The following is a 44,478-nucleotide window of genomic DNA, read 5'->3' on the forward strand; positions in this document are numbered from 1 at the left end:
TCCGGGAGATTCATTGAAGATATCCCAATACTTGGACGGTATATTGAAAGCATCAGCCTGACCATCGGCGGGTTGCCGTGCCATAACCTCGAATCCCTCCTGCTAGCGTCTTAAGCGTCGGTTCGCGAGTTCCTGGAGCGAATGCGAGCATGATTAGTCATTTCCATGTTTCCCGCGCTTACACCTTCATGCCGCCCGTAAAATCCTAAAAAAATGGAATCCTAGGCGATGATGTCACCATCCGGCGACCACTTCCGGCATTCGGCCCGTCCCCGGCAAGGCGATTGGCTCGCTTCTGCGCGCATGCGGGCTTTCACGCTCATGCGTTCAACGCAAAAAAGCCGCCATGCGGCGGCTTGTCTGAACGGCTTCGATTGTCTTGTTTGCGTATCTTACAGCCAGCGCTTTAGCCTAAGTAGACGCCGATCGCGACATCGGCGCCGAAGCCGAGCGACCGGTACACGCCTTCCCCCATCCTGCTCGATTGCAGCACGGCAAGCCGCGCGCCGGCGGCTTGTCCTTCGCGCAGGGCATGCGCCGTCAGCGCGGTTCCGAGGCCTCTGCGCCGATAGCCGTCCAACGTGGCTACGTTGTAGATGCCGATCGTCTCCCCGTCCCGGAACGCGGTCGCCGCCGCGGCGGGCCGGCCGTCCGCGAAGCCGACGTAATGCCGGAACGCGGGATGCCGGCCCATGGCGGCCGCTTCGTTGATCCGTACGAGCACGTCCGCGGCTTCACCATGGAATCCGAACCTATCCGGCACGATTTCCCGGAACCACGCCATCTCCGCACGCGTGCGGATCGGCCGGACCGTAAAGCCGGGAATCGCCGGGCCTTCGTACGTCCAGCCGGCCAAGGACAGCGACATGCCGGATACCTCGTCGACCTTGTCCAGTCCATGGGCCGCCAAGGCCTCCGCCAAGCTCGCGGCGCCCGGTTCGTGCGGCCAGGTCAGCCATGTGAACGGAACCTTGCGCGCCCGATAACGCTTCGCGAAGCGTCCGACATCGTCCAGAACGTCTTCGGGCGAGGTCCCTGAATAAGCAAGGACGCGGTTGTATACGGGATGCGGCAGATCGGATTCGTGGCGGATCGCCCTTGGCGTTCGCTCGAAAACGATCCGCGGACAGACGCCGCTCATGCGTTCCCGCATGGCGACCATGTTTTGCTTGATGCGTTCTTGGATGCTCGTCATGCTTAACCTCGCTTTTATGGGATCGCGTCCGCCTCCTTCCCCGGATGTGCCGGCGGCGACGCGCGCAGTCTACGTCAGTCCTCGTTCCGTTCGCGAATGTGCTTGATGAACGCGTTAATGTCGAGGACGTGCTTATGCTTGGATTTGAAGCCGATCAGCAGCTCGTTGCGGACGAGCATATGCTCGAACAACGTCCGCCACCTCCGCTCCGCCGCGCCGGGCTGCTTGAGCAGATAGGTCGGAAGCAGGCTCACCCCAGCGCCTTCCGCGACCGCCCGCAAGATCAAATGCAGGCTCGGAATGACGTGCACCGGGTTAATGACCGGCCCCGTATTGAAGAACTCCTTCCAATACCTGCGGATGATCGGCAGCTCGAGGCCGTAGCTGATCCATCGCTGCTCCGTCAGCCACCGTTCCATCTCTTCCGTCCGCGCGAATTCCGGTACCGCCGTGTCCGGCGGCGCCACGAGCACGAAGCGTTCTTCCATCAGCCGCACGTATTCGATGCCGGGGGTCGCAAGCTTCTTGTCCGTAATGACGATATCCACGCGGTCTTCTTTGAGGAGCTCCAGCAAGTGATCGGCATCCCCGAAGTACGTGACGGTATTCCATTCCATCCCCGACAAATGCGCCATCACGCTCTCGGTAAACAGCTCGTGCGTCGTTCCGATTTTGATCGTCTTCATGGCCGGGGACAAATGCGATTTCAATTCCATCGTCTTCTCTTCCAAGGACTCGATATGAGGCGCGAGATGCGCGTACAGCTGCTTGCCCCGTTCGGTCGGAACCAGCTTGCGCGTCGTTCGCGCGAACAGCCGTTCGCCGACCTCGGCTTCCAGGGACGCGAGGTGCTGGCTCAGCGCCGGCTGCGTCATGATCCGGGTCTTCGCGGCTTCCGACACCGAATTGTGCTTATAAATGGCGATGAAGCTTCGGTACCATTCGAAATCGACCATAGCGGCTCCTTCCTTCTTGGATCGCAGACCCACTCTCCTGATTGTAAAGTTTGCTCACATCGACAACAAATTACGAAATAAAGGACCGCCTATAAATTCATTTATCAAAACGCGGCAAGCCTTCTCGATGCACCTTACCGTACCATCGCGAAGCGGCGGATTGTACTACCGTTCTGTTGGGTGGGCCATAACCCGCCGTTATGGGGAGCGGCCGCCTGAAGAGGCGCGAACGCAAAACGGGCAAAAGAAAAACCTTGAAGGACGATCCTTCAAGGTTCGGTGTCTGCCGCCGTTCAAGCCTGCGGAAGCACATAATTCGGGCGCACGTACAGTCGCGTAAATCCCGCCCGGTGGTAGTTGCCGTACGACTTGTTCTTGCGTTCTTCGCCTTCGGACGGTTGTCCGGTCTCGGCGGTGAAGCCGGACACGCCGGCCGCGATGCCGTCCGCGATCCGCCGCTCGATCAGCGCGTTCTGCGCCCCGCGGCCGCGGTACTCGGCCAACGTCGCATCGACGCCGAGCCACGCCCAGCCGCCGTCGATGAACATCGCTCCGCATGCGACGGGCACGCCGCCGTCGTACGCCGCGTAGACGTTCCATTTCGGTCGTCCGACCAAGGCGGACTGCCAGTCGGCGACCGCCGCGGGCAGCCCGAATCCGGCTTGCACGACTTGGCCGAAGTGTGCGGCGTCCTCCGGACGAACGAGCTTCACCTCAAGCGCCGTCGGAATCGGATGGCCCTCCGCGGGACTCGCGTCCCGGTAATATTTCGCCCAGCCGTTGCCGGTACGCCTATAACCGCGGGCTTCCAACGACTGCGGCAGCCCTTCCGGGCGCGCGGTCGGCGCGAGCTGCAGGGCATGAGACGGAACGGCGTGCTCCTTCATCCAGGCGATGGCCCGCTCCAGCTCGTCTTCGCTTGCGGGCTCGTCGATGCCTAAGCCGAGCACCCGATTGAACTCCGCGATCGGCGTCCCGCGGTCCGCGAGGCCGATGGCCGTTCCCAATCGCCGGAAAGCGATATTCGTGCGTTGGACGATCGCGGCGGGAGCGGCGGCGTACATGTCGAACCACGCCTCGCGTTCGACTTGTTCGATCGCAAGATGGACATCCCGGACAAAGCCGGTATTCTTCATGGGTATCTCTCCTTTTGCGTCTATGGACTGGCCTGCTGCGGATGCCGGATCCGCACGTTGCTTAGTGTAAGGGTCCGTCGCCTCGACAACAAATCACAAAATAACGGAGCGGCTATAAATTAATTTATGCGTGTCCCGCAAGCGGCCCGGCCCTTCGGGTCGGTCTACTGCCCCTCGGGCGCGAGCGTCCGGCCCCTGGCCATGCTGACGAGCAATAAGAGCAGCGGAAGCGCGACGATGAAGATCGGGAAAATATACGGGATCCACACGAAGGTCGCATAATCCAAGATGCCGATGACATTCGCGGGAACCAGGGAAATCGCGAAGATCGCGGCCGCCACGAATCCGATCATGATCCGCCAGTTCTTCACGCCGAACAACTGCGCGGTTCCGTAGCTGTTGATGAACAAGTAGATGGCCAGCTTCACGAATACGCTGAAAATCCAGATGAACATGATCCATACGTCCATATTTTGAATGAATTCCAGATAATTGATAAAGCGAACCATGCTGAAATACGGAAAGACCAGGGTGGATCCGATGTTCGTTCCGAAGGTCATGATCACCATGACGGACGTGACGACGGCGATCAGCGACGGCACGCAGATCGCGAGCAGCGTCGGCTTCAGCATCTTCTTGGAATTGGCGATGAAGGGCGTCAGCATCATGATCATCATGGATTCCCCGAGGAACGACGCGTTCACCAGCGAGCCTTTCAGAATGGACAGCGCCCCGGAGTCCGCATAGACGGGCAGCAGCAGATCGACGTGCAAATTGGTGACGTTCAAGCTAAACGTCACCAGGATGCCCGCCAGGAGCAGCGGACCGGCCATCTCGCTGAAACGGGCGATCGCTTCGACGCTGCCGGCGTAATTGATGTACGTCATGGCGGCGACCATGAGAAACGCGATGAGCCAAATCGGCGTGTCGTGAAAGAGATACTGCTTAATGAACAAGGAGAAGATCCGCAGGATATCCGCGGAGACCGAAAACCAGACCGCGATGTACAGCGCGCCGATCAGCCAGCCGATCCACTTCCCGACGAGCTTCTGCGCGAACTCCACCAGCGTCAGCGAATCATGCCGCTGACTGACCAGGATCAGGACCAGCGTCACGAACAGTCCGATGACGCCGGCCACCGCCAGCGAAATCCAGGCGTCCTGCCTGGCCGTCTCGATCGTCGGCGCCACGGTCAGCCAGATGCTCATCGAAATTTCCAGGGTCGTAAACATCCAAAACAACTGCCAAGGCGAAATCTTCATGCGCGGTCTCCTATTCCCGGGATGCGCTTGCCGATCCCGCCCGTGTTCTGGATTTTCAGTTTGACCGTGACCGACACCTCGACGGTCGGAAACAATTGGTCCCACTTGCCCCGGAGCTTCTTCCACTCGTACGGATGCTCGCGGTGAAGTTCTTCGCCGATGCCGAACACGTCCTGCCCGTACTGGAGCTGCACCTTCTTGATCGTGGCTTCGACCTGCTTGGCTTTGATGGCGTTCAGCTTGCGTTCCAGCGGAATCCGCTCGGAGGAAGCGGAGATGTCGATATTCGTGTTGTTTTCGAGCACCCTTCCGGTCCCCTCCAGCTTCACGAAGGCTTTCAGCCGGTTGCCGTCGATTCGGGTGCGGATGGTTTTTTTCAAGTTGGATTCGTACAGCGAGACGGTGCCTCCCCCCGTTTCCTCCGTCAGAAATTGATTTTTGAGCACCCCCTTGACCCAAAACAATTCCAGGGATTCGCGGCCGCTCACTTCGCCGACCATCTGCAGCTGCCGGTTGAAGATCGCGACGGACTTCACTTCGATGATTTCGTTCTTCTCTTGCCCGTTCTTCGGCGAGATCTCCACCATCGGCATGGAGGGCCGGACGCCGTCCCGCCCGACGTCCAGCAGCACGTCTCTCAAGGCGGTATCGCCCAGACGGCAAAACCGGTCTTGATCGACGGCCACGATCGCCGAGAACTGATTGAACGGACTGTTGATCTCGAGCACGTCCCGTCCCTCGCCGTTGTTCACGACGAAGATATCCGTCCGCATCCGCGTATCGGTATTGCGCGTGAATTGATCCATCACGTCGATGATGCCCTTGCGCGCGAGCCGCTCGCCGATGAAGATGGACCGGCGATGGCCGAGGAAAATTCTCCGGGGCAGCTTGTCCTGCACCTGCTGCTCCAAGTCGACGATCGAGGAACCGGACGCCGAGATGACGATGTTGGCCCGCTGTCCGCTGCCCGCGCCTTCGGTCGTGCTCTTGAACCCGGCCGGCACGGCGATCTGCGCGCTTTTCTTCAGTTTCCCGTCCTCCGACAAGTCCAGCCCCGTGCCGATCCAGAACGCGTAATCGTTGATTTCGTTCCGGTCCCAGCAGCCGGAGAGACAGAGCATGACCAACAAGCAGCCTGCCGCGCGTAGACATTTCATGGCTTTTTGGGCGCCGGCACGAAGCGTTTGTTCATGCGCACCAGCGAGTCCTTCCATAGGTTTTTCCCGATCGGCGCGACGGGCTTTAAGTACGGCATGCCGAACGACTTGAGCGTGACCAGATGAATCATGATGAACATGATGCCGATCGCCACGCCGTACAGACCCAGGAAGCCGCCCGCGACCAGCAGCGGAAACCGCAGGATGCGAAACGGCAGCGCCAGGCTGTAGCTGGGGAACGCGAACGACGCGATGCCCGTGCCGGCCACGATCATGACGATCGGGGCGGAGATGAAGCCCGCTTGAACGGCCGCCTCCCCGATCACCAGCGCGCCGACGATGCTCACGGCCGAACCGATCGCCTTGGGCAGGCGAAGTCCCGCTTCCCGCAGCCCCTCGAACATCAGCTCCATGAGCAGCGTTTCGATGACGGTCGGGAACGGAATCCCTTCCCGGGAGGCCGAGATGCTCAGCATCAACGCCAGCGGGATCATCTGCGGATGGAACGTCGTCAGCGCGACGTAGATGGAAGGCAGCAAACAGGACAGTATGGCGAGCAGCAGCCGCAGCATCCGGACGGCCGAGACGTAGATGAAGCGCTCGTAATGGTCTTCCGCCGCTTGAAGGCCCGCCCAGAAGGTCATGGGCAGCAGCAGCGCATTGGGGGAGCCGTCGACGATGATGGCGATCCGGCCCGCCAGCAAGCTCGCGGAGACGGTGTCCGGGCGTTCCGTGTTCTGGATCTGAGGGAACAGGGACAGCCTGCGGTCTTCGATGTATTCTTCGATATATCCGGAATCCAGCAGCTGATTCGTATGTATCGTCTGAAGCCTGCGCCTTACCTCCTGAAGCAGCCCGGGCTTGACCACGTCTTCGATATAGGCGACGACGAACTCCGTATTGGTCAGTTCGCCCGCTTGATGCCGCTCGAACTTCAAGCTCGGGTGGCTGATTTTGCGCCGAATCAGGCTGAGGTTCGTCTTGAGGTCCTCGGTAAAACCTTCGCGCGGCCCGCGAATGGCGGCTTCATTGGAAGGTTCGGCGATGGCGCGCTGCTTGAACGCGGTCAGCTCCGCCAGATAGGCCACCGGCCGGCCGTCCAAAAAAATGGCGGTGCAGCCTTTCAACACTTTGGCGACGACCTCCGACAAGCGCGTGACGCTCTCGTACTGCGTCATCCGATCGAAATCGCGGCTAAGCATGCAGGTCGATATGATCTGCTCCAATTTAGTCGAATCCGTCAGCTCGTCGATATAGACGAGCAGCAGCTCGGCGCGATCCGGGAGCTTCAGCGGCCTGAACACGATGTCCGCGCAATGCTGAAAAACGCGCCGCAGCGCATCGTGATTGATCCCGACGCGCTCGTCCACATTCAAAGGAAGGCTCGATTCCATGCTGTTTACCACCTTATGCCAACATCTCTGTCCTTAACTTGTTCGGATTGCCCCCCCTTTATACCCTTTCGCCGCGCCGCCGGGCGCGACGTCCGGCGCGCCCGCGACGGGCGGCCGCCCCACCCTGTCAAGCCCGGTTGGCCTGCCCCGCGAATGCAAACAAAAAGACAGCTCCGTCCACGATGACGGCTGCTGCCTGAGAGGCGATTCATGAATTTACGCGCGGACGGGGCATGGGAATCACGGGTTGAACATAAAGCTCAGCAGCCGCTTGCTTACGGCTTCGTCGCGCGTGATGACCGAGATTTGGCGGTACGATTCGAAATCCTGAATGGGGATCGCTTTTATCGTCGGCTTCATCTGGCTGATGAAGATGGCGGGCAGAATGGAGATGCCCAGATTGGCATGGATGAAGCCAAGGATGCTTTGGCCCAGCTCGATTTCGAGCGCGACGTTCAGCTGCTCGCCTCTTGCGGCGAACGCCTCGTCGACCAGCATTCGCACGTCGCAGCCGTCCGGCAGCATGACGAAGGTTTCCTGCTTGATCTCGTCGAACGATACTTCGTCTCTGCTCCCGTACAAGGGATGATGGTTGTTCACGAACAGATAGAACGGCTCCGTAAACGCGGGGGTCGAATGATACGCGTGCTTCACGCCCCGGTCGTCGAAAAAAGCGGCGTCGAGAATGCCGTTATCCAGATGCGTCAGAAAATCATGAAAGCAATAAAAAACGCGGATTTTGATCTCCAGCTTCGTGGTCGCCTGCCGGTTGCCGGCAATGCGGGCGGGCAGAAATATCGTGGCGACGCTCGGCCAGGAACCGATCGTGAGGTCGACCTTGCCCTCGTCCTGCATGAGCGCGATCTCCCGCTTCATCGCGTTCACTTCGTTCGCGATGACCTTGCTTCGTTCAAGCAGAATCCGGCCGGCGGGCGTCAGCGCCACGCCCACGGACGAACGCGTCAACAGCTGCGCCCCGAGCTCCGTCTCCAAGTTGCGGATTTGCTTGCTCAGCGCAGGCTGGCTGATATGCAGGGATTCGCTGGCTTTCGTCAAGCTCTTCGTCTCCGCCGTTTGCCGAAAAGCCTCCAGCCATTCCATCCTCATGTGCATTCCTCCTAACTTTGCGTTATTCCCCACCAAACAGAGCGGTAGTACAATCCGCGGATTCGGAGTGTTACAGTATGGCTGCGGCAGGACGCGCTGCTTGACGCCGCGCGCCGAAAACTTATTTTCGAGGAGGCGCATAACGGTGACAACGCAGCCGAGGAAGATATTCGCCGGTCCGGGTATCGCGCATGAATATTAGGCTTCCCCGCGAAGGTCCGCCTATGCGTTCGAGCCCGTATCCGCGGCCGTCTCCATGGAAATGAAAGAGGAGAGCTTCATGGAAACCATTACGATCGTCGCCCTGCTGAAGGGTCGGGAAGGATATGCGGCACAGCTTCGGGAGGTCTTGCTCAAGCTCGCGGCAAGCTCGCGCTCCGAAGAAGGCTGCTTGACGTATGTGCTGCACGAAAGCCGGTCCTGTCCGGAACAGTTCGTGTTATATGAGGTATGGAAGAACGAAGCGGCGCTTGCCGGGCATCTCGACGCTTCGCATTATCGGGCCTACCGCCGGGCCGCGAAGACATTCATCGATCGCCGGGACGTGTACCGTTTAAATACGCTATCCAACTAACCATCCAGGAGGACACCGCCATGACAACGATGACCGCGACAACGATAACCCCGACCGAACTCACGCCCGTCCAACAAATCATGAAACGCTGGAAAATGAACCGCAACGCCCTGCTCGAGCTCGTCGCGCTGCTGCCGGAATCGGGCGGGGGCTGGCGCCCATGGGAGGGAGGCATGACGACCATCGAGCTGGTCCACCATCTCGCCGCGACGCCGGACTTCTTCTTCTCCGCCATCGAAGAACGCGAGATGCTCGTCCCGCCCGTGCCGCCGACGCTGGCCGAAACGCGCGAGCTGCTGCTGCGGCTGACGGCCGAACACGAACAAAAGCTTGCCTCTTACGCGGAATCCGAGCTGCGGGAGCCGGCGACGATCGCACTGTTGAACGTCACCGAGCCGATCGCGGAAATTCTCCACCGCCTGATCGGCCACGAGGCCCATCATAAAGGCCAGCTCTTCGTCTATGCCCGCATGCTCGGCGTAACGCCGCCGTTTTACGTGGACGTCACGGTATAACCGTCCATCGCGATCGAACAACCCATTGAATCCGACGACAAAAAGACCGGCGCAGACCGGTCTTTTTGCCGTTTTCTCGTTTTTCCCTCCGGCGCGCGTCCCGATGCTATCGGCCTATTTAATAGAAGACACGCGCATTACTTCCGTTGCTATAATCATGTTTTGTTTAGGATAAATGGCTTATTTCCTCTACTATCCTCCTTTAATTGGATAAAAGTATTCTAAAATTTTCGAGATTCATAAAATTATTGATGAAATGGCTTGTATTTCATGATTTGTATGAAATGAATTCTGCACCTACAATTCATTCGAAGGCCGCAACTCTTTCATTCTACGCGATTTGGAGGTTATCACATGCTCGCCGGAATTAAATCCGCATTCAACAATAACTATGTCTCGGCCGAAGATCAGGGCGCTCGTCCGCTCATTGCCAATCGAACGGCGGCGAAGGGCTGGGAAACCTTCGATGTCGTGACCAACGCCGACGGTACGATCTCCTTCCTCTCCGCCGCCAATCGCAAATACGTGACCGCCGATTTGAATGATCATACGAAGCTGATCGCGAGAGCCGCCACGATTCAAGCGTGGGAGAAATTCAGACGCATCGACCGCGGCAACGGCAAGTTCGCGCTGCAAGCCGTGGCCAACGATCTATTCGTATGCGCCGATATGAATCTGGGCGGCGTTCTGTACGCGAATCGGCCCGCGGCGTCGGGCTGGGAAGAATTCACGATTACCGCGCTATCGAGTCCGAATCCGGGCACGCCCGACTCGCAGCCTTCAACCGGATTCGTCGTAACCGAGCAGCAGTTCAACCAAATCTTCCCGTCCCGGAACCGTTTCTACACCTACGCCGGCCTGGTTGCCGCCACGGCCGCCTACCCCGCCTTCGCCAAAACGGGCGGCCATGCGGTCGAACGTCAGGAAGCCGCGGCGTTCCTGGCCAATATCCATCATGAAACGGGCGGCCTGTATCACATCGTCGAGGCGAACAAAGCCAACTATAACCACTATTTCGACTATAACAGCAAATACAAGGTCGTTCCCGGCAAGCAATATTACGGTCGCGGGCCGCTGCAGATCAGCTGGAACTACAATTACGGCGCCGCCGGCGAAGCGCTCGGTCTTCCCCTGCTTTCCAATCCGGACCTCGTCGCGCAGGACCCTGCCGTTGCGATGAAAACCGCGCTGTGGTTCTGGAACACGCAGACGGGCGCCGGCACGATGACCTGCCATCAGGCCATGGTTCAATCGAAAGGCTTCGGCGAAACCATCCGGACCATTAACGGCGCATTGGAGTGCAACCGCGGCGGCGGCGGCGCGGTGCCGAACCGCGTGGAGCAATACAAGAAGATTTGCGCCATGCTCGGCGTCGATCCTGGCGGTCATCTATCCTGCTGACGCGCGGCCGGCACGAGGCATAACGCACACGAATACGTCTTGCCCAAACGGCAAGAGAAAGAGGTTCTACAATGGCGCAATCATGGCGCAGCTCCTTATATCCCGAGCATTGGACGCCGGGGTATAAAGACGCCCAGGGAAGCTTTCTTCACGATTTTTCGTACGCGGGCTATTGGCGGGGCGAAAAGGAAATTCCGTCCACGCCGCCCGGCTCCGTCTATAACGTCGTGACCCAATACGGAGCGGACGCCGGCGGCAACGCGGATTCGACGGCGGCCATCCAGAACGCGATCAACGCGGCCGGCGCCGCGGGAGGCGGCGTCGTCTACTTGCCAGCGGGCACGTACCGCGTTCGTCCGCAAGGAACGAGCTCCAGCGCGCTGTGGATCAAGACGAACAACGTCGTGCTGCGGGGAGCCGGCAAAACCGCCACGTTCCTTTACAACGACGCGCCGAACATGCGCGAAAAATCGGTCATTCGCGTAGCGCCGGACCGTTCCGCCGACTGGCTGACGCCGGTAAGCGCGCCGACGCCGATCCGAGGCGACGTCAACCCTTTGGCGACCGTGATTCCGGTCGGCAGCGTCAGCGGTTACGCCGCGAATGATTTTATCGTCCTGCATGCCGACGCGACGGATGGGTTTATCGCCGAACACGGGATGTCGGGCAAGTGGAACGCCGCCACCGTCAAAGGACCGGCGTTTTGCCGGAAAATCACGGCCATCGACGCGGCGGCCAACACGCTGACGGTCGATATTCCGATCCGCTATCCGCTGAAGACGAGAGACAAGGCGCGGATCTACAAAACGGGAGAGATGCTGTCGGAAGTCGGGATCGAGCAATTGTCCATCGGCATGAAGCAGCATCCGGGTTCAAGCTGGGGGGATCTGGATTACAAGAAGCCCGGAACCGCGGCCTATGACGTGCACGCTTCGAAAGCGATCGGTTTCTCGAACGTCAAGAACGGCTGGATCGATCGGGTGGACAGCTTCAAGCCTTCGTCCAACGCGAGCGACGTGCATCTGCTCTCTCATGGGATCGTTTTGTACCAGTCCCGCACGGTAACGGTCCAGAACACGCATATGCAGAAGCCGCAGTATAGAGGAGAAGGCGGCAACGGCTACCTCTACTTGATGCAGGGCGAAGATAATTTGGTGCGGCATGCCGCGGCTACGCTGGGAAGACATAGCTTTACGTTCCAATACATGTGGACCAGCGGCAATGTCATTTACGACAGCACGTCGAATAAACCGCGTCTGGCTACCGACTTCCATATGTATTTGAGCATGGCGAACCTGCTCGACAATATGACCATGAACGGCGATTTTATCGAAGCGGTCTACCGGCCTTACGGAACCGTGGAGCATGGTTGGACCACCTCGCAGTCGGTCGTCTGGAATACGAACGGCGTCGCGTATGCTCCCGGGCAGTCGGCGATCGTGAAATCCAGACAATTCGGCCGCGGCTACGTAATCGGCACGCGCGGCGCGGCAGGCAAGGTCGAGTACGAGGTGCCGTCCGCGGACCGTTCGGCGCCGCAGGACGTCGTCGAGGGCGTCGGTATGGGAGCCGATCTGACTCCGCAGTCGCTGTACATGGACCAGAAGCGGATAAGAAACGGCGGCGCGACCGTCGTGACCTATGCGCCGATTCCCGGCAGAGTCGAAGCCGAACAATACAGCGCCATGAGCGGCATTCAGACCGAGAACGCGAAGGATGCCGGCGGCGGATTGAACGTCGGCTGGATCGAAGCGGGCGATTGGATGGACTACGCCGTGAATGTCGCCGCCGCGGGGACGTATAAGGTCGAGCTGCGGGTAGCGAGTCAAGCCGATACCGGATCTCTGCAGTTGAGGATTGGCGATACCGCGGTGAGCACGATTGCCGTGCCGAATACCGGAGGCTGGCAGGAATGGCAGACGGTGAGCGGCGAAGCGACTCTCGGCGCGGGCCGGAATACGCTGCGCGTCTATGCTGCCGGGGCGGGCTTCAACTTGAATTGGCTGCAATTCACGGAACAACAGCCCGCCAACGAGCAGCCTCCCGCGCAACAACCTCCCGCCCAACAGCCTGTTACGCAGCAGCCTCCGGCGAATCTGTTAAAGAACCCCGGATTCGAAACGGGGAATCTGGAGGGTTGGACGGAGTGGCATGGCGCCTCCGGCTTGGCGTGCAAAGCGGATGCCGACAAACCGCGCACGGGCGGCTATAAACTGACGCATTGGCTGGCCGGAGCGTATCAGCAGCTGACGTCCCAGTCGCTGGCCGTGCCGAACGGCGTCTATACCGTCAGCGTCTGGGCCAGATCGGGCGGCGGACAGAAGGCGCTTCATCTCTATGCGAAGAATTACGGAGCAGCGGAAGTTCAGGCGGTGATCGGAAGCCAGCCCGTCGCCGATTACGCGAAATACGCGATCGATAACGTCCGCGTTACGAACGGCCGCATCGAGATCGGCGTCTGGAGCGACGCGAACGCGGGCAATTGGGCGGCGTTCGACGACTTTGAGCTGATCCGATACTAAATCGCCTTACTCGAACTCGCGGAGCACCCCCTCCCCTCCCTCACCGGAACGCAAAAAGAGCCACCCGCGCAATGCTCGCGGATGGCTCTTTTCTTCATCTTCGTATGAAGCAGCAGCAGCCAGGGACGAAAAACACCTGTGCTCCGTGCGCGAATAAGTCCATCGCGCGCTCTCTCTTAGCCACCGTCAAGAAGTTGGAGATTGATGCCGGGTGTATGTTGAATGAAACTACCCGCTAGGCGTTCAGTCTTCGAAATAGTGACCCTGCTCAAGGTCCGAGATAAGCGAAGCGTGCTCGGGCAGCCAACCGAAGCGTTCCTGCGTCAGCGCGCTTGAAGTCGGATTGTCGACGGAGGCGGCGAAGGAAAGCCAGCCGAAGTGATCGGCTGCTTCTTCCTGCGAAATACCGGCCACCGGCAGGTTCAGGCGTCGACCGATGATGGCGGCGATCTCGCGGAGCGGCACACCCTCGTCGCCGACCGCGTGCAGCCGTGCGCCGGCCGCTGCGCCTTCTACCGCCATACGGAAGAGGCGCGCCGCATCGAGGCGATGCACGGCCGGCCACCGGTTGGATCCGTCGCCGATGTAGGCGGAGACGCCTTTGGCGCGGGCGATCTCGATCAGGGTCGGGATGAAGCCATAGTCGCCCGGACCGTGCACGGATGGCGAGAGACGGACGATGGACGACCGCACCCCGCGCTTAACCAATGCCATTGCCGCCTCTTCGGAGCGCCGGTGCGCGGTCGGCATCGCCGCGTCCTCTTCCGTACCAAGGCGTCCCGGTGCGAGCATGAGCGTCCCGGAGGTGACCACGAACGGTTTGCCGGAACCCTCAAGCGCTTCTCCGATCGCTTCGATCGCCAGCCTGTCGGTCTCGGCGGCGGCCGCAAAGTTCGAGAAGTCGTGAATGAAGGCCAGGTGAATGACGCCGTCCGCAGCAGCGGCGCCGCCGCGCAGACTGTCGAGATCGTCGAGGGCGCCGCGATGCACGTCCGCTCCCGCCGCCGTCAAGGCTGCGGCAGACTTGTCCGAACGGGCAAGACCTGCAACCCGATGCCCTGCATCGATAAGTTCGCGGACGACCGCCGAACCGATGAATCCCGTAGCTCCCGTAACAAAAATTCGCATGATGAAGTCCTCCTCAAAATGAATAAGATTGCTTACAAACGTAAGGATAACGTATCGAGTGCACTCGATAGCAACAGCGTTCGAATCGATGGTATACTAAAAATTATGGAAACCAATTTCTCAAGCAAACAGGTGTCTGAACAGACGGGACTCAGCATCCATACCTTGCGATACTACGAGCAAATCGGATTAATCGACGGCATAGCACGGGACGAAAATGGATATCGTAACTATTCGCAATCCGATATCGTATGGTTCCAGGTGTTAAGTTACTTTCGGGCGATGGGGATGCCCATTCGGGAGATGCTGGAGTTTTTCGCCTTGAACGATAATCAAGTCTCCCCGATAACGGCTCGGCGAGAATTCATGGAAACGTATCGCATGAAGGTGATCGATCAAATGAAGGAACTTGAACAGACGCTGGAGAAAGTCGATGATAAAATCCTATTTTTCAAAAATCTAGAGGAATCCGATAAGCTGCAAAAGAACCCGGTGAAGGACGTCTGAGCAAACCGGCACGTTTGGGGGAGCAAGTCCGAACTGACAAAGGAGCTGCCGCGGCAGCTCCTTTGTCATGCGTTTTACCATTTTATCTTGCGGCTCAAGGTGCCCCGTTGATCATGCACGCGCTTGACCTGAACCTGACGCGATCCGTACGAATCAAGTTCATAAGTCGCTTCCATTATTGATTCCGCTAACAGCCTTTCTTTTCCGACGCCGCCTCCTTCTTGGTAAGGGAAAATAAAGTTCTTTATCCGTGGTCCAGTAAAACCAGGGTTTTTTAGAGGATCAATATCGTATTCAGATAAAATAATTGTTGTTTAATTGTACGACTTTGAGTTGTCCCGCGGCTGAAATCACAAAAATAAAGTTGTTTAATCAGCATTATACAAAATGTCTGGAATAAAAATAAAGTTCTAAAATGAAAATCTAAAAGTTTGGCCCCAAACTCCCTAGATAGCACAAAAACGGCAGCCGATCCAGCTGCCGTCAAAAAATTGAATATCGTCTAATGCGCTGTTAGCGTGACCCTTAATGTTCTTCAAAGGGACCACTATCCATTGTTTGTGTTAGTCATTTGTTTTGACTTTCAAGAATTTCCGATCAGTTCTTTATTTAAACAAAAAATTTCATATAAGATAACAAAAGTCTCCTACACCGCTTAATTTAATTTTATTAATTAAAATGCTGTTTCAGTATTTTTTGAGGTCTTACTTTCCACAAGATAATGAACGAAACACAGACAACAAATAGACTAACCCAATAAACATCACGTATACCGACGAACTGAGCGATCATCCCTCCACCTAAATTTCCTACCAGCCTTCCGATAATGGTGCCATTGTAATAAATCGCAGAGGACCTTCCAGGTGAGTTTGGCAGCAGCTCAGTAAAATAGCTTAACCCATTGCCCATAACAATCGCCACAAACACCGCCTGTAGAAGCTGTGCGCCGATAAGCTGCCAGGAATGTGTAGAAACACTTAAGATGACGTTATAAATTATCGCGATAAAACAGGCACTGATCATTAATGAATGGTTTGATAACTTTCTGCCCACAGCACCTAGTGCAAACATAATCGGAATCTCTAATCCAGCACAGATGCTAACGACCAATCCGACATCTGTATGTGTACCATGAAGCTCTTTAACGATAAGCAAAGGTGTAATAATCCCGTTTACGGCATTTACTGCAAATAATAAGACGAAAGCAAGTAATGGATACAAAATACGCCTACGATTAAGTGAATTTGTATCAGCATTAGCCGAGTTTGTCTGGGGGAAAATTCCAGTCTCAATCCTAAATAGGGCTCAGCAGGAGTAGCTTCAGTAACTTGCGTACTGACTGGTAATTGTACGGAGGAAACAAGGTAATCAGCGAGACTATATCTGAAGCGATCCTTTCCAAGCCAGACTTCCTTTGCACCTTGCATAATCATGCAAAATGAGGGCTTGTATACCCCGTGGGTCGGCTCACTCGTATTAGAACGGCGCAGAAAGTAAAGATTTGGGATAGCCGTTATATGAGCACCATCTCCCGCTGAGTAACGTTCAATGAGACTAATGAGCTCCTGATTCTTTGTTGTGATCTTTTCTGTCATATGCTTCTCCTCTTTCCGGCATCCTTCGCAGCTCAATTATAGGCCATAATCATTTGATTTTTAAGCTGAAGCGAGAGGATTAGGCAATGATTCGAGACGATTGGGATAACGAGCATTACGACTTTTGGTACATACTGATGAATATACGGGCATTGAAAATTGATTGATTTTCCAATCCACTTTAATTACGGAGGTCTGATTTAACATGCAAACAGTAACGTTGAACAATGGTATTGAGATGCCAATAATCGGACTTGGCGTTTTTCAAATTCGAGATGAAAATGAATGTGAACAAAGCGTTTATGACGCTATTATGGCGGGCTATCGGCTGATTGATACCGCTGCCTCTTATCTAAACGAGGAGGCCGTCGGCAGAGCGATTAAACGCAGTGGCGTGGCGAGAGAGGATCTGTTTATCACTACAAAACTTTGGGTTCAGGATACCGGTTATGAACGTACGAAGAAAGCCTTCGAAAATTCATTGAATCGCTTGCAGCTCGATTATTTGGATTTGTATTTAATTCATCAGCCTTACGGCGATGTCTACGGCTCTTGGCGCGCAATGGAGGAATTGTATCGTGAGGGCAAGATTAGGGCTATTGGTGTCAGTAACTTTCATGAAGATCGCCTAATCGATCTCATTCTTCATAATGAATTTGCTCCTGCTGTAAATCAAGTCGAAACACATCCCTTCAACCAGCAAATTGAGAATGCTAAATTTATGAAAGAGCATTCCGTTCAAATCGAATCTTGGGCACCTTTTGCTGAAGGTAAAAATAATCTGTTTCAGAATGCGGTATTCGTAGGCATAGCCGAAAAATATAACAAGTCAGTTGCACAAGTAGTGTTGCGTTGGTTAACACAAAGAGAAGTCGTCGTGATTCCAAAATCCGTTCGTAAAGACCGTATTATTGAGAATTTAAATATCTTTGACTTTGAACTTAATGAAGCAGATATGGAGTCGATTGCTTCATTGGATACAAAACAGAGTCTGTTCTTCTCCCATCGAGATCCGGAAATGGTTAAATGGATTGGTACGCGTAAACTGGATATCTAATTAATACTGATTTCCGACAGTTCTTCACAAAGAGCATTGACTTAGTCAGTGCTCTTTTGTGCGCTAATTAACGTTTTCAAAAAACTCACCTTTCAGCTAAATAAAAGGTTCAATGTCCCAGTCAACCTCTCCGCTACAGTAATAGCAAACAATCAAGGAACTTTATTTTCATCGGAACTATTTCCGACCAGAGTGAGTAAAGAACTTTATTTTACGTTAAAGAACTTTATTTTCAATTAAAGACCTTTATTTTTCCTCACTACTTCTTCTTGTCGATATTGTGAAAGAAATCACAACATTCAAATCCCCGTCACAAATATTGTGAAATAAATCACAACAGTCGTTTATAATAGCCGTATACAGGTTAACGTTACCAGTACCCACCAATTCCGAACAGAGGGAAGGGATGCCGCATGGCCCGAGAACCGCGTTCCGGGAACGAACGCAACCGCATCGCCAAACAAGAAAAACGACTGATCGTGCTCTGTCTCTTCGTCTCTGCCGTCATGCTGCTGTCCCTGTCCCGTTATCTGTTCGAATGACGAGCATGGTTCGGCAAAACGTTCGTTATCATACCAAGCTTTGGGAGGGATCATGATGCTGCTCAGCGGTTACGATCCGGTCATGTACAGCCGGATGCTCACGGGTCTTACGCTTGCGTTTCATATTATCTTCGCGACGATCGGCGTCGGCGTGCCCCTGATGATCGCGCTCGCCGAGTGGATCGGCATTAAGCGGAACGACGATCATTACCTGCTCCTCGCCCGCCGATGGGCGCGCGGCTTCGTCATTACGGTCGCCGTCGGCGTCGTGACCGGCACCGCCATCGGCCTGCAGCTCAGCCTGCTCTGGCCGACCTTCATGCGGGTCGCGGGACAATCGATCGCGCTGCCGCTGTTCATGGAGACGTTCGCCTTCTTCTTCGAGGCGATCTTCCTCGGCATTTATTTATACACGTGGGAACGGTTCAAGAAAAAAACGACGCATCTGCTGCTCCTCATCCCGGTCGTTCTCGGCTCGTCCGCGTCGGCCTGCTTCATTACCATCGTCAACGCGTTCATGAACGCGCCGGCGGGCGTCAAGGTGGAAGGCGGCAAGATCGTCGACATCTCCCCGTTCGGCGCCATGCTGAGCCCGGCCATGCCGACGAAGGTGTCGCACGTGCTCGTCACCGCCTACGTGACCTGCGCCTTCGTGCTGGCCGCCATCGCCGCATGGTCGCTCCTGAAGGGGCGCAATCACGTCTATTATAAGAAGGCGCTCAAGCTGACCATGACGTCCGCCTTCGTCTTCATCCTCGCCAGCGCGGTCATCGGCGACCTGTCGGGCAAGTACTTGGCCAAGTACCAGCCGGAAAAGCTCGCGGCGATGGAATGGCACTTCGATACGACGAAGCAGGCGCCGCTCGTGCTCGGCGGCATTCTGACGGACGACAACGAGATCAAATACGGCCTCAAAATTCCGTTCGCGCTTAGCATTCTCGCCCATGGGCTGCCCAATGCGGAAGTGACCGGCCTGAACGACATTCCGGAAGACGAGCATCCGCCGCTCTACATCCATTACCTGTTCGATCTCAAGATGGCGTTCGTGGCCGTCATGGTCGTCATCTCCGGCGCCTTCATGCTGCTGCTCTACCGCAAGCGGGACGCGGTCTTCCGGAACAAGTGGCTGCTCCGCGGCATCATTCTCGCGGCGCCGCTCGCGATGGCCACGATCGAGCACGGCTGGATCTTCTCCGAGATCGGCCGCCAGCCGTGGCTGCTCCGCGGCATCATGCGCACGTCGGAAGGCGCGACGGCCTCGGAGCACGTCGACACGATGCTCGTCGTGTTTGCCCTGCTGTACGTCGTGCTCGGCGTCTCCGCGGTCACGGTGCTCATCCGCATGTTCCGCAGCAACCGGGCGGAAGACGAAATCGCCGCGAAAGGCTTTAAAGGAGGCGACGGGCTATGAGCTACGAGCTGCTCGGCATTACCGTCCTTTGGACGTTCCTGTTCGGTTATCTGATCGTCGCCTCCATCGACTTCGGTGCCGGCTTCTTCAACTACTACAGCGCCGTTACCGGCAAGCAGCATCTGATCAACGGCATCATCCAGCGGTACCTCTCGCCGGTGTGGGAAGTCACGAACGTGTTCCTGGTCTTCTTCTTCGTCGGCATCGTCGGCTTCTTCCCGGACACGGCGTATTACTACGGCACCGCCCTGCTCGTGCCGGGCAGCGTCGCGATTATTCTGCTCGCGATCCGCGGTTCCTATTACGCGTTCAACACGTACGGCACGAACAATAACAATCGCTTCTATATGCTCCTCTACGGCGCGAGCGGCCTGCTCATTCCCGCTTCGCTGTCGACGGTCATGACGATCTCGGAAGGCGGCTACATTGCGGAGAACGCCTCCGGCAAGCTCACCTTCCTGTACGGCAAACTGTTCTCGTCGACGTATTCGTGGACGGTCGTGCTGCTCGCGCTCGTCAGCGTGCTGTACATCTCGGCGATGTTCCTGAGTTACTACGCCGACCGGGCGAACGACCGCGGCGCGTTCGAGGTCGTCCGCAAGTACGCGCTCGCCTGGAGCGGCCCGACCATTCTGTGCAGTCTGCTCGTCTTCTTCGCGATCCGCCGCCACAATCCCGTCCACTTCGAGCAAATGGAGCATTTCGCCTGGATGTTCGTCCTGTCGTTCGCCTGCTTCCTCGTCGCCGTGTACCAGGTCTGGACGCGCAAGCGGCTCGGCCTCGCGTTCGTCTTCGTCATGCTGCAGTTCGGCTTCGCCTTCTACGGCTACGGCGCCGGCCACATGCCGTACGTGCTGTACCCGTACTTAACGATCCACGATAACTTCACGAGCGAGCCGATGGCGATCGCGCTCATCGCGGTGTTCCTTCTCGGCCTGCTGCTGCTCGTGCCGTCGCTGTACCTGCTCATGCGCCTGTTCTTGTTCGACACGAAGTACGTGCAGGGCAAGCGAGCCAAATAACCGATAACCGATTCGGAGGAGACCGCCATGATCGAAAAGTTTCTCATCTTCGTCGCCCCGTTCCTTGTCCTCTTGCTGTCCGTCGGCTTCCTGTTCTGGTGGGGCGCGCGCAAGCCGAAGAGAGACCGCGCGTGATGAACCGGCGCGCTTCCGCGCACACTAAGGCATGCCGCCGCCGACGCAGCCAGCAAGTAAACAAGAGGCTGCGGACCGCGCGGACAACCCAGCATGCAAAGGAGCGCGCGCTATGACGTCACCCAAGAACCGCCGCGAGAACGCGTGGAAGAGCCGCAAGCAGAACCAGAAGCCGCACGGCGAGGTCAAGTCGCTCGCCGAGCTGTCGGACGAAGCGTCCTCCGGCGTCGCCGGCTACGTGAACGCCCGCACGGACGGCGACTGACCGACTGACGCACAAAAAAAGCCCAAGGCGCAATCGCCTTGGGCTTCTTATTTCGGCAGGGCCGATACTATTCGAAGTAAACCGCTTTGCCCGTTGCGGACGACTCGTAGATGGCTTCCAGAATTTCGGAAACGACGAGCGCTTGCTCCGGTTTAACGAACGTTTCTTTGTCGTTCAGCACGGCATCGATCCACCAAGCCGCTTCCAGCACTTCGGCCGTTTCGCTCGCGCCTTCGTAGAAAGCAACGCCGCCGCTGTTCAGCTCGATGTTCTTGACGTACAGACGGCTGTTCTCTTCGCCGTTGATGCGAAGGCCGTTCTTCATGTCGGCGCCGGCTTTCGTGCCGCTCAGGGACACTTTTGCTTCGTCGACTTCCAGGGAGTTCAGCGCCCAGCTGGATTCGAGGATAACGGTCGCGCCGTTCTTCATCGTGATCATCGCGAACGCGGAATCTTCGACCGTGAATTTCGCCGGATCCCAAGGACCCCAAGCGTTAGCGGCATTCTCGGTTTGGGACAGCTTGTGGTACGCGCGGCCGAGAACGACCTGCGGCTCGTAGTTGTCCATCATCCAGAGAACGAGGTCAAGCGCGTGCGTGCCGATATCGATCAGCGGGCCGCCGCCTTGTTTTTCTTCGTCCAGGAATACGCCCCACGTCGGAACGGCGCGGCGACGGATCGCGTGCGCTTTCGCGAAGTAGATTTCGCCCAGCTCGCCTGCGTCGACCGCTTGCTTCAGGTAGCGGCTGTCGGCACGGTAACGGTTGTTGTAGCCGATGCTGAGTTTTTTGCCGGTGCGCTTAGCGGCTTCCAGCATTTTGCGGGCGTCGGCTGCCGTTTTGGCCATCGGCTTCTCGCACAGCACGTGCTTGCCGGCTTCCAGCGCGTCGATGGAGATGGCGGCGTGGGAATCGTTCGGCGTGCAGACGTGGATGACGTCGATGGACGCGTCTTTCAGCATTTCTTTGTAGTCACTATATACTTTGGATTCTTCATTGCCGTATTTTTCTTTCGCTTGCTCGGCTTTCTCGACGATGATATCGCAGAAAGCCACGATTTCGGCTTCTTTCACTTGCGCCAAGCTTGGAAGATGTTTGCCGTTGGCGATACCGCCGCAGCCGATAATACCTACGCGAGCCTTTGCCATTAAATTTCTACCTCCATAAGTCGGGAAATGATATACTTTGTAGTATGCGCGTTGACGTACCGTCCTGCACCCGAAGCTCCGGCTGCCGCGTTCCGCTTGCCGGCTTCCGAGCCGGGACGCATGCTAGAACTAGTATAGTGCAAGACTTGTCCAAAAATATAGGCGCTTTAATGGCCTGGTTTTATGTGATTTTGCTGTCGAAGGGATGGTACCGTGGAATTCTACAATGAGAAGGTCGTTTATGAAAACCCTCTATTGTCGATAAAAGTGTTTCAAGCCCAACGGAATAGCGATTTGTTCATCAATTGGCATTACCACCGGGAAATCGAACTGCTGCTCGTCCTCGGCGGCGAGCTCGACCTCAATATCGAAGAAGAAGCCGTCCGCCTCGGCAGCGGCGACATCGCGCTCATCGGCTCCAGGCAGCTCCACCGCGACCGCAGCGTGAGCAATCCCGTCGACTACATCGTGCTGCAGTTCGATCTGGAGCAGTTCATCGACCAGAGCTCCATGCCGTACATGCGGTTCTTCTCGGAAACGAAAAACCCGCTCAGCCGCGCGAATTACATCTTCCGCGACAACGAAGCCGCCCGCGCCGAAGCCTCCGCCTGCATTACCGAGATTCACCGGGAGGTCACCTCCAAGCAAAACGGCTACGAGCTCGCCGTCAGCATGCTGATCAAGAAGATGCTGCTGCTGCTCATCCGCAACGACGCGAAGCGCGTGCTGGCGGATCACGACGATTTCGACCGCGCGCGCCTGCGGAGCGTCATCGACTACGTGGAGGAGCACTTGACCGACCGCATTCAGGTCGAGGAAGTGTCCAAGCTGGCGAATATGAGCTATTACTATTTCGTCAAATTTTTCAAGAAGGCGATCGGCCTGTCCTTCACCGAATACGTCAATTACCGCAAGATCAAATGGGCGGAACGGATCCTGCTCACGAAGGATCTCAGCATCTCCGAGGTCGGGGACCGCATCGGCATGCCGAACATGGCGCATTTTTATAAAATGTTCAAGAAATACAACGACTGCTCGCCGAAGCAGTTCCAGAAAAAAATGCTCGAATGGAATCGCATCTAACTCGAATCTATCCGCTTCCTGCCGGAGAACGTTCCGCCGCGGCCCGCCTTCAGCCGAACATGCGCTTCATGAACGCCAAGCCCGCTTCCAGCTCCCGCTCCGGCTCCCGCACCGTGCACTCCGCCGAGATCGTCCCGCCGTAGCCGGCCGCCTTCAGCCGCGCGGCGAACGCCTCGTAAGGGTACGTCCCCGTGCCGGGCGACAACCGGCCCGTGTCCGCCAGATGGACGTGCGCCAGCCAATCGCGGTTCCGCTCCAGCGTCTCCAGTGCCTCGCCTTCCTCGTCCATATGGTAGAAATCGGCCAGCACCCGCACCGGGCCGCGGTTGATTTGCTTCGCCAGGGCGACCGCCTCGTCCACGCTGTTCACGATATTGCTTTCCTTCCGGTTCAACGGCTCGACCGCGAGCGTCAAGCCCGCGCCTTGGAATTCGTCCGCGATCGCGTCCAGCGTCAACAGCAGCTGCTCCTCGCCTCGCGCGCGGTCCCAGCCTTCCGGCAGGCTGCGCGACCTTCCGCTGCCCAGCACGACCGTGCGGGCGCCGATCCGGTGCAGCGCCTCGGCCGTCCCATGCACGTACCGCCTCACCCGCTCCGCGTCGCGCTCCGGCCCGACGAGCTTCAAGTCCCCGGGGAAAAAAATGCTGAACACGCTTACGGGAAGCGGACTTTCCAGGTACGCGGGCAGTGCCCGGCGGCATGCCGCAGGATCCTCCACGTTCAGCGACACCACCGTGCATTCGATGAAATCAAAGCCCAGCAGCCGCATCCGTTCCGCGTCCTCGATGCCTCTGCACCATCCATAGGAAATCATGTCCCGACACCTCCTAGAGTATGTACACCGCCCATCGTACCATTAATTGGCACCCTGCAGTAGGCATGAACGGAACGCGCTTCTATAAAATCGTGACAATTACGCATAAAAACCCGAATCATCAATTCGATGATCCGAGTTTCTTGGGCATGACGAGCTTATAGCCGACGCCGCGGATGGATTCGATCTCGACCGACTGCTGGCCGAGCTCCAGCTTCTTGCGCAAGGAGCTGACGTGCACGTCGACCGTCCGCTGGCCGCCGATGTAATCGAACCCCCAGACGACGTTCATGAGATCGTCGCGGGTAATGACCATCCCCGGACGCTGGACGAGGTACAGCAGCACCTCGAATTCCTTCGGCCGGAGCGGCACCGTCTCGCCGTTCAGGATGACTTCGTAGCGTTCCGGATAAATCGACAGATCGCCGGCCGTAATGACCTTGTCCGTCGATTCCGTCACCTTGCTCTCGTCGTGTCCCGTCCGGCGCAGCACCGCGGATACGCGGGCCAGCAGCTCCGCGACGCCGAACGGCTTCGTCATGTAATCGTCCGCGCCGCGCTTCAGCCCCTGCACGACTTCCTCTTCCGCGTTGCGCGCGGTTAGCACGATGACGGGCGTTTTGTTGCCGTTCTGGCGCAGGCGGGACAAAATCTCAAACCCGTTCATGCCGGGCAGCATGATATCTAAAATAATTAAATCGAACGAACGCTGCAGCGCCACCTGCAAGCCTTCCGCTCCATGGTCGATCACGGTCGTATCGTAGCCTTCTTGCGACAGGTTGTACGAAAGCAGTCTTGCCAATGTCGGCTCGTCCTCGATGACCAACACTTTTTGTGTCATGTTGACCCCCCGGCTGCCACGCTGATTCCAATCAACATGGATTTTCACGTTCTTTTACACTATCATAGCATTGTTTCCGCCGCAGGGTAAACCCCTGTCCGGCCGAGCCGCCCGCTACTGGAGCACGGGAAGCTCGATGGTGAAGGTCGACCCGATGCCGACCCGGCTCTCGACGGTGATCGTGCCTTTGTGCAATTCCACCAAATGCTTGACGATGGAAAGCCCGAGGCCCGTGCCGCCGGAGCTCCGCGACCTGGCTTTGTCGACGCGGTAGAACCGCTCGAAGATGCGCGGCAGGTCCTTCTTCGGAATTCCCATGCCCGTGTCGGAGATATGGATGCGGATATGCTCGTAATTTTCTTGGCCTTCGTCGTCGAACGACAGGTTCGGGTCGTGAACGGGCTCCACCGTGATAGACACGCTGCCGCCTTCCGACGTGTACGCGATGCCGTTGGCCAGCAGGTTCATGACGATCTGCCGCAGCCGGTCCTCGTCCGCCTCCACGTACAGCCCCGGTTCGACCCTGGCCGTGACGCGAATCTGCTTGCGCACCGCCTCGGCGCTCATGAGCTCGATGGTCTTGTACACGAACGGGGACAGCTCGATCGGCGAGAACTGCAGCGGCACGCGTCGGGATTCGATCTTGGATAGCTCCAGGATGTCCCCGATCAGCCGGTTGAGCCGGTCGCTCTCGTCGTAGATGATCTGCAGGAACGACCGCGCCAGCTCGGGATCGTCGACCGCCCCGCCGAGGAGCGTCTCGGCGAAGCCCTTGACCGCCGTGACCGGCGTCTTCAGCTCGTGCGAGACGTTCGCCACGAATTCGCTGCGCATCCGCTCGAGCCTGCGGATCGCCGTCACGTCCTGCAGGACGAGCAGCACGCCGCCAAACTCCCCGTTATGCTCGTTATCCTCGAAGATCGGCACCAGGTTGAGATCCAGCAGCCGCTCCTCCGGAAAATAAAACGTCACCTCGTCGCGCAAATGCTCCCGGCGCTCGAGCGCCTCCTGAATGATCTGCGACAGCTCGTACTGCTGCTTCGCCGAGGCGTAGTGCTGGCCGACCAGCTCGCGCGCGGAGAAGCCGAGCACTTCCTCCGCCATCCGGTTCAGCAGCACGATCTTGCCGCCGGCATCGATCATGACGACGCCGTTGATCATGTTGTCGAGCACGCTCGCGAGCTGCTGCTCGTTCTGGTGAATCCGCGTCATCTGCACCTGCAGCCCTTCGGCCATCGCGTTGATTGCCTGGCCGAGCTCGCCGATTTCGTCGTTGCTCTTGACGGCGACCCGGGCGCGGTAATCCAGGTTCTTGATCCGCTTCGACACCTTCGTGATCTGCTCGAGCGGACGGGTCAGGCCGCGCGCCACGCGGTAGCTGATCAGCGCCGCGAGGGCGAAGAGCACGACCAGCCCGAGCAGCAGCGCCACCCAGATGCGCTTGACGCTCTCGTCCGCCTTCTCCAGGCTGAGCGCCAGCCGGATGATATCCGAATTCGGATCGTCCGGCTTCACTTTCATCGCGACGTACAGCAGGTTCTGCTTGATCGTGTCGCTGTAGCGGGTCGTCCGGCCGATGCCGTCCTGCTTCGCCTCCAGCACTTCCTTGCGCGTCGAATGGTTGTCCATCGTGCGCGGATCGTGATCGGAATCGCCCAGCACGACGCCGTCGCTGCGGATGAACGTGATCCGGGTATCCGTAATGTCCTTCAAATGCTTCGCTTCATTCGTGTAATAATCGTACAGCTCGTCCGGGCTGCCCTGCTTCCAATCCATTTCGTCCAGGATGATCCTCATTTCCCGGACCATGTTGTCCTGCAGCGCCTCCAAGTGGTTGTCCCGGTAAGTCTTGCCCATGAATAGTCCTGCGGCCAACACCGCGAGTCCGATCATCGCGATCAGAATCAGGGTCAGCCGCGTGCGAAAGCTGCTCATTGCTCTGTCTCAACTCCCAAGGCTGTTTCCTTCATCCCCAATCGTACTTCCACTTAGCCTTCGACGCCAGCCGTTGTTTTATGAAGCTTTTGTAAAACGTAATGGTGCACGGTGGCCAGCGGCTGCTGGATCAAAATCGACAGCACGACCGGGACGGCCGTCAGCGGGCTGAAGTAGCCCATCGCGAGCACGATCCCGAGAGAGATGTTGCGCATGCCCGTCGCGTACGAGACGGTGATCTGCAGTTCCCGGTCCCGGTACGGCATCGTGCCGAAATAACCGATCGCGTAGCAGATGCCCACCATCGCGAGCGACAGCGGCACGAGCCGCAGCAGGTCGCCGCCGAGCTGCTCCGCGTACGGCGCGATGGCCGCCGCGTTCAGCAGCACGACGGCGACGAAGCAGAGCTTCGAGATCGGCGCCGCAAACGGCTTGACCGCGTTCTGGATCCGGCCCTTGCTCAGTTCGTACAAGGTTACGCCGATGATCGTCGGCACGACGATGATGAGCAGCAGATCGCGGATCATGTCGCCGGTGTCGGTCTTCACCGCCTGATGGAAGAGCAGCCGGATGCCGCCGGGCACGACGATCGGGCTGAGCGCCGAGTCGATGACGACCATCGCCAGCATGAGCGGGATGCTGCCGCCGGACAGCCCGACCCAAAGCACGGTCGACACGCCGAGCGGAATGATTGTGAACAGCACCATTCCCACGACGTACGGCGACTCCGGGCCGAAGAACAGCGCGCCGACGCCGTACGCGACGAGCGGCGACAGCACGTGCGCAATGAGGAACGTGAGCACGAGTACGCCCGGCCGGCGGACGACCGTCCGCAGCTGCCCGAGGCCGCAGCCGATCGCCATCGTCAGCGTGACGTACGCGAACAGATACGGCACGGCTGGCACGAAGCGCTGCAGCGGCCCGGAAAAAAAGAACCCCAGGACAAGGGATCCCGGGATAATGAGGAACATCCATTGTTCAAACCTAGCGTTAAAGGCGAGTCCGAAGCTGCGCATTGGAGCTAGACATCCCTTTCTTCTCCGGCCGCGCGCGGCGGGGGCGGGACGGTCGTCCCGTCCGCCCGCCGCGCGTCCGTCGTCGGCGGTTTATTTGAATACCGGTTCCTTGAATTGCTGCAGCTTCTCGAAGGAATCCTTGTCGACGTCGGCGTGCAGGCTGTTGCCGTGGGCGTCCATCGTGACGACGGCCGCGAAGCCTTCCGTCTGCAGATGCCACATCGCCTCCGGGATGCCGAATTCCATGAAGTCGACGCCGTTGACGTTCTTGAAGCATTCCGCGTAATACTGCGCCGCGCCGCCGATGGCATTGAGGTACACCGCGCCGTGCTCCTGCAGCGCCGCCAGCGTCTTCGGCCCCATGCCGCCCTTGCCGATCACGGCGCGGATGCCGAACTTCTTGATGATGTCGCCTTGGTACGGCTCCTCGCGGATGCTCGTCGTCGGGCCCGCCGCCTTGACCTGCCAGCCCTGCTCGTCCTTCAGCATGACCGGGCCGCAGTGGTAAATGACGGAACCGTTCAGATCGACGGGCGCGTCGTGGTCCATGAGATGGTGATGGATCGCGTCGCGGCCCGTGTGCATCTCGCCGTTGATGATGACGATGTCGCCGACCTTCAGCGCGCGCATCTGTTCCTCCGTCAACGGCGTGTTCAGGACGACCTCGCGGCGCTCGGAGCGGTCGGTGACCGCTTCTGCGGCTTCGTCGGCCGCGCCGTTCTTCATCGGCGTATCGGAGCCGTTCGGGTAGATCCACGAACGGATCCCGCCGGTTTCCGCGTTCAGCAGCACGCCTTGGCGGCGGTATGCCCAGCAGTTATACGCGACGGAGACGAAGAAGCTCGCCGGCAGCCGGTTCATGACGCCGATCTTGCAGCCAAGCAGCGTGACTTGGCCGCCGAAGCCCATCGTGCCGATCCCGAGCTTGTTGGCGTTCTCGAGCACGTATTCTTCGAGCCGGGCCAGCTCCGGAATTTCGTTCGCGTCGTCCGTATGGCGGAACAGCTGCTGCTTCGCCAGCTCGTAGCCCGTCGTCCGGTCGCCGCCGATGCCGACGCCGATGAAGCCCGCGCTGCAGCCCTGTCCTTGCGCCTGGTACACGGCGTGCATGATGCATTTGCGGATGCCGTCCAGGTCGCGGCCGGCTTTGCCGAGGCCAGGGATTTCCATCGGCAGGCTGTATTGAATGTTCTTGTTCTCGCAGCCGCCGCCCTTCAAAATGAGACGGACGTCGATGTCGTCCTTCTCCCATTGCTCGAAGTGGATGACCGGCGTGCCCGGGCCGAGGTTGTCGCCCGTATTGCCGCCCGTCAGCGAATCGACGGAGTTCGTGCGCAGCTTGCCGTCCTTGGTCGCGCGCGCGATGGCGCTGCGGATCTGCCGCTTCATGACGATCTGATTCGCGCCGACCGGCGTATGCACGACGAACGTCGGCATGCCCGTGTCCTGGCAGATCGGAGATACGTTGCACTCGGCCATCTCGATATTGGTCGCGATCGTCGAGAGCGACAGGCCGGCGCGCGTCGCGCGGTCCTCCGCCTCCTGCGCCGCTTGGATCACCTTCCGCACGTCGCCCGGAAGGTTGGTCGACGTTTCGACGATCAGGTCGTATACGCTTTGTTCAAAATGCTGCATGAGTCCGATATGGCTCCTCTCTCTGGTCGGTCATCGACTTTCCTACTATAATCTATATTAAAATCACTCTAATCTATCATACCACAAACGGAACGGGGCGGGCACGGGCCTTTTGGGGCGCCGGCCGCCGCCGGATCCGGACGGGAAAGGAAGATGCCGCCATGACGGACAGCCATTTTACGGCGTATATGTACCGGCTGCGCTACATCGAGCGCTGGAGCCTGATGCGCAACACGACCCGCGAAACCGTCGCGGAGCATTCTTACCATGTCGCGCTGCTCGCCCATCTGCTCTGCGAGATCGGCAACGCCGTGTTCGGCAAGTCGCTCCGCGCCGACCGGGCGGCCGCGATGGCGCTGTTCCACGACGCGACGGAGGTGTTCACCGGCGACATTCCGACGCCGGTCAAGCACCACAATCCGAAGATGCTCGCGAACTTCCGCGAGATCGAGGCGATGGCCGCCGAACGGCTGCTCGGCATGGTGCCGGAGCCGCTGAGGGACGTGTACGGGCCGCTCGTGCTCGGCGCGCCGGCGGACGCCGAAGAGGCCGAGCTCCTCCGAATGGTGAAGGCGGCCGACCTGCTTGACGCGTATATGAAATGCTTGTCCGAGCTCTCCTCCGGCAACCGCGAATTCGCCGTGGCGAAAGGGCAGACGGAGCGCAAGCTCGCCGCCCTCGGCATGCCGGAGGTCGATTGGTTCCTCGCCGAGATGGCGCCGAGCTTCAGCAAGACGCTCGACGAGCTGTCGGAATAAGCCGCTTACCAGCCCATCCGCTTCGCGAGCTCCGTCACGTGCGCGAGATGATGCTTGCCGTGCCAGGCATAGGCGCCAAGGTTGTAGTCCAGCCGGATTTCCTTGCCCGTCTCCGGATGGACGAAGCTCCGCGCGTAATCGGCGTCGCTCAGGCCGGCCAACAGCCCGACCCACCGTTCGTGCAGGGCGTCGAGCAGCGCCAGCGACGCGTCGACCGGCGCGAACGCGTCCGGCAGCTCCGCCCACCGGTCCTCGTAATACGGCCGGATCGTCGGTTTCTCCTCCGTCAGCGCCAGCTTGAAGCGGATATAGCTGTTCATGTGGCTGTCCGGCACATGGTGGACCACTTGGCGGACCGTCCATCCGCCGTCCCGGTACGGCGTGTTCAACTGTCCGTCGGACAGTCCCGCGACGGCCCCCCGCAGCCGGCCGGGCAGCTCCGCGATATCCGCGATCCACGCGTCGCGCCGCGCCTTCGGGATGTCCCCGCTCCATTCGAAATGGCCGATCGGGTATTTCAGCCGCTCTTCGTTTTGTTCCGGTCGGTTCCCCTGGGTTATCTCCATCATCCGTTTCCTCCTTATAATGAGCGAAAATTCAGCGGACGGCCTCCGCGCGCTCGCTTGCCTGCCCCTGCTCCGCCGTCCCTCCGCCGTACCGGACCCAGACGTCCTTGAAGTCGATCCAGCCGAGCGGCGACAGCGCGATTCCTTTCAGCTCCGGCTTGTACGTCGTGTTGCTCCGCTTATGCAGCAGGAACGTCACCTGCGTCTCCTCGCGGAGCCGGTCCTCCATCTCCTCGAGCAGGAACCGCCGCTGCTCCGGCGTCTCCGAGGCCACGGCCAGATCGATGCGGCCCTTCGCCCACGCCAGCAGCGCTGGGTCCATGTGCGCGTTCAGGAAGCTGCCCGTCTGCTCGTAGGTCTCGATCTCGCACACTTCGTCCTCCGCGAACACGAGGCTGTACAGGATGGCGTCGGCCTCTCCCAGCACGTTCAAATCGCGGCACTCGTCCCCTTCCATCAGCCGGATGTCCATGCGCACGCCGAACGCCGCGCACCGCGCCTGGATCCACTTGGCGTCGCGCTCGTGCCACCTGCGCGTATAGAGCGTGAACGGGGTCCCGTCGTAGCCCGCTTCCCGCAGCAGCGTCTCCGCCTGCCCGGCGTCGCTCCGGACGTGCCGCAGCGCGCTGTGCGCGTCGGGCCGGAAGCTGCGCGCCGCGTACATCCGGTTCTCGCCGAGCTCCCGCAGCATGAGGGAGCGGTCGAGCAATAGATCGACCGCCCGGCGAAACGACTGGGACTGCTGCGGCCCCGGCTTGTTCCGGTTCCACGTCATGAGCGAGCAGCCCTGCAGCAGCGACTCCAGCTTCGCCCAGCTCTGATCGCGCTGCTGGTCCCGGGCGTCATGCGCGAGCACCAGCTGCTCCCAGCAATGCTCCGAATCGATGCCTTCGCCGGACGGCACGATGGCGATCACGACCCCGTCCAGGTGCGCGCGGCCGTTGAAGTAGCCCGGATGCGCGTCCAGCACGAGCCGCTCCTCGTCCCAAGCTTGGATCATGAACGGCCCGGTTCCGGACGGGCGGCGCCAATACGCCTCCTCGTCGCGCTGCAGCGGTTCGCGCGGCAGGATGGACGCGGCCGTCGAGCACATGAACCGGTGAAAGATCCGGTTCGGCTTCGCCAGCGTCACCTTGACCGTGCGCGGTCCCGCGGCCTCGACGGCGGCGACGCCGCGCAGCAGCCAGCTGTTGGATCTGCCCTTCCGCAGCCGCTCGAGCGTGTAGACGACGTCGTCCGCCATCAGCTCATGCCCGGTGTGGAAGATGACGCCGCGGCGCAGATGGAACTGCCACGCCGTCGCGTCGGCCGAACACTCCCACGCATGCGCCAGCGAAGGCACGACCTGCCCCGCCTTCGCGTCGTACGCGACCAGCCGGTCGAACAGCTGGCGGATGATGTGCGCATCGAACGCGAAGTACACCTCGGCCGGGTCCATCGTGACGAGCGGAACGTGGATGGGCAGCCGCAGCATGTCCACCCGGCGCGCATCCTCTCCCGTTTCCGACCGGTACCCGAAGTGGAGCGTCAGCCATTCGTTGAATCGCTCCTTGACCGGCGTGCCGCCGCCGAACCGGTGAAGCAGCGCGAACGCCTGCTTGTAGCTGCCCTGTCCGGCAAGCGCCTTGGCGATGTCGAGCGCGAGGGCTTCCCGTTCCATCCGGAATTCGATGCGCGACCGGTTGCCGCGCCCCCGTCCCGGCTGCCAGACGATCCAGCCGTCCTCCTCCATCCGCCGCAGCACGAGCTTCGCGTTCCTGGCCGTGCAATAGAGCGCCTGCGCGAGCTCGTCCAGCGTCACCTCGACCGGCGTGCCGGCGCCCGCTTCCTCCGCGAAGCGCTGCATCAAGGTCAAATACCGTTCCGCCTGTACCGCCTGCATCCCCGTCGCCTCCCGCGTCTCCCGTAAAAGGGGAAGTCTTTTGCGTCAATTCTACTCTTTTTATCCTCTTTTGGCGATTGCATAATGAAACCAAGACATCGCGAGGAGGAATCGAGCATGCACGGATATCCGGTGACGTACACGGAAGAGAAGCTGCGGCAGTACCGGGAAGACGAAGGGGAGCTTCGCAGGCTCTGGATCGGCGGACGAAAGGAAAGCGCCTCGTCGCGGGCGCTCGGGTTCGCGGCGTCCGGCTGGTGGACGCGGCTGATGCGCAAGCGGCCGAACGGCAGAAGACGGCTCGACACTTCGACGAAGTGACGGCCGTCTTTTTTCGTGCAGCGGTTCGCGCGCCAAGTCCGCCATTGCGCCCCGCGTCTAGGCGTTCCGGCTTTGAGGCGTTCCGCCGAGCCGCCTCGTTCACGGCCGCTGCAGCTCTTCTTCGGCCATCAGGTTCGCGGCCAGCCACGTCGGCACGCCCTCCTGCCGGGCATAGCGGTACACCTTCTGCAGCAGCCCGTAGATCCGCTCCACGCTCCGCTTCATGTCCGGTACGGACACGCCCTGCAGCTCGCAGGCGGTAATGATGATGCCGCCCGCGTTCAGCACGTAGTCCGGCGCGTACAGGATTCCCCGCTGCTCCAGGTCCTCGCCGTGGCGGATCTCCTCCTGCAGCTGATTGTTCGCGGCTCCCGCGACGATCGCGCACCGCAGCTTCGGGATCGTGTCGTCGTTCAGGACGCCGCCGAGCGCGCACGGGGCGAAGATGTCGCAGTTCTCGCCGTAGATCGCGTCCGGGGCGACGACGCGCGCATGGTACGCTTTGACCGCCTTCTCCGCCCTTGCGTCGTCGATGTCCGCGACGACGAGCTGGGCGCCCGCGTCGCGCAGCATGCCGCACAGCAGATAGCCGACTTTCCCCAGCCCCTGCACCGCCACCGTCCGGCCGGCCAAGTCCCCGCTGCCGAGCAAGTAGTCCGCCGACGCCTTCATGCCGAGGAACACGCCGTACGCCGTCATTTCCGCCGTAAAATCGCCCGTCGCCATGATCGTGCCGGTCGTGTCCGTCACATAGGCCGTCTCCTGGCGGATCCAATCCATGTCCCGGACGGTCGTCCCCAGGTCGACGCCGGTTATATAGCGCCCTTGCAGCCGTTCGATGAACCGCCCCAGGGCGCGGAACTTGTCTTCGCTTTTGTCCGCCGCCGGGTTGCCGACGATGACCGCCTTGCCGCCGCCGTACGGCAGGCCGAAGAAGGCCGACTTGTACGTCATGCCGCGCGCCAGCCGGACCGCGTCCGCGACGGCGTCGTTTTCCGAGGCGTACGTCCACATCCGGCAGCCGCCGAGCGCGGGCCCGAGCTTCGTGCTGTGAATCGCGATGACCGCCTGCAGCCCGGCGGCTTCCTCCTGGCAGAAGACGACCTGCTCCACCCGCAGACGTTTCATTTCCTTCCAGACGTCCATCACGAGCCCTCCTTTATCGCCGAGAGTAATGCGTATGCGGAGGACAACCGAAATATGTACGCTTGGCAGAAGCGGCGGAAGCCGCGTTACTCCCGGATGAGCCAGAACAGCGCGAACTGGCAGACGGCCATGACCGCGAGGACGATCGGCAGCCAGATCGACGTCAAGTCGCCGGCGAAGCACAGCAGCAGAACGATGGAGACGACCCGGCCCGTGTTCAGGAACGTTTCGCGCATGACGACGGATTCGACCCGCAGCTGGCCCTTCAGCGGCAGCTTCCCGATCAGGCCGTAATAATAGGAAGTGAGCGTGTTCACCGCGAGCGGATTGCAGATCGAGAAGGCGATCATGAACACGATCACCGTCCATACGCGGACGTCGTAGAGCAGGAACGCGGCGCCGAGCACGATGCCGGCCGACGAATACAGCACGAATTTGCGTACCGGCTCCTTGCCGACCCGCCGGGAGATGACGTACCCCGTCCCGACCGTCAGCGCCGAGAAGAAAACGCCCAGGTAACCGACGAGATCTTCCCGGCCGACGGTCTGGAAGAGCAGGATATTGGGCAGGAACAGCATGATGCCCTGGAACAACCCGAGGACCAGAAACGCCGCGAGCCCCTTGACCCACAGCCCGTTGCGGCGCATGACGAGCCCGACCAGCCGCAGGTAATACGCTTTATGATGCGAGACGATCATCGGAATGCGGAAGCTGATCACCGATGCCGCGACGAACATGAGGAAGGCGAGCAGGAATACGAAAATGTAGCCCTGCAGGCCGCCGCTGAGGTGAATAATGAAGCCCGCCAGCGCCGGTCCGATCAACCCGGCCGAATTGAACACGACCATGTTGACCGCGAGAAACCGGACGCGGTTCTGCTCCGTCGACACGTCGTACATGAGCACCAGATAGCCGGTCCAGTAAAAGCCCCCGGCGATGCCGTTGAAGATCGCGAACGGCACGTACCACGCCGCGACATGCTCCCGCGCGAGGACGACGAGCAGATAGAAGACGGCGATCATGACGATGCCGAGCCGGTACGTGACCATCCGGTCCTTCAGCTTCGTGATTTTGCCCCCGACCGCGAAGGCCAGGGGCGTGAACAGGAACACGATGATATTGTAGATCCCGTTGACGTAGAGATCCTGCGTGAGCCGCCATAGATAGAGATTGAGAAACAACCCCGACATGGAAGCGCCGAACTGGAAGCAGCCATGAATGAGCAGCGCGGTCACCGCGTCCTTCCCCAATCGCCTCTCCGGCGCGATCGGTCCCGGTCCCGTTCTTCTCGTTTTCCCATGCAGTCCGATTTCCGCTTTCATGCGATTCGTGTCCTCCCCGGCGCGACGGCTGGCCTTATGCGGCTTTCCGCCATTGTAATGCATGCCCGGCCGGACTGGAAAGCGCTTCATGGGAGAGTGGCGGGCGGAATTCCCCGTTCTGCCGCCTTCCGCAACCGTTATCGCCGCAAAACCGGTCTTTCTTCCACGTTCTGTCAGCTTGACGAAGGCAGGCTGGGCTTGACGGGCCTACGCCTTACGGGGATGTCCGAATCGACACGGTTTAACGTCCGTTTCGCCCCCAGTTCGACATGCCGTTCTCCGATACAATGAAGGGGATGAATCCGATTTCAAGGAGGCAATATGCAATGTGGCAAGCATCTTGGATTTGGGGACCGGGCGAAGCCAGTCCCCGCAACGAATGGCGCTGTTTCCGCAAACATTTCCGCGTGCCGGACGAGGCATCTGCCGGCGAGACGCTGCTTAAGCTGACGGCGGATTCCCGCTATGTGCTGTACGTGAACGGCACGCCGGTCGGACGGGGGCCGGTCCGCGCCTTCCCGTCGAACCTGCCTTACGACGAATACGACGTCGGCCATCTGCTGAAGCCCGGGGCGGACAACACGATCGCCGTTCTCGTCCTGCATTACGGCGTGGCGACGTTTCAATATTTGCGCGGCCGCGGCGGCCTGCTGCTCCAGCTCGAGCGGACCGAAGGCGCTGCTTCCCGCGTGCTGCTCGGCACGGACGAGACATGGACGACGGCGGTACATGGCGCGTTCGACGCCACCTCGCAGCGCATCTCGTGCCAGCTCGCGTTCACGGAGCGTTACGATAGCCGCGGCTGGGACGAGAGCTGGAAGCTGCCCGGCTTCGACGATGCCGCCTGGGACCGCGCGACGGTCATCGGCTCGCCGGGCATGTCGCCTTGGACGACCTTGTCGCCGCGGCCGATTCCCTACCTGACGGAAGAGCCGGTCTATCCGGCCCGCGTCGAAGAGCTGAACGCCGTGAAGCCCGCGGCTTGGAGCGCGGCGTTCGACATTCGGACGATCATGGCCCCGGAGAGCGTGAATCACGCCAATCCCGTCACGATCGTCGGCCTGCTCGCCGCCGTGGTGACGATGGCGGAAGACGGCGTGCTGACGATCGGCAGCGTCGATAACGGCCGCATGCCGCTTCGCGTCAGCCTCGACGGCCAGTGGCTCGCCGCGGAGGATTACTACGGCGAAGCCCCGCAGCAGTTCGTCCAGGCGCGGCTAGCGGCCGGCGAGCATCTGCTGCTGCTCGACCTGAACCGGGTGACGCACGGCCACGCGTACCACCTCGGGCTGGACGGCGACGTCCCGTTCGCGCTGCGCGCGCCGGTCGTGACCGGCGTCGACGGCCTCGGCGACGGCGAGGGCCGCGTCCCGTTCGCCGCGATCGGCGCGTTCGCCACCGGCGAGCATATCGATCACCAGCCGGCGACGATCGTCGACCGGGAGCCCGCGGCGTACGCGGCGGCCAAGCGCATCGCCTCCGAGTCCGGGCTGGCCGATTGCCGCGAGTGGGTGCGTCCGATCGATCCGCGGCTGTACCATACGACGGACGTCTACACGCAGACCGCTTGGCGGACCGTCGACCGGCCGCAGCCGGTGCCAGCCGGCCTTCAGCGCGCCGTGCTCGCGAGCGCCGATCCCGGCGTCGTTCCGCTCCATCCGGGACTGGACACGGAGGTGCTGATCGACTTCGGCCGCGAATTGACGGGCTACGTCGCGTTCGAGCTCGATGCCGGCGAAGGCACGATCGTCGACTTCTACGGCTTCGAGTACATGCGCGACGGCTGGCGGCAGTATACGTACGAGCTCGACAACACGCTGCGTTACACGTGCCGGGAGGGACGGCAGACTTATGCGTCCTTGGTCCGCCGCGGCTTGCGCTACCTCGCGGTGACGGTGCGCGGCGCCTCGCGGCCGGTCAAGCTGTACGAGGTCAAGCTGCTGCAAAGCAATTTCCCGGTCGCGAACGCGGGGACGTTCCAATCGAGCGACGCGATGCTGAACGAGATCTGGCGCATCAGCCGGGATACGACGCGCCTGTGCATGGAGGACACGTTTGTGGACTGCCCGGCGTTCGAGCAGACGTTCTGGGTCGGCGACGCGCGCAACGCCTCGCTGATCAACTATTACGCGTTCGGCTCGTCCGAGATCGTCGAGCGCATCCTGCGGCTCGTGCCGGAATCGGCCTTTCAGACGCCGCTGTACGGCGATCAGGTACCGAGCGGCTGGAGCAGCGTCATTCCGAACTGGACGTTCTTCTGGGTGACGGCTTGTCTTGAACATTACCATTACACCGGCAACGAGACGTTCGCCCGCGACCTGTGGCCGCATGTCCGCTTCACGCTGGAGCACTATCTCGCGAAGCTCGACGAACGCGGCCTGCTGAACATCAGCGGCTGGAACCTGCTGGACTGGGCGAACTTCGAACAGCCGGGCGAGGGCGTCGTCTCGCCGCAAAACATGTTCCTCGTCAAAGCGCTGCGCGACGCGGCGGCGCTCGCGGCGGCGGCCGGCGACGCGGCGGAAGGCGGCCGCTTCGAAGCGGCGGCGGACCGGCTGCGCGGCGCGATCAACGCGCGGCTGTGGGACGCCTCGCGCCGGGCATACCTGGATTGCATCCGCGCCGACGGCAGCCCGTCGAAGACGACCAGCATGCAGACGCAGGTCGTCGCGAGCCTGTGCGGCATTCCGGACGGCGAACGCGCGGCGATCGTCAAGGACTACATCGTCGAGCCTCCGGCATCGTTCGTGCAGATCGGCAGCCCGTTCATGTCGTTCTTCTACCATGAGGCGCTCGCGAAGCTGGGGCTGCAGGACGTGATGGCGCGGGACATTCGGACGCAGTACGGCGCCATGGTGGACAACGGCGCGACGACCGTCTGGGAGGTCTACCCGACCAGCGGCATCACGCATAACGACAAGATGCTGACCCGCAGCCACTGCCATGCCTGGTCGGCCGGCCCCGTCTTCTTCCTCGGCTCCGAGATCCTCGGCGTGCGCGGCGTCACCCCGGGCTGGACGAAGGTGCGCGTCGCGCCGAAGCCGTCGGGTCTCGCCTGGGCGCGCGGCTCCGTGCCGCTGCCGGGCAGCGGCCGGATCGACGTCTCGTGGCGGCTGGACGAGACCGCGAAGCGCATGTCGCTGCGCGTCGCGGCGCCGTCCGCGGTCGAGCTGGACCTCGCCGGGCCGGACGGCTACGAGCTGGACGTCGAGCGGATCGCGCTCGGTTGACGGGTCGACCTGCCGCCGCCTGCTCCCCGTACTCCTTATGCGAAGAAGAAGCACCGCGTTGTTCGCGGTGCTTCTTCGCGTCGTTCAATCGTGGACGCTCCCGCCGAGCCGGTCTTGCCGCAGTCGATCAGCAGCTCTCAACAGGAGGGGACAGCTCTATGAGACCGACAAGGCGTGCAGCCTCTCCCGCCTTGAGCGCTCGATCAGCCCAGCCCTTGCCTTGGCTTGATCACCCTTTCTATAAGTTAACATTCCTAACACGAAGAAAGCGAAATCTTCAAGTCCCCTAGGATTTACTGGTATCGAACTCCAAATTCCCCGCGGACGGCTTCAAAAATCGTCGATTTACGATCGAGGTCCTAATTTTTCGGGATTTAATGTGTATTTTATGTAAGAAATATTGACATAAAAATAAGACGATCGCTATACTGAACTTACTTACCGTCCGGTTAGTCAAGATGCAACAAGCTTTCCCACCAAGAACGCGCCTGCCAACCCGACACGAACCTGTACAAACCAAATCAAGTTAGCGAGGGTATGAAATGTGGGAATTCATCGTGCGAAGAACGCTCCAATCTATTTTCGTGCTGCTGATTGTGTCCGCTGCCTGTTTTTATGTGAGCCATCAAATGCCGGGAGACATGTGGACGGCGATTGGAATGACCCCGGAGCAAAGACTTGCCGCGGATGCGCAGAAACATGCGCTGGGATTAGACCTGCCCCTCCATGTGCAATACTGGAATTGGCTTAAAGGTCTTCGTCATGGAGGGTTTGGTCTGGATTACCAGATGCAGCCGATCGGCAGCTACATCTGGAAGAACGCGCAGAACAGCCTGATCCTGATAGGCGTTTCATGGCTTCTATCGGTCATGATTGCGTTTCCCTGGGCGATTTATAGCAGCATCCGTTCCGGAGGCCTGTCGGACCGAGTGGCTATCGTGCTGGCGCTGATCGGGTTTGCCGTGCCCGGCAGCGCCGCCGCTATTTGGCTTCAACAAGTGTTTGCGTTCAATCTGTACTGGCTTCCCCCAAGCAGTATACATACGCCGAGCAAGCAAGGAAACCTGCCGGATCTCGTTCAGCATATGATTTTGCCCGTGGCAACCTTGATGTTGGGCATCGTCGCGTCGTACCTCAAGTTTATTCGCTCAAGCATGCAGGAGGTGCTTCCTTTGGACTTCCTGCAAACAGCCCGGGCGAAAGGAATATCCGAAAAGCGGGTCATCCTCGTCCATGCCCTCAAAAACGCGATGATCCCGGTCGTCACCATTGCCGCGATGGATTTGCCCACGCTTATCGGCTCCTCGGCGATCGTCGAGAACGTGTTTAATTGGGGCGGTCTCGGATCGTTAATGGTTTATTCCGCTGGACATCGCAACCTTCCGGTACTGTTCGCCGTCATCATCATCATTACGACTGCAGTCGTTTTATTCTCTTGGGTGGCCGATATTATTTCGCTTCTGCTCAACCCTCGGATCCGTTTGGGCCGGAAGGCCGCTTGATAAAATTCTCATCCGAATCCCTCCTACCGATAAACCGTTATGGATTCCCGGATCCGGTTTCTTTAGATTCGTCTTGTACCATCGCCATCTCCGTCAGCTGCACTTCGCGAACCGGCAGCTCCGCGTCGCTCGGCACATAGAACGTCTTGATCTCGCATTTGCCGAAGTCCGCGGTCCACGACCGGTTCAGCATCGGCACGCGAAGCTCCGCCTTGGCCGGCCGTCCCGCGGTTTCGTAGCCGCGCGCGATCCAGCCCCCGCCATCCTCCGCTTGCTTGAACGCCGTGCAGATCACCTGCTCCGACGAGATCTTCAGCCCCTCGTACTTCTGAGGCAGCGGTCCTTCGTGGTACGTCTCCCATACGGCGACCGGCGGCACGTTCAGTTCGTACGCTTTGCGGACGATGCCGGCATCCTGCCAGCCGCCCTCGTACGGGACGAGGGCATACGCGAATTCCTGCACGCCTTGGTCCATATACTCCACCTGATCGTCGCGCACGCCGTAATGATCGGCGAATATCGGACTGCGCACGACCGTGATTCTCGCCTCGTTATCCAAGACGTCGTAGGCGTACTTCCCGCTGTTCAAAATCGCCAAGCCGCGACGCGTGCCCGTCTTCGGATCGATGCCGCAGACGTCAATCCACTGCTGGCCCGGCACCTCCCGTCCGTTCGGCTCGCGCCGGAGATAACCGTACGGAATTTCCGCATGCGTCTCCGGCTGCTCCGCCGCGACCGGGAACGACAGCTTCAGCATCTTATGCTTTTCGCGCCAATCCAGCTGGACCCGTACCTGTACGTCGGCCGAATGGTGATGCAGCGTAAAATCCTGCCGCAGCGTCGACCCGTTGTACCGGCTCGTGACGCGAAGGACGCCGCGCAGCGGCCCTTGCTCCAGCACCTTCACCTCGGCGTCCGCGAAATAGCCGATCAGGTCCCGGTAGCTGCGCAGCCCGTGTCCCCACGTATCGCTGTGATGCTCGTCGATGACGACCGGCACCGCGCCCTTCCCGGCGAGCACCTCCGTGTTCGTCCGTTTGTCCAGCATTCGCGATACGTAGCCCGTATGCGGCTCGATTTCGACGCGAACGTAGTCGTTTTCGAGCACGTTCCCTTCCGCGATGACCGGCGACGGGGCTGACTCCGGCGTGAGCGCCTTGTCCCGGAAGCACCAGTACACCCGGTACCCCATCGCGGGCACGCGCGCCATAAACAGCGTATCCCAATTATCCCGCCCGTTCGTCCGCGAGGCGCGCACGGTCTGAACCGGTACGGCGTTGCCTTCGTCGTCCGTCACGCTCGCCAGCTTGCGGTTAGCCCGGACCGGCACCTCGGTCTCCCAGGACAACGGGTTGAAGACCACGTACGGCGTGCCCAAATCCCCTTGCTCCCACGACAGCCAATCCTTCTCCTTGCTCAGCGACTTCACGTCCGGCTTCATCGTGTCGATCGACCAGGAGATGCGCTGCGTTGCCGCGTTCAACGCCTTCGCCGCGATGTGCAGCGCTTCGCCGTAGGACTCGCGGGCATCCTGGAACGCTTCCCGGATGCTGCAGCCGCCCATGATGTCGTGAAATTGGTTGAACAGGACGTTCTCCCACGCCTGCTTGAGCTGCTCCTGCGGGTAAGACAGTCCGAGGAGCACGCCCGCGGCCGCCGAAAACTTCTCCGCCGCCAGCAGCCGATGCTCCGCCCGGCGGTTGTTCTCCTTCGACTCCGAGTGGGTGGAGTAGCAGCCGACGGCATGCATCTGAAGCTCGTCCTTCAAGACGGGCAGCGCCGGCCGCGCGAATTCCAGCTCCTCGAAGTACCGGTTCGGCGAGCTGATCGCGAGCCGGTCCGCCCCGAACTTGGCCTGCAGCGCGCGGATCGCTTCCAAATTCGCGATCGTCGGTCCGCCCCCGTGGTTGCCGACGCCGTAGAACGTCATGTGGGCATGACCGTCCACTGCTCCCATGTCCGCATGCTTGATGATCTTGTCTTCGAGCGAAGCTCCCCAGCTTGTCGAATAGCTGTCGGATAGCCGGAACGTCATGACGCGGCTCCCGTCCTCCGATTCCCACCAGAACAAATTCCGCTCCAGCTCCTTCTCCTGCTTATCGGGCCGCATGAAGACGTAATAGTCGATGCCGCTCTTCTTCAGCAGCTGGGGCAGCATGGCGTTATGGCCGAACGAGTCTACGTTGTAGCCGACCTTGGCGGTCGTCCCGAACTTCGCCTGAAAATACCGCTGCCCGTACAATCCGTGACGGGCGAACGATTCCCCGGACGGCAAATTGCAGTCCGGTTGAATCCACCAGCCGCCGACGATGATCCATCGGCCTTCTGCCACGCGCGCCCGGATCTCTTCGAACATCTCCGGCGCGTTCTCCTCGATCCAGCGGTAATACGCCGCGCACGAACGGGTAAAGACGAATTCCGGGTACTCGTTCAGCCGATCGAGCGCCGAACGGAACGTCGCTTTAATCTCCGCATAGCCTTCCTGCCACTGCCACAGCCAGACCGGGTCCAGATGCGCGTTGCCGATGAGATGAATCCGCGACGGTAACGATTGATTCGCCATGCTAACATATCCCCTTCTCCTGATAAAATGTTGAATCGGAACGATAGCCGGCGTGCCGTTGCACCCGCCAGCGAAATCCGCCGCAGTTAAGCACGAGCAGCTCGGCTCCTAATGGCACAGATTCATGCGAAAATGCCGAACCGACACGGTTACGCCTTTGCGGATGAGTTGCGCCATATACGTTGAGGCACACATTCCCGGTACCCGCGGCCTTTTTCAGCGCAGCCTTCTGCCGGCTTCCATGCACGCCTTCGTGTCCGGACGCGTCAGCGCTCTTGTTTGGCGACCGGAAGAAAATCTTTGCTCTCCTCCTCCGGACCTAGAACCGGCAGCCTGCGCGCTTCCGAGCGATGGGCGCGAAACTCCGACGGCGTCGTCATCGCCACGGCGCGGAACAGCCTCGAGAAATAAAACTCGTTTTTCATCCCTACGGCAAGCGCGATCTGACGCATCGGCATATCGGTTTCGATCAGCAGCTTCTTCGCCTGCTGAATGCGAATGTCGTTCAGCTTCTCCACGACCGTTAAGCCCGTCGCCTTTCGGAACAGCCGCGCAAGCGTGCGATAGCTGACATGCAGCGCGTTGGCGATGTCCTGCACCCGAAGTTCGTTTGCGTAATAGGCGTTCAGAAAAAGCATCGTCTGCCGGACAAGGGTATCCGCATGGTCGGGAGACGCCGGCGCGGCGGACGGCACCGCGCCGGCCCGCCATGCTTCATACAGACCGGCGATCCATTGCGCGAACGCCGTCTGCAGCGACAGGAGGCTCGTCTCCGGCCGCAGCGCGAGCAGCGGCGACGCCGTTTCCGCTTTCAAGGCATAGGGACGAACCGCCGAGAAGCAGCGGACCAGCTCCGCTTCCTCCGCCGTCCCGTCTGCCGCCTCCCCGCGTTCATGCGCGAATTGCCAGCGAAGACAGAAGCCGTCGTCGCTCTCGCAGGACCGATGCCGATGTCCATGCACGACGCCGGGCGGGATGAGGTAGGATTGACCGGCCTCGATGCGAAATTCTTCGCCGGCCGAAGTCGTATAGAGCCCGCCTTCCGACACGTAATTAAACTCATACCACGGATGACGGTGCGGAGGATGCGACCAGTTTTCGTCATGCTCCGCTGAAAGCGCATCCAATAATACAAGGGTCAAGCCGCCGATTCGGATCGGCTTCATCATGAGCCGCTGCAGCGCCAGCAGCGCTTCTTCATATGCAGGATTACCAGGCAACGCGGAATCACCTCGCCGCAAGTTCTTAGCTTCATTATAAGACATCTCTAGACGGCCAGTATGCCAATTCCAAGGATGCCTTTATAAAATCCTGCCAACCTGAAGATCGGATCCGCATAAGAATCGCATCATCGGAAAAACAAAAAAGCTTTGACCGCGAAACCTCGCCGGTCAAAGCTGCTGGACGTATAGATGGAGCGGAAGACGGGAATCGAACCCGCGACCCTCGCCTTGGCAAGGCGATGCTCTACCGCTGAGCCACTTCCGCAATGAGAGTAATCATGGGGCGACCGATGGGACTTGAACCCACGAATGCCGGATCCACAAACCGGTGCGTTAACCCCTTCGCCACGATCGCCATATGTAAAGGTGAGCTTGCCACCCTGAAAACTGGATACGAACCTTTGCGAAGGGTCTTGCTTAGCTGAACGATGTACCTTGGATAAGCCCTCGACCGATTAGTATTCGTCAGCTCCACGCATTGCTGCGCTTCCACCTCGAACCTATCTACCTCGTCGTCTTCAAGGGGTCTTACATACTGGGAAATCTCATCTTGAGGGGGGCTTCACGCTTAGATGCTTTCAGCGCTTATCCCGTCCGCACTTGGCTACCCAGC

Annotated in this window: 39 protein-coding genes, 2 tRNA genes and 1 rRNA gene (1 of these 42 cut by a window edge); 16 read left to right on the forward strand and 26 right to left on the reverse strand. The window is 59.7% G+C overall.

Annotation, left to right across the window (positions count from 1 at the left end; all coding sequences use genetic code 11):
- From I8J29_RS14410 to I8J29_RS14445, 8 genes are all read right to left on the reverse strand, one after another.
- On the reverse strand, nucleotides 1–84 hold the start of the coding sequence (locus I8J29_RS14410; protein WP_208848272.1) for a sensor histidine kinase. Its footprint begins 1,092 nt before the window's first position; only the first 84 of its 1,176 coding nucleotides appear in the window; its start codon is at nucleotides 82–84; the stop codon falls past the left edge of the window.
- A gap of 322 nt (nucleotides 85–406) precedes the next feature.
- Nucleotides 407–1,195, reverse strand: a complete 789-nt coding sequence (locus I8J29_RS14415) for a GNAT family N-acetyltransferase (protein WP_208848273.1) — start codon at nucleotides 1,193–1,195, stop codon at nucleotides 407–409.
- Nucleotides 1,196–1,269: 74 nt separating this feature from the next.
- Nucleotides 1,270–2,151, reverse strand: a complete 882-nt coding sequence (locus I8J29_RS14420) for a LysR family transcriptional regulator (protein ID WP_208848274.1) — start codon at nucleotides 2,149–2,151, stop codon at nucleotides 1,270–1,272.
- A 293-nt stretch (nucleotides 2,152–2,444) separates the two neighbouring features.
- Nucleotides 2,445–3,287 carry a GNAT family N-acetyltransferase gene (locus tag I8J29_RS14425; protein ID WP_208848275.1) on the reverse strand — a complete coding sequence of 281 codons (843 nt, stop codon included), beginning with the start codon at nucleotides 3,285–3,287 and terminating at the stop codon, nucleotides 2,445–2,447.
- Between the two features lie 164 nt (nucleotides 3,288–3,451).
- Entirely contained in the window at nucleotides 3,452–4,549 is a 1,098-nt protein-coding gene (locus tag I8J29_RS14430; protein ID WP_208848276.1) for a GerAB/ArcD/ProY family transporter, read from the reverse strand.
- Entirely contained in the window at nucleotides 4,546–5,706 is a 1,161-nt protein-coding gene (locus I8J29_RS14435; RefSeq protein WP_208848277.1) for a Ger(x)C family spore germination protein, read from the reverse strand. The genes I8J29_RS14430 and I8J29_RS14435 overlap by 4 nt, the downstream gene beginning before the upstream one ends.
- Entirely contained in the window at nucleotides 5,703–7,100 is a 1,398-nt protein-coding gene (locus I8J29_RS14440; RefSeq protein ID WP_208848278.1) for a spore germination protein, read from the reverse strand. Before I8J29_RS14440 ends, I8J29_RS14435 begins: the two co-directional genes overlap by 4 nt.
- A gap of 240 nt (nucleotides 7,101–7,340) precedes the next feature.
- A complete protein-coding gene (locus I8J29_RS14445; protein WP_208848279.1) occupies nucleotides 7,341–8,207 on the reverse strand; it encodes a LysR family transcriptional regulator in 867 nt (288 codons plus the stop codon).
- A gap of 280 nt (nucleotides 8,208–8,487) precedes the next feature.
- On the opposite strand from I8J29_RS14445, the gene I8J29_RS14450 reads away from it, so the two are divergent.
- The 4 genes from I8J29_RS14450 to I8J29_RS14465 all read left to right on the forward strand — a co-directional run bounded on the left by I8J29_RS14450 (nucleotide 8,488) and on the right by I8J29_RS14465 (nucleotide 13,219).
- Nucleotides 8,488–8,781, forward strand: coding sequence for a putative quinol monooxygenase (locus I8J29_RS14450; RefSeq protein ID WP_208848280.1), 294 nt, complete (start codon nucleotides 8,488–8,490; stop codon nucleotides 8,779–8,781).
- Between the two features lie 20 nt (nucleotides 8,782–8,801).
- A complete protein-coding gene (locus I8J29_RS14455; protein ID WP_240546188.1) occupies nucleotides 8,802–9,296 on the forward strand; it encodes a DinB family protein in 495 nt (164 codons plus the stop codon).
- 354 nt (nucleotides 9,297–9,650) lie between these two features.
- Nucleotides 9,651–10,697: a glycoside hydrolase family 19 protein gene (locus tag I8J29_RS14460; protein WP_208848281.1), complete on the forward strand. Its 1,047-nt coding sequence runs from the start codon at nucleotides 9,651–9,653 to the stop codon at nucleotides 10,695–10,697.
- Nucleotides 10,698–10,768: 71 nt separating this feature from the next.
- Complete coding sequence (locus tag I8J29_RS14465) at nucleotides 10,769–13,219, forward strand: carbohydrate-binding protein (protein WP_208848282.1); 2,451 nt, start codon at nucleotides 10,769–10,771, stop codon at nucleotides 13,217–13,219.
- 243 nt (nucleotides 13,220–13,462) lie between these two features.
- On the opposite strand, the gene I8J29_RS14470 is transcribed toward I8J29_RS14465, so the two are convergent.
- On the reverse strand, nucleotides 13,463–14,347 hold the full coding sequence (locus tag I8J29_RS14470) for an SDR family oxidoreductase (protein WP_208848283.1): 885 nt from the start codon (nucleotides 14,345–14,347) through the stop codon (nucleotides 13,463–13,465).
- 18 nt (nucleotides 14,348–14,365) lie between these two features.
- Here I8J29_RS14470 and I8J29_RS14475 point away from each other — a divergent pair, with 18 nt between their 5' ends.
- Complete coding sequence (locus I8J29_RS14475; protein WP_240546189.1) at nucleotides 14,366–14,854, forward strand: MerR family transcriptional regulator; 489 nt, start codon at nucleotides 14,366–14,368, stop codon at nucleotides 14,852–14,854.
- A 669-nt stretch (nucleotides 14,855–15,523) separates the two neighbouring features.
- Here the strand turns inward: I8J29_RS14475 and I8J29_RS14480 are convergent.
- Nucleotides 15,524–16,075: an MFS transporter gene (locus I8J29_RS14480; protein ID WP_338113162.1), complete on the reverse strand. Its 552-nt coding sequence runs from the start codon at nucleotides 16,073–16,075 to the stop codon at nucleotides 15,524–15,526.
- Nucleotides 16,036–16,449: an AraC family transcriptional regulator gene (locus I8J29_RS14485; protein ID WP_208848284.1), complete on the reverse strand. Its 414-nt coding sequence runs from the start codon at nucleotides 16,447–16,449 to the stop codon at nucleotides 16,036–16,038. The genes I8J29_RS14480 and I8J29_RS14485 overlap by 40 nt, the downstream gene beginning before the upstream one ends.
- A gap of 205 nt (nucleotides 16,450–16,654) precedes the next feature.
- Here I8J29_RS14485 and I8J29_RS14490 point away from each other — a divergent pair, with 205 nt between their 5' ends.
- The 6 genes from I8J29_RS14490 to I8J29_RS14505 all read left to right on the forward strand — a co-directional run bounded on the left by I8J29_RS14490 (nucleotide 16,655) and on the right by I8J29_RS14505 (nucleotide 20,881).
- Entirely contained in the window at nucleotides 16,655–17,506 is an 852-nt protein-coding gene (locus I8J29_RS14490) for an aldo/keto reductase (protein WP_208848285.1), read from the forward strand.
- A 413-nt stretch (nucleotides 17,507–17,919) separates the two neighbouring features.
- On the forward strand, nucleotides 17,920–18,048 hold the full coding sequence (locus I8J29_RS34210) for a hypothetical protein (RefSeq protein ID WP_276316285.1): 129 nt from the start codon (nucleotides 17,920–17,922) through the stop codon (nucleotides 18,046–18,048).
- Nucleotides 18,049–18,100: 52 nt separating this feature from the next.
- Nucleotides 18,101–19,459: a cytochrome ubiquinol oxidase subunit I gene (locus I8J29_RS14495; protein ID WP_240546191.1), complete on the forward strand. Its 1,359-nt coding sequence runs from the start codon at nucleotides 18,101–18,103 to the stop codon at nucleotides 19,457–19,459.
- The gene (locus I8J29_RS14500) at nucleotides 19,456–20,481 is read left to right on the forward strand and encodes a cytochrome d ubiquinol oxidase subunit II (RefSeq protein ID WP_208848286.1); all 1,026 of its coding nucleotides are present in this window, start codon (nucleotides 19,456–19,458) and stop codon (nucleotides 20,479–20,481) included. Before I8J29_RS14495 ends, I8J29_RS14500 begins: the two co-directional genes overlap by 4 nt.
- A gap of 30 nt (nucleotides 20,482–20,511) precedes the next feature.
- A complete protein-coding gene (gene cydS, locus I8J29_RS34640) occupies nucleotides 20,512–20,616 on the forward strand; it encodes a cytochrome bd oxidase small subunit CydS family protein (protein WP_420831123.1) in 105 nt (34 codons plus the stop codon).
- 112 nt (nucleotides 20,617–20,728) lie between these two features.
- Entirely contained in the window at nucleotides 20,729–20,881 is a 153-nt protein-coding gene (locus I8J29_RS14505) for a DUF6254 family protein (RefSeq protein WP_177222383.1), read from the forward strand.
- A gap of 67 nt (nucleotides 20,882–20,948) precedes the next feature.
- On the opposite strand, the gene I8J29_RS14510 is transcribed toward I8J29_RS14505, so the two are convergent.
- Nucleotides 20,949–22,028, reverse strand: a complete 1,080-nt coding sequence (locus I8J29_RS14510; protein ID WP_208848287.1) for a Gfo/Idh/MocA family protein — start codon at nucleotides 22,026–22,028, stop codon at nucleotides 20,949–20,951.
- Nucleotides 22,029–22,241: 213 nt separating this feature from the next.
- Between I8J29_RS14510 and I8J29_RS14515 the strand changes: the two genes are divergently transcribed.
- Nucleotides 22,242–23,111 (forward strand): helix-turn-helix domain-containing protein, encoded by an 870-nt coding sequence (locus tag I8J29_RS14515; RefSeq protein ID WP_090646962.1) that lies wholly within the window; start codon nucleotides 22,242–22,244, stop codon nucleotides 23,109–23,111.
- A 49-nt stretch (nucleotides 23,112–23,160) separates the two neighbouring features.
- Here the strand turns inward: I8J29_RS14515 and I8J29_RS14520 are convergent, their stop codons facing one another.
- The 5 genes from I8J29_RS14520 to I8J29_RS14540 form a co-directional block, all read right to left on the reverse strand.
- Entirely contained in the window at nucleotides 23,161–23,925 is a 765-nt protein-coding gene (locus I8J29_RS14520) for a sugar phosphate isomerase/epimerase family protein (RefSeq protein WP_208848288.1), read from the reverse strand.
- A gap of 121 nt (nucleotides 23,926–24,046) precedes the next feature.
- The gene (locus I8J29_RS14525) at nucleotides 24,047–24,766 is read right to left on the reverse strand and encodes a response regulator transcription factor (RefSeq protein ID WP_208848289.1); all 720 of its coding nucleotides are present in this window, start codon (nucleotides 24,764–24,766) and stop codon (nucleotides 24,047–24,049) included.
- 114 nt (nucleotides 24,767–24,880) lie between these two features.
- The gene (pnpS, locus tag I8J29_RS14530; protein ID WP_208848290.1) at nucleotides 24,881–26,701 is read right to left on the reverse strand and encodes a two-component system histidine kinase PnpS; all 1,821 of its coding nucleotides are present in this window, start codon (nucleotides 26,699–26,701) and stop codon (nucleotides 24,881–24,883) included.
- Nucleotides 26,702–26,754: 53 nt separating this feature from the next.
- Entirely contained in the window at nucleotides 26,755–27,717 is a 963-nt protein-coding gene (locus I8J29_RS14535; RefSeq protein WP_208848291.1) for a bile acid:sodium symporter family protein, read from the reverse strand.
- 90 nt (nucleotides 27,718–27,807) lie between these two features.
- Nucleotides 27,808–29,352: a fumarate hydratase gene (locus I8J29_RS14540; RefSeq protein ID WP_208848292.1), complete on the reverse strand. Its 1,545-nt coding sequence runs from the start codon at nucleotides 29,350–29,352 to the stop codon at nucleotides 27,808–27,810.
- Nucleotides 29,353–29,513: 161 nt separating this feature from the next.
- Between I8J29_RS14540 and yfbR the strand changes: the two genes are divergently transcribed.
- Nucleotides 29,514–30,110 carry a 5'-deoxynucleotidase gene (gene yfbR / locus I8J29_RS14545; RefSeq protein WP_090646977.1) on the forward strand — a complete coding sequence of 199 codons (597 nt, stop codon included), beginning with the start codon at nucleotides 29,514–29,516 and terminating at the stop codon, nucleotides 30,108–30,110.
- A 5-nt stretch (nucleotides 30,111–30,115) separates the two neighbouring features.
- Here the strand turns inward: yfbR and I8J29_RS14550 are convergent, their stop codons facing one another.
- Together I8J29_RS14550 and I8J29_RS14555 are read right to left on the reverse strand one after the other, a co-directional pair.
- Complete coding sequence (locus I8J29_RS14550) at nucleotides 30,116–30,679, reverse strand: YfiT family bacillithiol transferase (RefSeq protein ID WP_276316286.1); 564 nt, start codon at nucleotides 30,677–30,679, stop codon at nucleotides 30,116–30,118.
- A gap of 28 nt (nucleotides 30,680–30,707) precedes the next feature.
- On the reverse strand, nucleotides 30,708–32,558 hold the full coding sequence (locus I8J29_RS14555) for an ABC transporter substrate-binding protein (protein WP_208848293.1): 1,851 nt from the start codon (nucleotides 32,556–32,558) through the stop codon (nucleotides 30,708–30,710).
- Between the two features lie 117 nt (nucleotides 32,559–32,675).
- On the opposite strand from I8J29_RS14555, the gene I8J29_RS14560 reads away from it, so the two are divergent.
- Entirely contained in the window at nucleotides 32,676–32,879 is a 204-nt protein-coding gene (locus I8J29_RS14560; RefSeq protein WP_208848294.1) for a hypothetical protein, read from the forward strand.
- 99 nt (nucleotides 32,880–32,978) lie between these two features.
- Here the strand turns inward: I8J29_RS14560 and I8J29_RS14565 are convergent, their stop codons facing one another.
- On the reverse strand, nucleotides 32,979–34,025 hold the full coding sequence (locus tag I8J29_RS14565; protein ID WP_208848295.1) for a Leu/Phe/Val dehydrogenase: 1,047 nt from the start codon (nucleotides 34,023–34,025) through the stop codon (nucleotides 32,979–32,981).
- A gap of 86 nt (nucleotides 34,026–34,111) precedes the next feature.
- Nucleotides 34,112–35,347, reverse strand: a complete 1,236-nt coding sequence (locus I8J29_RS14570) for an MFS transporter (protein WP_208848296.1) — start codon at nucleotides 35,345–35,347, stop codon at nucleotides 34,112–34,114.
- A gap of 326 nt (nucleotides 35,348–35,673) precedes the next feature.
- Between I8J29_RS14570 and I8J29_RS14575 the strand changes: the two genes are divergently transcribed.
- Both I8J29_RS14575 and I8J29_RS14580 read left to right on the forward strand, forming a co-directional pair.
- The gene (locus I8J29_RS14575) at nucleotides 35,674–38,577 is read left to right on the forward strand and encodes a family 78 glycoside hydrolase catalytic domain (RefSeq protein ID WP_240546192.1); all 2,904 of its coding nucleotides are present in this window, start codon (nucleotides 35,674–35,676) and stop codon (nucleotides 38,575–38,577) included.
- Between the two features lie 542 nt (nucleotides 38,578–39,119).
- Nucleotides 39,120–40,079, forward strand: coding sequence for an ABC transporter permease (locus I8J29_RS14580; RefSeq protein ID WP_208848298.1), 960 nt, complete (start codon nucleotides 39,120–39,122; stop codon nucleotides 40,077–40,079).
- A 37-nt stretch (nucleotides 40,080–40,116) separates the two neighbouring features.
- On the opposite strand, the gene I8J29_RS14585 is transcribed toward I8J29_RS14580, so the two are convergent.
- The 5 genes from I8J29_RS14585 to I8J29_RS14605 all read right to left on the reverse strand — a co-directional run.
- Nucleotides 40,117–42,642: an alpha-mannosidase gene (locus I8J29_RS14585; protein WP_208848299.1), complete on the reverse strand. Its 2,526-nt coding sequence runs from the start codon at nucleotides 42,640–42,642 to the stop codon at nucleotides 40,117–40,119.
- 266 nt (nucleotides 42,643–42,908) lie between these two features.
- Entirely contained in the window at nucleotides 42,909–43,862 is a 954-nt protein-coding gene (locus tag I8J29_RS14590; protein ID WP_208848300.1) for an AraC family transcriptional regulator, read from the reverse strand.
- A gap of 193 nt (nucleotides 43,863–44,055) precedes the next feature.
- Nucleotides 44,056–44,130 (reverse strand) — tRNA-Gly (locus I8J29_RS14595).
- A 14-nt stretch (nucleotides 44,131–44,144) separates the two neighbouring features.
- Nucleotides 44,145–44,220: transfer RNA gene (locus tag I8J29_RS14600), tRNA-His, on the reverse strand.
- Nucleotides 44,221–44,300: 80 nt separating this feature from the next.
- Nucleotides 44,301–44,478 (reverse strand): 23S ribosomal RNA (locus I8J29_RS14605); the annotation flags it as partial.

It is taken from the genome of Paenibacillus artemisiicola (assembly GCF_017652985.1).
Taxonomy (GTDB): domain Bacteria; phylum Bacillota; class Bacilli; order Paenibacillales; family Paenibacillaceae; genus Paenibacillus_Z; species Paenibacillus_Z artemisiicola.

Coding starts and splice junctions, on each gene's coding strand:
- I8J29_RS14560 (WP_208848294.1), top strand. CDS start 32,676: ATGCACGGATATCCGGTGACGTACACGGAAGAGAAGCTGCGGCAGTAC.
- I8J29_RS14430 (WP_208848276.1), bottom strand. CDS start 4,549: ATGAAGATTTCGCCTTGGCAGTTGTTTTGGATGTTTACGACCCTGGAA.
- I8J29_RS14465 (WP_208848282.1), top strand. CDS start 10,769: ATGGCGCAATCATGGCGCAGCTCCTTATATCCCGAGCATTGGACGCCG.
- yfbR (WP_090646977.1), top strand. CDS start 29,514: ATGACGGACAGCCATTTTACGGCGTATATGTACCGGCTGCGCTACATC.
- I8J29_RS14575 (WP_240546192.1), top strand. CDS start 35,674: ATGTGGCAAGCATCTTGGATTTGGGGACCGGGCGAAGCCAGTCCCCGC.
- pnpS (WP_208848290.1), bottom strand. CDS start 26,701: ATGAGCAGCTTTCGCACGCGGCTGACCCTGATTCTGATCGCGATGATC.
- I8J29_RS14540 (WP_208848292.1), bottom strand. CDS start 29,352: ATGCAGCATTTTGAACAAAGCGTATACGACCTGATCGTCGAAACGTCG.
- I8J29_RS14500 (WP_208848286.1), top strand. CDS start 19,456: ATGAGCTACGAGCTGCTCGGCATTACCGTCCTTTGGACGTTCCTGTTC.
- I8J29_RS14510 (WP_208848287.1), bottom strand. CDS start 22,028: ATGGCAAAGGCTCGCGTAGGTATTATCGGCTGCGGCGGTATCGCCAAC.
- I8J29_RS14490 (WP_208848285.1), top strand. CDS start 16,655: ATGCAAACAGTAACGTTGAACAATGGTATTGAGATGCCAATAATCGGA.
- I8J29_RS14585 (WP_208848299.1), bottom strand. CDS start 42,642: ATGGCGAATCAATCGTTACCGTCGCGGATTCATCTCATCGGCAACGCG.
- I8J29_RS14440 (WP_208848278.1), bottom strand. CDS start 7,100: ATGGAATCGAGCCTTCCTTTGAATGTGGACGAGCGCGTCGGGATCAAT.
- I8J29_RS14460 (WP_208848281.1), top strand. CDS start 9,651: ATGCTCGCCGGAATTAAATCCGCATTCAACAATAACTATGTCTCGGCC.
- I8J29_RS14495 (WP_240546191.1), top strand. CDS start 18,101: ATGATGCTGCTCAGCGGTTACGATCCGGTCATGTACAGCCGGATGCTC.
- I8J29_RS14520 (WP_208848288.1), bottom strand. CDS start 23,925: ATGATTTCCTATGGATGGTGCAGAGGCATCGAGGACGCGGAACGGATG.
- I8J29_RS14565 (WP_208848295.1), bottom strand. CDS start 34,025: ATGGACGTCTGGAAGGAAATGAAACGTCTGCGGGTGGAGCAGGTCGTC.
- I8J29_RS14475 (WP_240546189.1), top strand. CDS start 14,366: ATGAATAAGATTGCTTACAAACGTAAGGATAACGTATCGAGTGCACTC.
- I8J29_RS14535 (WP_208848291.1), bottom strand. CDS start 27,717: ATGCGCAGCTTCGGACTCGCCTTTAACGCTAGGTTTGAACAATGGATG.
- I8J29_RS14485 (WP_208848284.1), bottom strand. CDS start 16,449: ATGACAGAAAAGATCACAACAAAGAATCAGGAGCTCATTAGTCTCATT.
- I8J29_RS14415 (WP_208848273.1), bottom strand. CDS start 1,195: ATGACGAGCATCCAAGAACGCATCAAGCAAAACATGGTCGCCATGCGG.
- I8J29_RS14425 (WP_208848275.1), bottom strand. CDS start 3,287: ATGAAGAATACCGGCTTTGTCCGGGATGTCCATCTTGCGATCGAACAA.
- I8J29_RS14505 (WP_177222383.1), top strand. CDS start 20,729: ATGACGTCACCCAAGAACCGCCGCGAGAACGCGTGGAAGAGCCGCAAG.
- I8J29_RS14450 (WP_208848280.1), top strand. CDS start 8,488: ATGGAAACCATTACGATCGTCGCCCTGCTGAAGGGTCGGGAAGGATAT.
- I8J29_RS14420 (WP_208848274.1), bottom strand. CDS start 2,151: ATGGTCGATTTCGAATGGTACCGAAGCTTCATCGCCATTTATAAGCAC.
- I8J29_RS34210 (WP_276316285.1), top strand. CDS start 17,920: ATGGCCCGAGAACCGCGTTCCGGGAACGAACGCAACCGCATCGCCAAA.
- I8J29_RS14435 (WP_208848277.1), bottom strand. CDS start 5,706: ATGAAATGTCTACGCGCGGCAGGCTGCTTGTTGGTCATGCTCTGTCTC.
- I8J29_RS14555 (WP_208848293.1), bottom strand. CDS start 32,558: ATGCAGGCGGTACAGGCGGAACGGTATTTGACCTTGATGCAGCGCTTC.
- I8J29_RS14445 (WP_208848279.1), bottom strand. CDS start 8,207: ATGAGGATGGAATGGCTGGAGGCTTTTCGGCAAACGGCGGAGACGAAG.
- I8J29_RS14455 (WP_240546188.1), top strand. CDS start 8,802: ATGACAACGATGACCGCGACAACGATAACCCCGACCGAACTCACGCCC.
- I8J29_RS14550 (WP_276316286.1), bottom strand. CDS start 30,679: ATGATGGAGATAACCCAGGGGAACCGACCGGAACAAAACGAAGAGCGG.
- I8J29_RS14470 (WP_208848283.1), bottom strand. CDS start 14,347: ATGCGAATTTTTGTTACGGGAGCTACGGGATTCATCGGTTCGGCGGTC.
- I8J29_RS14570 (WP_208848296.1), bottom strand. CDS start 35,347: ATGAAAGCGGAAATCGGACTGCATGGGAAAACGAGAAGAACGGGACCG.
- I8J29_RS14580 (WP_208848298.1), top strand. CDS start 39,120: ATGTGGGAATTCATCGTGCGAAGAACGCTCCAATCTATTTTCGTGCTG.
- I8J29_RS14525 (WP_208848289.1), bottom strand. CDS start 24,766: ATGACACAAAAAGTGTTGGTCATCGAGGACGAGCCGACATTGGCAAGA.